The organism is Proteus sp. fly-1067 (assembly GCF_040139345.1).
Taxonomy (GTDB): Bacteria; Pseudomonadota; Gammaproteobacteria; order Enterobacterales; family Enterobacteriaceae; genus Proteus; species Proteus vulgaris_B.
Genome location: NZ_JBEEUL010000006.1, coordinates 57,672 through 115,342, shown reverse-complemented (window position 1 = coordinate 115,342; position 57,671 = coordinate 57,672). Strand labels below are relative to the sequence as shown.

The 57,671-nt window shown below is 38.1% G+C and carries 45 protein-coding genes (2 of these 45 cut by a window edge); 20 read left to right on the top strand and 25 right to left on the bottom strand.

Features of this window, described 5'->3' with window-relative positions:
- From ABN217_RS10450 to fixA, 8 genes are all read right to left on the bottom strand, one after another.
- Nucleotides 1–144: the 5' portion of an acyl-CoA dehydratase activase gene (locus tag ABN217_RS10450; protein ID WP_072069072.1), read on the bottom strand. 684 nt of this gene lie to the left of the window's left edge; the window shows 144 of its 828 coding nt (coding positions 1–144); it begins with the start codon at nucleotides 142–144; its stop codon lies off the left edge, out of view.
- Nucleotides 145–180: 36 nt separating this feature from the next.
- Nucleotides 181–1,416, bottom strand: a complete 1,236-nt coding sequence (locus ABN217_RS10445; protein WP_072069073.1) for a CaiB/BaiF CoA transferase family protein — start codon at nucleotides 1,414–1,416, stop codon at nucleotides 181–183.
- A gap of 66 nt (nucleotides 1,417–1,482) precedes the next feature.
- A complete protein-coding gene (locus ABN217_RS10440) occupies nucleotides 1,483–3,120 on the bottom strand; it encodes an AMP-binding protein (RefSeq protein WP_340893928.1) in 1,638 nt (545 codons plus the stop codon).
- Nucleotides 3,121–3,584: 464 nt separating this feature from the next.
- Complete coding sequence (locus tag ABN217_RS10435) at nucleotides 3,585–4,907, bottom strand: MFS transporter (RefSeq protein WP_196554498.1); 1,323 nt, start codon at nucleotides 4,905–4,907, stop codon at nucleotides 3,585–3,587.
- An 86-nt stretch (nucleotides 4,908–4,993) separates the two neighbouring features.
- Nucleotides 4,994–5,281: a ferredoxin-like protein FixX gene (fixX, locus tag ABN217_RS10430; protein WP_023582978.1), complete on the bottom strand. Its 288-nt coding sequence runs from the start codon at nucleotides 5,279–5,281 to the stop codon at nucleotides 4,994–4,996.
- Nucleotides 5,278–6,570, bottom strand: coding sequence for an FAD-dependent oxidoreductase FixC (fixC, locus tag ABN217_RS10425; RefSeq protein ID WP_349459385.1), 1,293 nt, complete (start codon nucleotides 6,568–6,570; stop codon nucleotides 5,278–5,280). Before fixC ends, fixX begins: the two co-directional genes overlap by 4 nt.
- Nucleotides 6,571–6,626: 56 nt before the next feature.
- On the bottom strand, nucleotides 6,627–7,565 hold the full coding sequence (locus ABN217_RS10420; RefSeq protein ID WP_196554500.1) for an FAD-binding protein: 939 nt from the start codon (nucleotides 7,563–7,565) through the stop codon (nucleotides 6,627–6,629).
- An 11-nt stretch (nucleotides 7,566–7,576) separates the two neighbouring features.
- Complete coding sequence (gene fixA, locus ABN217_RS10415) at nucleotides 7,577–8,350, bottom strand: putative electron transfer flavoprotein FixA (protein ID WP_196554501.1); 774 nt, start codon at nucleotides 8,348–8,350, stop codon at nucleotides 7,577–7,579.
- 541 nt (nucleotides 8,351–8,891) lie between these two features.
- On the opposite strand from fixA, the gene caiT reads away from it, so the two are divergent.
- From caiT to caiE, 6 genes are all read left to right on the top strand, one after another.
- Nucleotides 8,892–10,406 (top strand): L-carnitine/gamma-butyrobetaine antiporter, encoded by a 1,515-nt coding sequence (gene caiT, locus ABN217_RS10410; RefSeq protein WP_072069078.1) that lies wholly within the window; start codon nucleotides 8,892–8,894, stop codon nucleotides 10,404–10,406.
- Between the two features lie 41 nt (nucleotides 10,407–10,447).
- Nucleotides 10,448–11,590 (top strand): crotonobetainyl-CoA dehydrogenase, encoded by a 1,143-nt coding sequence (gene caiA / locus ABN217_RS10405; RefSeq protein ID WP_069369791.1) that lies wholly within the window; start codon nucleotides 10,448–10,450, stop codon nucleotides 11,588–11,590.
- A 67-nt stretch (nucleotides 11,591–11,657) separates the two neighbouring features.
- The gene (gene caiB, locus ABN217_RS10400; RefSeq protein WP_349459384.1) at nucleotides 11,658–12,878 is read left to right on the top strand and encodes an L-carnitine CoA-transferase; all 1,221 of its coding nucleotides are present in this window, start codon (nucleotides 11,658–11,660) and stop codon (nucleotides 12,876–12,878) included.
- A gap of 74 nt (nucleotides 12,879–12,952) precedes the next feature.
- Entirely contained in the window at nucleotides 12,953–14,509 is a 1,557-nt protein-coding gene (gene caiC / locus ABN217_RS10395; protein ID WP_196554503.1) for a crotonobetaine/carnitine-CoA ligase, read from the top strand.
- 76 nt (nucleotides 14,510–14,585) lie between these two features.
- A complete protein-coding gene (gene caiD, locus ABN217_RS10390; protein WP_349459383.1) occupies nucleotides 14,586–15,371 on the top strand; it encodes a crotonobetainyl-CoA hydratase in 786 nt (261 codons plus the stop codon).
- A gap of 39 nt (nucleotides 15,372–15,410) precedes the next feature.
- Nucleotides 15,411–16,004: a carnitine operon protein CaiE gene (gene caiE / locus ABN217_RS10385; RefSeq protein ID WP_072069082.1), complete on the top strand. Its 594-nt coding sequence runs from the start codon at nucleotides 15,411–15,413 to the stop codon at nucleotides 16,002–16,004.
- A 67-nt stretch (nucleotides 16,005–16,071) separates the two neighbouring features.
- On the opposite strand, the gene caiF is transcribed toward caiE, so the two are convergent.
- The 10 genes from caiF to ABN217_RS10335 all read right to left on the bottom strand — a co-directional run bounded on the left by caiF (nucleotide 16,072) and on the right by ABN217_RS10335 (nucleotide 34,506).
- On the bottom strand, nucleotides 16,072–16,464 hold the full coding sequence (caiF, locus tag ABN217_RS10380; protein ID WP_072069083.1) for a carnitine metabolism transcriptional regulator CaiF: 393 nt from the start codon (nucleotides 16,462–16,464) through the stop codon (nucleotides 16,072–16,074).
- 571 nt (nucleotides 16,465–17,035) lie between these two features.
- Nucleotides 17,036–17,698, bottom strand: a complete 663-nt coding sequence (gene fsa, locus ABN217_RS10375; RefSeq protein ID WP_072069084.1) for a fructose-6-phosphate aldolase — start codon at nucleotides 17,696–17,698, stop codon at nucleotides 17,036–17,038.
- Between the two features lie 290 nt (nucleotides 17,699–17,988).
- A complete protein-coding gene (locus ABN217_RS10370; RefSeq protein ID WP_349459381.1) occupies nucleotides 17,989–18,600 on the bottom strand; it encodes a lytic polysaccharide monooxygenase in 612 nt (203 codons plus the stop codon).
- Nucleotides 18,601–18,991: 391 nt separating this feature from the next.
- Complete coding sequence (locus ABN217_RS10365; protein WP_349459379.1) at nucleotides 18,992–21,910, bottom strand: cytotoxic necrotizing factor Rho-activating domain-containing protein; 2,919 nt, start codon at nucleotides 21,908–21,910, stop codon at nucleotides 18,992–18,994.
- A 14-nt stretch (nucleotides 21,911–21,924) separates the two neighbouring features.
- Nucleotides 21,925–22,182: an Rz1-like lysis system protein LysC gene (gene lysC / locus ABN217_RS10360; protein WP_082151783.1), complete on the bottom strand. Its 258-nt coding sequence runs from the start codon at nucleotides 22,180–22,182 to the stop codon at nucleotides 21,925–21,927.
- Nucleotides 22,139–22,495, bottom strand: coding sequence for a hypothetical protein (locus tag ABN217_RS10355; protein WP_197269851.1), 357 nt, complete (start codon nucleotides 22,493–22,495; stop codon nucleotides 22,139–22,141). Before ABN217_RS10355 ends, lysC begins: the two co-directional genes overlap by 44 nt.
- Nucleotides 22,492–22,881, bottom strand: a complete 390-nt coding sequence (locus ABN217_RS10350; RefSeq protein WP_197269850.1) for a M15 family metallopeptidase — start codon at nucleotides 22,879–22,881, stop codon at nucleotides 22,492–22,494. Before ABN217_RS10350 ends, ABN217_RS10355 begins: the two co-directional genes overlap by 4 nt.
- Entirely contained in the window at nucleotides 22,878–23,195 is a 318-nt protein-coding gene (locus ABN217_RS10345) for a phage holin family protein (protein WP_196554510.1), read from the bottom strand. The genes ABN217_RS10350 and ABN217_RS10345 overlap by 4 nt, the downstream gene beginning before the upstream one ends.
- Nucleotides 23,196–23,265: 70 nt before the next feature.
- Nucleotides 23,266–27,591 carry a SpvB/TcaC N-terminal domain-containing protein gene (locus ABN217_RS10340; protein ID WP_197269849.1) on the bottom strand — a complete coding sequence of 1,442 codons (4,326 nt, stop codon included), beginning with the start codon at nucleotides 27,589–27,591 and terminating at the stop codon, nucleotides 23,266–23,268.
- Nucleotides 27,592–27,642: 51 nt separating this feature from the next.
- Nucleotides 27,643–34,506 carry a Tc toxin subunit A-related protein gene (locus ABN217_RS10335; protein WP_349459377.1) on the bottom strand — a complete coding sequence of 2,288 codons (6,864 nt, stop codon included), beginning with the start codon at nucleotides 34,504–34,506 and terminating at the stop codon, nucleotides 27,643–27,645.
- Between the two features lie 419 nt (nucleotides 34,507–34,925).
- Between ABN217_RS10335 and ABN217_RS10330 the strand changes: the two genes are divergently transcribed.
- Nucleotides 34,926–35,798 carry a LysR family transcriptional regulator gene (locus ABN217_RS10330; protein WP_196554513.1) on the top strand — a complete coding sequence of 291 codons (873 nt, stop codon included), beginning with the start codon at nucleotides 34,926–34,928 and terminating at the stop codon, nucleotides 35,796–35,798.
- Nucleotides 35,799–35,802: 4 nt separating this feature from the next.
- On the opposite strand, the gene ABN217_RS10325 is transcribed toward ABN217_RS10330, so the two are convergent.
- On the bottom strand, nucleotides 35,803–36,258 hold the full coding sequence (locus ABN217_RS10325) for a regulatory protein RecX (protein ID WP_349459376.1): 456 nt from the start codon (nucleotides 36,256–36,258) through the stop codon (nucleotides 35,803–35,805).
- 357 nt (nucleotides 36,259–36,615) lie between these two features.
- Between ABN217_RS10325 and ABN217_RS10320 the strand changes: the two genes are divergently transcribed.
- From ABN217_RS10320 to ABN217_RS10290, 7 genes are all read left to right on the top strand, one after another.
- Nucleotides 36,616–37,608, top strand: a complete 993-nt coding sequence (locus ABN217_RS10320; protein WP_164526775.1) for a hypothetical protein — start codon at nucleotides 36,616–36,618, stop codon at nucleotides 37,606–37,608.
- Nucleotides 37,608–38,750, top strand: coding sequence for a BamA/TamA family outer membrane protein (locus tag ABN217_RS10315; RefSeq protein WP_340893955.1), 1,143 nt, complete (start codon nucleotides 37,608–37,610; stop codon nucleotides 38,748–38,750). The genes ABN217_RS10320 and ABN217_RS10315 overlap by 1 nt, the downstream gene beginning before the upstream one ends.
- Nucleotides 38,750–39,904 carry a DUF4056 domain-containing protein gene (locus tag ABN217_RS10310; RefSeq protein ID WP_340893957.1) on the top strand — a complete coding sequence of 385 codons (1,155 nt, stop codon included), beginning with the start codon at nucleotides 38,750–38,752 and terminating at the stop codon, nucleotides 39,902–39,904. The genes ABN217_RS10315 and ABN217_RS10310 overlap by 1 nt, the downstream gene beginning before the upstream one ends.
- A gap of 275 nt (nucleotides 39,905–40,179) precedes the next feature.
- Nucleotides 40,180–40,974 (top strand): protein bax, encoded by a 795-nt coding sequence (locus ABN217_RS10305; protein WP_109408381.1) that lies wholly within the window; start codon nucleotides 40,180–40,182, stop codon nucleotides 40,972–40,974.
- A 163-nt stretch (nucleotides 40,975–41,137) separates the two neighbouring features.
- The gene (locus ABN217_RS10300; protein ID WP_349459375.1) at nucleotides 41,138–42,556 is read left to right on the top strand and encodes an MBOAT family O-acyltransferase; all 1,419 of its coding nucleotides are present in this window, start codon (nucleotides 41,138–41,140) and stop codon (nucleotides 42,554–42,556) included.
- The gene (locus ABN217_RS10295; protein ID WP_349459374.1) at nucleotides 42,543–43,745 is read left to right on the top strand and encodes an SGNH/GDSL hydrolase family protein; all 1,203 of its coding nucleotides are present in this window, start codon (nucleotides 42,543–42,545) and stop codon (nucleotides 43,743–43,745) included. Before ABN217_RS10300 ends, ABN217_RS10295 begins: the two co-directional genes overlap by 14 nt.
- Nucleotides 43,720–44,952, top strand: coding sequence for an SGNH/GDSL hydrolase family protein (locus tag ABN217_RS10290; RefSeq protein ID WP_197269844.1), 1,233 nt, complete (start codon nucleotides 43,720–43,722; stop codon nucleotides 44,950–44,952). The genes ABN217_RS10295 and ABN217_RS10290 overlap by 26 nt, the downstream gene beginning before the upstream one ends.
- Nucleotides 44,953–45,020: 68 nt before the next feature.
- Here ABN217_RS10290 and ABN217_RS10285 read toward each other — a convergent pair whose 3' ends face one another.
- The 4 genes from ABN217_RS10285 to gntR form a co-directional block, all read right to left on the bottom strand.
- Entirely contained in the window at nucleotides 45,021–45,959 is a 939-nt protein-coding gene (locus ABN217_RS10285; RefSeq protein ID WP_196554520.1) for a methyl-accepting chemotaxis protein, read from the bottom strand.
- Between the two features lie 151 nt (nucleotides 45,960–46,110).
- The gene (gene gntU, locus ABN217_RS10280; protein ID WP_072069100.1) at nucleotides 46,111–47,448 is read right to left on the bottom strand and encodes a gluconate transporter; all 1,338 of its coding nucleotides are present in this window, start codon (nucleotides 47,446–47,448) and stop codon (nucleotides 46,111–46,113) included.
- Nucleotides 47,445–47,999 carry a gluconokinase gene (gene gntK, locus ABN217_RS10275; protein WP_196554521.1) on the bottom strand — a complete coding sequence of 185 codons (555 nt, stop codon included), beginning with the start codon at nucleotides 47,997–47,999 and terminating at the stop codon, nucleotides 47,445–47,447. Before gntK ends, gntU begins: the two co-directional genes overlap by 4 nt.
- Before the next feature lie 289 nt (nucleotides 48,000–48,288).
- Complete coding sequence (gene gntR / locus ABN217_RS10270) at nucleotides 48,289–49,284, bottom strand: gluconate operon transcriptional repressor GntR (RefSeq protein WP_115350275.1); 996 nt, start codon at nucleotides 49,282–49,284, stop codon at nucleotides 48,289–48,291.
- 231 nt (nucleotides 49,285–49,515) lie between these two features.
- Between gntR and ABN217_RS10265 the strand changes: the two genes are divergently transcribed.
- The 6 genes from ABN217_RS10265 (at nucleotide 49,516) to ABN217_RS10240 (ending at nucleotide 56,209) form a co-directional block, all read left to right on the top strand.
- Nucleotides 49,516–50,547, top strand: coding sequence for an iron ABC transporter substrate-binding protein (locus ABN217_RS10265; protein WP_349459373.1), 1,032 nt, complete (start codon nucleotides 49,516–49,518; stop codon nucleotides 50,545–50,547).
- Nucleotides 50,544–51,542 carry a FecCD family ABC transporter permease gene (locus ABN217_RS10260; protein WP_349459371.1) on the top strand — a complete coding sequence of 333 codons (999 nt, stop codon included), beginning with the start codon at nucleotides 50,544–50,546 and terminating at the stop codon, nucleotides 51,540–51,542. The genes ABN217_RS10265 and ABN217_RS10260 overlap by 4 nt, the downstream gene beginning before the upstream one ends.
- Complete coding sequence (locus ABN217_RS10255; RefSeq protein WP_196554524.1) at nucleotides 51,539–52,333, top strand: ABC transporter ATP-binding protein; 795 nt, start codon at nucleotides 51,539–51,541, stop codon at nucleotides 52,331–52,333. The genes ABN217_RS10260 and ABN217_RS10255 overlap by 4 nt, the downstream gene beginning before the upstream one ends.
- A complete protein-coding gene (locus ABN217_RS10250) occupies nucleotides 52,320–53,144 on the top strand; it encodes a class I SAM-dependent methyltransferase (RefSeq protein WP_072069106.1) in 825 nt (274 codons plus the stop codon). Before ABN217_RS10255 ends, ABN217_RS10250 begins: the two co-directional genes overlap by 14 nt.
- Nucleotides 53,141–53,989, top strand: coding sequence for a ModD protein (modD, locus tag ABN217_RS10245; protein WP_196554525.1), 849 nt, complete (start codon nucleotides 53,141–53,143; stop codon nucleotides 53,987–53,989). The genes ABN217_RS10250 and modD overlap by 4 nt, the downstream gene beginning before the upstream one ends.
- Before the next feature lie 273 nt (nucleotides 53,990–54,262).
- On the top strand, nucleotides 54,263–56,209 hold the full coding sequence (locus tag ABN217_RS10240; protein WP_196554584.1) for a TonB-dependent receptor plug domain-containing protein: 1,947 nt from the start codon (nucleotides 54,263–54,265) through the stop codon (nucleotides 56,207–56,209).
- 101 nt (nucleotides 56,210–56,310) lie between these two features.
- Here the strand turns inward: ABN217_RS10240 and ABN217_RS10235 are convergent, their stop codons facing one another.
- Nucleotides 56,311–57,336, bottom strand: a complete 1,026-nt coding sequence (locus ABN217_RS10235) for an IpaD/SipD/SspD family type III secretion system needle tip protein (RefSeq protein ID WP_197269839.1) — start codon at nucleotides 57,334–57,336, stop codon at nucleotides 56,311–56,313.
- Between the two features lie 143 nt (nucleotides 57,337–57,479).
- On the bottom strand, nucleotides 57,480–57,671 hold the 3' portion of the coding sequence (locus ABN217_RS10230; protein ID WP_231619354.1) for an IpaD/SipD/SspD family type III secretion system needle tip protein. It continues 1,185 nt past the right edge of the window; the window shows 192 of its 1,377 coding nt (coding positions 1,186–1,377); its start codon lies off the right edge, out of view — the gene reads right to left on this strand; the stop codon is at nucleotides 57,480–57,482.

Here is a 57,671-nt window from a genome sequence, read left to right as displayed (position 1 = left end):
AGCGATCGCTTTTTCAGGCCCTGAGGTTCCTGCACCCACTGATGCCAGTGATTTAGCGACAATTGCGTCACCATTTTTCATGATGATGCATTTTGATGCAGACGATCCGATATCAACGCCCATTGTGAAAATGTCTTGTTGCATGCCTTTGCTCTCCTGAAAATTAAAAAAATAAGTGGATTATTCTTTCCACGTCATCACGTCTTTATTGGCTTCAAGGCTGGCAATTTCTTCTGCGCTATACCCTAATTCAGCTAATACAGACGGTGTGTCTTCACCTAACAAAGGACCACGACGATATTCAGGTAAACCACTCTCTAAGAAATCAATAGGTGGACGAACTAAGGCTTTTTCACTGCCATTTTTGTACTTCATGTTGTAGAAGGTGTTAATTGCCCAAGCCTGTTTGTCTTCCAGCACTTCTTCCCATGTTTGCGCAATACTGAATGGGATATCGTTTTTGGTGAAAATATCGGCCCACTCTGGCGCTGTTTTTTGCTCAATTTGTTGCCAAATCAGGTCATATAATTCAGGGGAGCGATTATTTTTCGCCACTTCTTGTAGGCGTGTATAACGAGCGTCTTCCGCTAAATCTGGACGACCAATACAAGAAATGAAGGTTGGATAGTAGGCGTCATAAACTGGCATACAGACTTGAATAAAACGGTCATCTTTTGTTTTATAAGCCAGAATAAATGGGCTGGTAGTATTACGACGATCGATTGGATACGGCTGACCATAATCTGGGTATTGTGCTGCTTGGATCATGATTGCTTGAGTATAAATTGAGGTATGCAGTAAGTTAGTTGAAACATACTCACCTTGACCAATATTTTTAGCGCGAATATAAGCAGCTAACACACCTGAAACCAAGCCTAATGCACACTGGTGATCGCCAAGACCCGGGATCACGTTCATCGGTACTGTGCCTTTTTGGTACAGCGAACCTAAAATACCACCACGAGCAAAGAATGCAGTGTAGTCAAATCCTGGTAGATCTTTATCTGGGCCTTCATCACCATAACCTGTCACGCTGGCGTAAACTAATTTTGGAAAACGTTGTTTTAACGTTTCATAATCCAATCCCGCACGCTCTCTTGCACCAGGACGCCAGTTAGTTAAGAAGATGTCGGCTTTTTCTAGCAGTTCAAACAGAATTTTTTTACCTGCTTCTGTTTTTGTATTTAATACGATGCCACGTTTATTGGCATTTTCTAAATCAAAACTGGTGTTTTCATGTTGATCTAATGGACGGCCTTCAGTCGGTGCGGTGTAACGTAAATTATCACCACTTGGGGATTCAATTTTGATCACGTTCGCACCCATATCAGCTAAAATACGTCCCGCTGCGGGTACGGCAATAAAGGTCGCCAACTCAACTACAGTGACGCCTTCCAGTGCTTTACGACTTGTCATTTTTTCTCCTAATTATTTTTAGACTTCATACTGCTGTTGTCAGAATGTGGATAAATCCGTTGTCACTTAACCCGCTACTTTGGTTTTTTCATCCTTGATTGAAACGCCATAACCCAATTGCAATTTCAGGGCTTGCACATCAATTTTTCCGCAAGGGGTATGAGGAAACTGCGTAAAGAAATGGAGTTCTTTGGGGATTTTGTAGCGAGCTAGCCGCTCTTGTAGAAATGCCTGTAATTCGCTTTCCGTAATGGTATGGCCTTGTTGCACACAAACAGAGGCAATCACTTCTTCACCTAAATCAACCGAAGGAATACCAAAAGCTTTTGTTGCGTCAACACCGGGATATTCCGCAATAGCCTCTTCTATTTCACAAAGACTGATATTTTCACCACCACGGACTACAATCTCTTTCATGCGATAGGCGTAGTGGTAATTTCCTTGTTCATCGACATAACCGATATCGCCTGTGTGTAACCAACCTTCTTCATCGATAGCTTCTTGGGTTTTATCAGGGGCATTGTCATAACCCATCATCACATGAAAACCACGGGTACAAATTTCACCCAAAATACCCACTGGCATAGGTTTACCCGTTTTTGGATTAATAATTTTCATTTCAACAAAAGGTAATGGCTTACCGATAGAACTGCGTTTTATTGGTAAAGCATCGTTTGGTAATGTTTGAGTACAACAAGGAGAAGCTTCGGTTTGACCATAAGAGATGGTGATCCCTTTCATGCCGAGGATAGTTTCAATATCATCGATTAACGCAGGAGGAAAACTTGCCCCGGCTATAATGCCTTTATCAAGGCTAGATAAATCGTAGTGAGAAAATTGCTCATGTTTCATTAAACGGCTAAAAATCGTTGGCACACCATGCATAACGGTACAACGATAGTTTTGAACCACTTTCAAAACATCTTCTGCACAATAGTTATCAAGCAGAACTAATTGACATCCTGTTGTTAACGCAAAAAAGAGACAAGAAGAGAGCCCAAAGCAGTGAAATAGAGGAACAGCAAGGCAAATGACATCGTTATGTGTTACGCCTAATCGCTGTGCTGACAGCATGGCATTATTAATTACATTATATTGGCTTAACATGACACCTTTAGGCATAGCTGTGCTACCTGATGTCATTTGAATTGTCAGTAAATCTTTTACACTGACTTGTGAAACAGCGTGTTGATATTCTTTATCTGATATTTTTTTGCTAATTGCTTTTAATTGAGATAACGAAACACTTTTTTCTGCCGTTTTATTTCCCATGCTAATAAATAACTGAGGTAATACATCTTTATTTTCGGATGCTTTTTTAGAAAGACAATTAATCACCTCAATAAAGTTATTACTTTTAAACCCATCAGAAAAACACAATGCTTTAATACCGGTTAATCTACATAAATCTAATAACTCTCTTTTTTTAAAATGAAAGTTAATACAAACAACAGGAACACCAATTTGAGCAGCGGCAAGAAAACAAATTATCCACTCTTTACTGTTAGCAGACCAAATACCTAAACGATCGCCTTTTTTTAAACCAATCGCTAAAAAACCACGCGCAACATTTTCTACTTCTTGTTGTAATTGTTGCCAAGAAAGTGTCTTTTTACTTTGGTTTTCAATCAAGGCTGTTTGTGAAGCATATTGCTTTACAATATTGTTTAGACATTCTTTAACTGTCATTTCTAATAAGGCCATAAATACCTACTCAACCGCTTTTTTGCTGGTGTTTGCGTCTGTAATGACCTTATTCTGGGTAGGGGATATTATTCATTCTTGGTAAATAACGAACTGTTTTTCGTCATTTGAATAGTATGAGAGAGATCTGTGATTGGGATCTAGATTTGATGAGTTAAATATAATTTGTAATTGAAGAGTAATTAATAACAATGAGATAAATTTGAAACCAAGGCGTTATAAAGGTGTTATTTTAAATAAAGAAAAAGGAGAGTCACTTTATTTAAATAAAAAATAAAACCACTCTCTTTTTTTAATATAAATATACTCAGATCACTTTAAGATATAAAAAAATCTTATCAATAAATATCGACGTGATAATTTAAATCAATATAATATAAAAATAAATACAATAATGATTAAACTTTATAACATCTAAATAAAAAGTAAATTAAATCACTTAATTTATTTATTAATTAAAAAGATTATTTACCTCGTCGCATTGGCATGGTTGAGGTCTGATTAAGCGTTAATCCTTTGGTTTCTGGTGCAAACAACACAGAAACTATCATGCCGAATAAAGAAATTGCGGCACCCACTAGCATCGTCGTATTAATTCCATAAGTAGCGATAAAGGCAGGAAGCGCACAAGTTGAAATAACCGTACCAATACGGCTTATTGACATAATAATGCCCACGGCTGACGCTCGAATATCAGTCGGAAATAATTCATTAGGATAGAGCCATTGTAAAATGCCGGGGCCACCAGAAAAGAAAGCATAAGTCGCAAATGCTAAGATAACAAATAAGATAGGTAAATCAGGGAAAACCCCTAACACCAATAATGCCAATGTCATCATGGCGAAACTACCAATCAATAACGGACGTCGCCCTGTTTGATTTAACCAAAACATGGCAGGAATACACCCAAACATGAAGAACAGGCTAATCACTACATTCCCTAATGCCGCACTTCTTCCCGCATCCCACCCTAATAAACCGACAATTTGTGGTCCAAAGGTATAAATGGCGAACATCGGGATAACTTGGCAAGTCCAAATAACGGCAACAAAAAGCACAAAAGAAAAATGACGTTTATTAAAGAGCTCGATAAAACGGGTTTTTTTGGCATTTTCAGCTTCAAAAACAACAGGTTCACCAAAAAGTTTGATCATCATTTCATTACACTCTTGAATACGCCCTTTTCGTATTAACCAAAGCGGGGATTCAGGCAAATCAAAACGACCAATTAGAATAATGACACAAGGTATAAAAGCACTGCCCAACATCCATCGCCAGCCATCTGCCACATCATATAAAAAATAACCGACTAAGTTGGCACACGTCGCCCCGATATACCACATTGCGGCAATAAAACCGACAGCAAAAGCACGTTGTTTTTTATTGGAAAACTCCGTGATCATCGACGTCGCAATGGGGTAATCAGCACCAATCACAATTCCAATAAGAAATCGCATCACCAACAAGCCCACAGGCGTGGAAACAAACATCGTCGCAATAGAAATAATGGCAATAGCCACAATATCCACAAGGAACATTTTACGACGCCCCACTTTGTCACAAATATAACCAAAAAGTGATGTGCCAATAAAAAGTCCGGCTAATGTTGCCGCACCAAGCAGACCTATCCATTGTGAATCAAGCTGTAATAACGGTGTGAGTTGCTCTAATGCCACACCGATAATCACTAATACATAACCGTCAAGAAAAGGGCCACCACTCCCCCATAACATCACTCGACGATGCACAGAGGTAAAGCGAATATCATCAAAGTTTCTGGGTTGCATGACTGCGTCCTGGTATTTTTTCTAAATAAAGCAAAAAAGAAAAGCTCCCAGGCCGGAGGCAGCACTGGGAGAAAAGTAGCGATACATCATCCGTAACGATATTCCACGCCAAAAGTTCCACGTGGGTATTCCCATTTTTCAAGCGCGCTATCTAAACCAAGAATTCGACACGTTCCACACTCTAAGCACCCTGCATAATCAAAACTGATGGTGCCATCTTCTTGTTTTTTATAAAGACCAGCAGGACAGGCTTTGACTAAGGTTTCCAACACCTGCATATCAGGTTGCTCTTTAACGACGATATGTGGATTTTCTTCATCGACATTAAATTTATTGATGCCTAGTTTGACATCGACATTTACGGGAGAACTCATATTGCTTTTACTCCTTTGATCCCATCTTTGATCAGATTCATCCAACCGACTTTTTTGGTATGACGCATCATGGTTTTACGCATTGGTACAGGTGCGTCACCCGTAACAGTAAAGAGATCTTTCGCGATACCAACGACCATTTCAGGATAAGCAGTAAACATACGAGGATTATCAAGTAGATCAGGCATACGCTGATACGCTTTCATATCGCGTACCGGGCCATCTTCTAAATGTTTGAGATATTCATTAAGTGATTGTTTACTAAAATCATTTTTCTCCATAGCAGAAAGCACCGTTTTTGCAGCCGCTTCACCAGATGCCATCGCTAAATCCATGCCACGGATAGTAAAACCAAGATTCATACACATCCCTGCTGCATCACCTGCAATCAATACGCCATCACGTACTAATTCGTTTTGCATTCTTAAGCCCGCTTCTGGAACGACATGCGCACCGTATTCCACCATTTTTCCGCCTTCAATTAGCGGCGCAACAACGGGATGCTGTTTAAAATCTTCCAGCATTTGTGGTACTGATTTCTTCGCATCTTTAACATGGTGAAGCCCACAAACAAGACCTAAAGAGAGCGTGGTCTTATTGGTATATAAAAAACCACCGCCCATTAATCCATCGGTAGGTGATCCCGCAAATAACCAAGCTGTGCCTTCGTTATCTTTTAGGTTAAAGCGATCTTTAATCACACTTTCAGGCAATTCGATGATCTCTTTTACGCCCACAGCGACATTTTCAGCGGCAACACGTTTTGTCATCCCTAACTGTTCAGCCAAGATAGAATTCACGCCATCAGCTAAAATAACGGCTTTGGCTTCTAACACATCCCCATCGGCTTCAACACCAACAATTTTGCCATCACGCTCGACTAACTTATCAACACGAATGCCTGTGATGCATTGCGCACCCGCATTTTCGGCTTGTTCCATTAGCCATTGATCAAACTCACCACGTAATACAGACCAAGAGGCGGTTTTTGGGTTATTTCCTTGTGCATTTTGGTAATCCATTGTCATTGCGCCGGTTTCAGTCATAAACGACAATTTTTCGTGAGTAATAACGCGTTCAACTGGTGCTTCTTGCGCAAACTCAGGAATGATGCGTTCAAGAGTATGTGCATACATACGACCACCGGTTACATTTTTCCCGCCAGCGTAGTTACCTCTTTCTATTAGCAATACTTGTGCGCCTTCCCTTGCTAAAACAAGTGCAGCCACAGATCCTGCTAATCCTGCGCCAACAATAATGGCATCGAAAATATCTTCGGAATCGGACATAACATCTCCAGAATTTGCGATAAACGCAGAGAAGTCACCTTCTCTGCTTAAATAAATCAGTTAGATAATTGACGAGTTAATGCAGGTAAAATCTTCATTAAATCACCGACAATGCCGTAGTCTGCAAATTGGAAGATAGGTGCATTTTTGTCTTTATTAATAGCAACAATAATTTGTGCGCCATTAGCGCCAACCATATGTTGAATTTGCCCTGAAATACCGGCAGCCAAATAGAGTTCAGGTTTCAGCATCAGGTTAGAAATACCAACATAGCGCTCGTGCTCCATCCATTTTTCGTTTTCGGCAACAGGACGAGAACACGCGATTTCAGCACCAATGGCTTTGGCTAATTCTTCTGCAATAACGATATTTTCTTTGCTACCAATACCGCGACCTACACTGACAACAAAGCGCGCTTTATCTAAATCAACCGCATTAATTTCGCGAGGCTGAACTGCATTGCGAATAATGGTTTGAGCTGGGGCAATCCATGCCACTTTTTGTGCATTACCCGTAGCACCTGTTTCTGGTGCAACATCAAAAGCACCTACACTTGCAGTCACTACGCAATAAGCGGTTTTCAAGGTTTCATCACCAAAAGCAAGACCACCGTAAACCATGTGTTTTGCTACTAATGCATCACCGTCTACTTTTAAAGATTGTGCGTCATTAGAAACAACCGCGTCTAAACGATGACCTAAGCGCGCTGCGAGTAATTTGCCACGACGTGTATTAGGTAATAGCACTAAACCTGCATCACCTTTTTGTTTGATGGTTTCAATCATGCTTTGCGCATAGTCTTCAATAATGCGATCGTCTGGTTTGCCTTCTAATTGGAAAACCGCTGTTGCTCCTAATTTAAAGGCAGCTGCACTTTGTTCGTCATTCAATGTAAATACATTGATAGATTGCCCTAATGAAGAAGCGCCGCCCATTAATTCTGGTAAACGGGAAAGTGCATCACTAAATACCCAAACAGTTGAAAACTGACTCATAACTCCCCCTATTACTTAAGAATTTTACGTAAATGTTCTGCCAACTCAGCAATCTGATCGTCACCATCACCTTCAATGATGATGCGTTGACGGACTTTTTGTTTTGGTGCCGCGATTTTTTGCTCTGAACGCGCAGTAATAACATCCAGACCCAAATCGGCAACACTCCATTGCTGAACTGGTTTTTTGGCTGCGCCAAGAATGGCTTTCATCGAAGGAATTTGAGGTGTGTTAATGTCGGTAGAAACCGCGATAACAGCAGGTAATGGAATGGTCAGTGTTTCAATTTCATTTTCTAATTCACGTTCAACCGTAATTGAATCATTAGAGAGAGAAACAATGTTATTAATGCCATTTATTGCTGGGATATTTAAAATTTCTCCCACCAGCAAACTAACTTGTTGTGAGCTGAGATCGGCAGAGCCATCGCCACAAAGAATTAAGTCATAACCTTTTTTAGTGACTGCTGCCGCCAGTGTAATCGCCGTTTGGTAGGGTAAAGAGGCTTCAAATTGGTCATCAACCACAACAACTAAATCGTCAGCACCGCGAGAAAGAACATCTTTACGTGCTTTCGCATTTGTCAGTGCTTTACCACCAACACTCATTGCCGTGATTTGAATGCCATCAAGTTGCGTCTTAAGCTGATTAGCGGCTTCAATCGCATTTAAATCATATTGGCTGATTTTGGTATTAGCACGAGAAAAATCCAGCGAACTGTCTGCGCTATTTACCGTAATATCCTGCTCATCGGGAACACTCTTGTAACATGTAATAATATTCATTACATCTCCTGAAATTAATAAATAATGTCATTTACTCTGGCAATGTAATATAGAATTAACATAATTAAGTGATTAAAAAATTAAACCTAGGTCACCAATATTGAACATTATTAAATAAAGAAGAGATAGCGTTCAATATTGCTAAATACATCACCAATATTGAAATTGGTTTTAATTGAAGTATTCAACTTTCAATATTGCTACTTCGATCAACAATATTGAAAGACAGAATATAACAAGCCGATTACATACAAAGCAATATTAATAATTATCAACAAGTTACAATGAAAATAAAACGTTATAAAACGTAACATAAAATCGACAAAAAGAATAGTGTGAAGTGAATAACAGAATAGATTTCTTATAATATCCATCATTCTTCATCATTAATGGATTTGTAGATTAGCCAATGACTTTATTTTTCTATTATGATGAATCACCAATAGACAAAATATTCATAAATAAACTTAATTGTTTTATTAGTTATTAAGAATTAACACTACTTAAACTTCTGCGCTAAATATATTTGGAAATTTTACCTATGAGCAAAGATAATAAAAAGGCAGGAATAGAACCGAAGGTTTTTTTTCCGCCATTGATCATTGTTGGTATTTTATGTTGGTTAACGGTACGCGATCTTGATGCTTCAAATGAAGTGATTAATGCCGTATTCAGCTATGTTACCAATGTCTGGGGTTGGGCCTTTGAATGGTACATGGTTATCATGTTCGGAGGTTGGTTTTGGTTAGTCTTCGGTCGTTATGCCAATAAACGTCTTGGAGAAGATAAACCTGAATTTAGTACCGCAAGCTGGATCTTTATGATGTTTGCGTCTTGTACATCAGCCGCCGTCCTTTTCTGGGGTTCGATTGAAATATACTACTACATTTCAAGCCCACCTTTTGGAATGGAAGGTTATTCAACTCAAGCTAAAGAAATTGGCCTTGCTTACAGCTTGTTCCACTGGGGTCCTCTACCTTGGGCAACTTATAGTTTCCTTTCTGTTGCGTTCGCTTATTTCTTCTTTGTTCGCAAAATGGAAGTTATTCGCCCAAGTAGCACCTTAACGCCATTAATCGGTGAAAAACACGTTAATGGGATTGTTGGAACGATTATTGATAACTTCTATCTTGTTGCTTTAATTCTAGCAATGGGAACTAGTCTTGGTTTAGCAACACCGTTAGTCACTGAATGTATTCAATACTTATTCGGTATTCCTCATACCCTGCAATTAGACGCCATTATTATCTCTTGCTGGATCTTATTAAACGCAATTTGTGTGGCATTTGGTCTGCAAAAAGGGGTGAAGATCGCCAGCGATATTCGTACTTACCTAAGTTTCTTAATGTTGGGTTGGGTATTTATCGTTGGTGGTGCGAGCTTTATTGTCAACTACTTTACCGATTCGGTCGGTACATTGATGATGTATATGCCTCGTATGCTGTTTTATACCGACCCAATCGGTAAAGGGGGATTTCCTCAAGGCTGGACAGTCTTCTATTGGGCATGGTGGGTTATTTACGCCATCCAAATGAGTATCTTCTTAGCTCGTATCTCTAAAGGCCGTACTGTTCGTGAACTGTGTTTAGGAATGGTTTCAGGCTTAACCGCAGGGACTTGGTTAATTTGGACAATTCTGGGTGGTAACACCTTACAACTGATTGACCAAAATATTCTCAACATTCCACAACTGATTGAACAATATGGTGTTCCACGCGCCATTATCGAAACATGGGCGGCATTACCGCTTAGTACAGCGACAATGTGGGGCTTCTTTATCCTCTGCTTTATTGCCACTGTCACCTTAATTAACGCCTGTTCTTACACACTAGCAATGTCCACTTGTCGCTCTATGAAAGAAGGCTCTGAGCCCCCTTTATTAGTGCGTATCGGCTGGTCTGTGCTGGTCGGTGTTATCGGCATCATTCTGCTCGCACTTGGGGGTTTAAAACCAATTCAAACCGCCATTATCGCCGGAGGATGCCCACTATTTTTCGTCAATATCATGGTCACCTTGTCCTTTATTAAAGATGCCAAAGTACATTGGAAAGACTGATCCGCTATACGCAAAGAATGACATATTAAGAGGTTATTAACATGGATTTTAGATTGAATGATGAGCAGGAACTGTTTGTTGACGGTGTCCGCGAATTAATGGCCAGTGAAAACTGGGAAGCTTATTTCGCACAGTGTGATCGCGAAAGTAAATACCCAGAGCGTTTTGTCAAAGCTTTAGCGGATATGGAAATCGACAATCTGCTTATTCCTGAAGAGCATGGTGGATTAAATGCAGGCTTTGTTACTGTTGCCGCAATTTGGATGGAATTAGGTCGTTTAGGTGCACCAACTTATGTGCTTTATCAATTACCTGGTGGCTTTAACACCGTCTTGCGTGAAGGAACTCAAGAGCAAATTGATAAAATTATGGCGTTCCGTGGTACAGGTAAACAGATGTGGAACTCTGCTATCACCGAACCCGGTGCAGGCTCTGACGTCGGTAGCTTACAGACCACTTATACCCGTAAAAATGGCAAAGTTTACCTTAACGGTAGCAAATGCTTCATCACCAGTAGTGCTTATACCCCTTATGTTGTTGTGATGAGCCGTGACTCTGCATCTCCAGATAAACCTATCTTTACTGAATGGTTTGTGGATATGAGTAAACCGGGCATTAAAGTCAACAAGTTAGAAAAATTGGGTTTACGCATGGATAGTTGCTGTGAAATCACTTTCGACAACGTTGAACTTGAAGAAAAAGACATGTTTGGTCGTGAAGGTAACGGCTTTAACCGTGTAAAAGAAGAGTTCGATCACGAACGTTTCTTAGTGGCTCTCACTAACTACGGTACAGCAATGTGCGCTTTTGAAGATGCCGCTCGTTATGCCAACCAACGTGTGCAATTTGGCGAAGCTATCGGCCGTTTCCAACTTATTCAAGAAAAATTCGCTCATATGGCGATCAAACTCAATTCAATGCGCAACATGTTATATGAAACTGCATGGAAGAGTGACAACAACTTAATCACTTCTGGTGATGCAGCTATGTGTAAATACTTCTGTGCGAATGCGGCATTTGAAGTGGTCGATAGTGCAATGCAAGTGCTTGGTGGTGTGGGTATTGCTGGCGAGCACCGTATTTCTCGTTTCTGGCGTGACCTTCGTGTTGACCGTGTCTCTGGTGGCTCTGACGAAATGCAGATCCTGACATTAGGACGCTCAGTGCTTAAACAGTACCGCTAATTAATCACGAAAACTCTCTCATCATTAGGTGAGAGAGTATTCACTCAACCACTTATGAGGTGACGCTATGACAGAACATTTACCAATGCCACAATTCGGCCCACTTTCAGGGGTTCGTGTTGTGTTTTCAGGAATTGAAATTGCAGGGCCATTTGCAGGACAAATGTTTGCAGAATGGGGTGCTGAAGTGATTTGGATTGAAAACGTTGCATGGGCTGACACCATTCGCGTTCAACCTCACTATCCTCAGCTTTCTCGCCGTAACCTTCATGCACTATCGCTAAATATCTTTAAAGACGAAGGTCGTGATGCGTTCTTAAAATTAATGGAAACAACCGATATCTTTATCGAAGCCAGTAAAGGCCCAGCCTTTGCGCGCCGTGGCATTACTGATGAAGCATTGTGGGAGCATAATCCTAAATTGGTTATTGCGCATTTATCGGGTTTTGGCCAATACGGTGATCCGCAATATACCAACCTCCCCGCTTATAACACCATCGCTCAGGCCTTTAGTGGTTACCTTATTCAAAATGGTGACAAAGATCAGCCAATGCCAGCCTTCCCTTATACCGCAGATTATTTCTCAGGAATGACAGCAACCACGTCCGCGTTAGCGGCACTGTATAAAGTTCAACAAACGGGTAAAGGCGAAAGTATTGATATTGCAATGTATGAAGTGATGTTGCGTATGGGGCAATACTTCATGATGGACTATTTCAATGGCGGTGAGATTTGTCCTCGTATGACCAAAGGGAAAGATCCGTACTACGCAGGCTGTGGGCTTTACCGTTGCCAAGATGGTTATATCGTGATGGAAGTTGTCGGTATCACTCAAATTGAAGAAATTTTCAAAGATATCGGCCTTGCTCATCTGCTTGGTACACCTGAAGTGCCAGAAGGTACGCAACTTATTCACCGTATTAATTGCCCTCATGGTCAATTATTTGAAGACAAATTAGATGAATGGTTAGCACAACAACCGATCACTGATGTCCTTAAACGACTTTCAGAGCTCAATATTGCCAGTGCCAAAGTGCTGACTATTCCTGAGCTTGAAGACAATCCGCAATATATCGCGCGCGAATCGATCACCGAATGGCAAACCATGAATGGTGATACCTGCAAAGGGCCAAATGTGATGCCGAAATTTAAAAATAATCCTGGAAAAATATGGCGTGGAATGCCATCTCACGGCATGGACACTGATGCGATTTTGAAAAATATCGGTTATAGCGACGAACAAATCAGGGGGCTAGTCGATAAGGGACTGGCTAAAATCGAAAAGTAATACCGCTGAATTCAGATAGCGCAAAGATAGAAAGCGCATCTGAACTCATGGCAAAAGAATAGGATAACAGTTTAATGGATGTGATTGGCAAACAAAACTTACGTCAAATGTGGGATGATTTGGCTGAGGTTTATGGCACAAAAACAGCGCTAATTTTTGAAGCCGCACAAGGACAAGTGAGACAATTTAGCTACAGTGAATTAAATGAAGAGATAAACAGAACCGCAAATCTTTTCCATGCTGGTGGCATAAAAAAAGGCGACCACGTTGCCTTACATCTTGATAACTGCCCAGAGTTTTTCTTTTGCTGGTTTGGGCTGGCAAAAATAGGTGCTGTCATGGTGCCGATTAATGCGCGCTTTATGCATGAAGAGAGCGCATGGATAATCAATCACTGCCAAGCCCATTACGTAGTAACACGTGATAATTTCTATCCTATTTACCAACCTATGTTACAGGATGAACAAAATCCTTTAACTCAGTTGTTTTTAATAACAGAAAACAGGCTTCCTACTGAGAAAGGGATTATTGATTTTCTAAAAGAGAAAGCCAAGCATCCTGTTACACTTAATCATCACACTCCATTAAGTGTAGATGATACCGCTGAGATCCTTTTTACCTCAGGTACAACCTCTCAACCCAAAGGCGTTGTTATCACACATTATAACTTACGCTTTGCCGGTTATTACTCATCATGGCAAAACGCATTACGTGAAGACGATGTTTATCTCACTGTTATGCCTGCCTTTCATATTGATTGCCAATGCACCGCATCTCTCGCAGCATTTTCTGTAGGTGCGACATTTGTCCTACTCGAAAAATACAGTGCTAGAGCCTTTTGGAAACAAATTCTTAAGTATCAAGCGACGGTGACGGAATGCATTCCCATGATGATGAGAACGTTAATGGCACAACCGATTTCATCCGAAGAAAAGCAACACAAATTACGCGAAGTAATGTTCTACCTCAATCTCGCAGACGAAGAAAAAGACGCCTTTATTGAGCGCTTTAACGTGCGATTACTCACCTCTTATGGCATGACAGAAACTATAGTTGGTTTAATTGGTGACAGACCCGGTGATAAACGCCGCTGGCCATCAATTGGCAGACCGGGTTTTTGTTATCAAGCACAAATCAGAGACAAACAAAACCACGAAGTCCCTGATGGTGTTGTGGGTGAAATTTGCGTAAAAGGCGAACCCGGTAAAACCATTTTCAAAGAGTATTACAACCGACCTGATGCCACAGCAAAAGCGCTAGAGCCAGAAGGTTGGTTACATACGGGAGATTATGGTTATCGGGATGATGAAGGCTTTTTCTATTTCGTTGATCGCAGTTGCAATATGATCAAACGTGGTGGTGAAAATGTCTCTTGCGTTGAGATTGAAAATATCATTTCTTCACATCCTAAAATTCAAGATGTCGCCGTAATTGGGGTGCCTGACAACATTCGTGATGAAGCAATCAAAGCCTTTGTAGTACTGGTTGAAAATGAAACCTTGAGTGAAGAAGAATTCTTCCATTTCTGTGAGCAAAATATGGCGAAGTTTAAAGTCCCTTCTGCCGTTGAATTTAGGGAAGGCTTACCACGTAATTGCTCCGGAAAAGTGATTAAAAAGCATTTGAAATAAGGCATAGGTAGGTTCAACCACAACTTAATAACCTCAATCATAAATGCTTATTTTTGATGATGAAAAGGAATACAACATGAGCCAATCATTACACTTAACAACACGTGGTTCAGTACTTGAAATTGTATTAGATAGACCAAAAGCCAATGCTATTGATGCAAAAACCAGTCATGAAATGGGAGAAGTTTTCCTTCGTTTTCGTGATGATCCTAGCTTACGTGTCGCGATTATTACTGGTGCAGGCGAACGCTTTTTCTCGGCAGGATGGGATTTAAAAGCAGCGGCTGAAGGTGAAGCTCCTGACGCTGATTTCGGTGCGGGCGGTTTTGCTGGTTTAACCGAGCTTTTCAATCTAGATAAACCTGTCATTGCGGCGGTTAACGGCTATGCGTTTGGTGGTGGATTTGAATTAGCACTCGCTGCCGACATGATGGTGTGCTCAGACAACGCTTCTTTTGCATTACCTGAAGCACAGCTGGGGATCGTGCCAGATAGTGGTGGCGTCTTGCGTTTACCTAAGCGTTTACCACCTGCTATCGTCAATGAAATGCTGATGACAGGCCGTCGCATGAATGCGGATGAAGCATTACGTTGGGGCATTACAAACCGTGTTGTGAGCTCTGCACAATTAATGGATAGCGCTCGTGAACTCGCAGACCAAATCGCCAATAGCGCCCCACTGGCCGTTGCAGCATTAAAAGAGATCTATCGTGCTACCAGTGAGCTTTCTATTGAAGAAGGCTACAAATTAATGCGCAGTGGTGTATTAAAACATTACCCAAGTGTTCTCCATTCAGAAGATGCCACAGAAGGGCCACTTGCCTTTGCTGAAAAACGTGTCCCTGAATGGAAAGGACGGTAATTATCTAGTATTTCGATAATACAACAAAGAGGAAAACGGATGAGTATCTATGCGTTTGAAGGTCTTGTTCCTGTGGTACACCCAACCGCCTATATTCACCCATCGGCAGTATTAATTGGTGATGTAATTATAGGCGCAGGAGTTTATATCGGCCCTTTAGCCTCATTAAGAGGTGATTATGGACGCTTAATTGTCGAAGCAGGTGCAAACCTTCAAGACGGTTGTATCATGCACGGTTATACCGATATGGATACTATTGTTAGAGAAAATGGACATATTGGACACGGTGCCATTCTTCATAGTTGTATTATCGGGCGTGACAGCTTAGTCGGCATGAACAGCGTGATTATGGACGGCGCAGTGATTGGTGAAGAAAGCATTGTAGCCGCAATGAGTTTTGTAAAAGCGGGTTTTCAAGGGCAACCTCGCCAAATGTTAATTGGCAGTCCTGCCAAACATTTCCGTGATATTACTGAACAAGATATGGAATGGAAACGGATGAACACTCGAGAATATCAAGACTTAGCGGTACGCTGTCGTCAAAGCTTAGTCGAAACTACGCCTTTAACAGCACCTGAGCCTAATCGCCCACGTTTACGAGGCACAACAGAAGTGAAACCGAAAGGTCAGTAGCAAACAGCGACAGGCGTTATACGCGCCTGTCGTCATTGTTTTTTAGCCTACCACTTAATAAGTCACGTTAGCGTCGTTGTGATTTTGATAACATCCATTGCCATTTTTGTTCATGGTTTAATCCATGAGGGATCATCGCTGCTAATTTTTCAGGAGAACTTTGACTACTTTTACCCTGAACATGGCCCTTTAAGCGTGAATAAAGTTGAGGATCGATATGACTCACTTTGATCATTCGTTGGCACTGACATCCTCTACCTTCTAACTGATTAGGGACACTTTTCGTTTCACATTCGATTTCTTTTACATCAGAAAGAATATAAGAAACGATATTAATCGCATTGCATTGAGGAATATCGAATTTTGTTGCAATTTCTTTCGCACTTACCCAACGCTCTTGCGCTTGAACCCAGTCAGCAATTGATAGATAAAGTGGCTTATTCATGTATTCTTCGCACATATTTACTCCAGTATCACAAATAAAGTTTTATTTATCGCTAAATAAAGATAATAACTGTATATGTTAATTATCATTGCACCGCGGAGTATCGGTTTTCCCTGTTAATCTGGTAAGTTAACAACCCCATCAATATAATATTTAGTTTATCTTTAACAACCAAACTCTTTAATTAACACACTTGTCACAATTTTTTACTTTATTATTAAAGCCAAAGCAATAATAATTAAACCGAGTAAAAACAAAAAATTAATTAAATATTAAAATATAAAATAGCTTTTAGAGAAAAATAACAACTCATTGATAAATAAACTATTTTTTCAAAAAATAATAAAAAATAGATAGATTATATTAATAATCCATTTATAGACTAAGATTATAGTAATAGATCTAAATTTAGATTGCCAGAAAGGTGGCTTATTATTAGATGTAAATCAATATTCGTTTATTTTAAGCCATCCAAATCTAGTTATTAATACATTAGTAAAAGTGAAGATTAATATCTTAAATATCCCAAAATGGATAAATTAAGTGCTATAGCGCTATAGCACTTAGTCTCATATTATTAATTTGATTATAAAAAACGACGTTCAAATGCGGTTTGCCAATCATCTGCAAATCTATTTACTGCATCATCGACAACTGGTGAACGAATAATAGAATAAGCAAGTTCAATCGGTAATGTCACCGAAGAAGCACCAGCTAATAAACAATCAACAACCTGACGGGGTGTTTTAAAGCTCGCAGCTAAGATTTTTGTAGGTAAATTATGCATGGTAATTAATGTTTGTAACTCTTTTACCACTCTTACCCCATCAGATCCTTGTCTATCCATTCGGTGAACATAAGGCGCAATATAATCTGCCCCAGCTAAGGCTGCCATTAATCCTTGTGAGACACTGTAAATCGCGGTACCTAATACCAGCATATTTTTTTGTTTTAATTGTTTAATGGCGACAAGTCCCGCTTCAGTAACTGGAATTTTAATCACAGTATTATCTGCAATATTGCCAATACGTAATGCTTCTTCAATCATGGTATCGACATCACTGGCAATGACCTGAGCAAATACTCGGCCTTTGCCTCCCATGGCTGCTTTTAATTCAGGTAACAGTGTTTCAATATCTTGTGCCGATTTAGCAATAATAGACGGATTGGTAGTGACACCTGCAATAGGAAGAACTTGAGAGAGTTTTCTGACTTCTTCGATATCCGCTGTATCTAAATAGATTTCCATAATCGCGCCTCAATGATGTGGTTTTTAAGCTAAATAATTATAGGTATAACGTAGAAAGTAGCATTGTGAGCGAAGGATTTCTAGTCGATCCAATGAAAATAGCGCCCACACAAAGGCGCTATTGATTAAATTTCAATAATAGATGTCTATTATTTTTATTTAACAAATAAAGAATTATCAATTTAAATTTAATATTTTAATTTAATATCCAAGATCGGATTATATTTAAGATGGAATAATATATATCCAACATTCTTATTGATATTAAAAAATAATTTTAATTAACTTGGTTATTTTTTAAACTCAGCATCAATAACTTGATAAAAAGCATTACCTGTATCCGCAATATCCCAAACACCTAAAATAACCTGATAACCAGAACGCTCTGGTATATTACAATTTATCTCTACGGTTTCCTTTGGTATTTTACCATTATCATCTTGTTGGCAGAATGGTATTAAATCAAAATCAGCACGAGTCAGTGGTTTATTAACATCCCATTCTGGTTTAGTAATAAAGAATCGCCATGATTCTGTACTGTGCTTTGCAGTTAATGTCCATTTAAAGGTATTTTCTCCACTTTTCATTGCTACTTTTTGCCAACGATCAGCACTTTGTGCATTTAACGCAGAAAAAGCCTCTTTGCCGCCACTGGCGATTTGACCATCTGCTGGACCACCTTCAGGGAAACCTTTAAGTCCTTCAATAGATTGAGGCTCATACTGTATTGGACCACAGTTTTTATTTAAATTGCCCCCTTTTGATGAACAAAGGAAAGCTCTACTGGGGGGAACATCAATATATCCATGCTTTAATGTTACATCGGCTGACGCTGTTGAAACAAAACCCGCTGATGATAATAATAACGTTGCAGTAAATACCATAAGTTTATTTTTCTTCATAATAAAACCTCATAATTATTAATAAGTATTTTTAAATATCATGATTACGTTAATCACATTAGATATTAGTCAAAAAAAGATAATTAAATATGTATTTATTTATATTTGTGAGCGATGTCGCTATTTAATTTAATATTAAAACGGGAATAAAACGCCATATTAATATTAATTAGATGATGATTTATTATTGAAATAATATATTAAATTATTTTTTATATACTTTATTTTACACATTATTAAAAGTATTCAAATTATCAAGATAAGATAAAAACAACCCAAATGAGGCAAAAATACTACCTCACCGGATTGTATATTTTAGATATATATTTTAATGAGATTACATTCTATCAATGTACAATCGTGAACGATGTTCTCTTGTAACAACGATGTGTTAGTGTAAACGAACTTTCATTGAGTCAAGAACAGTAATTTTGCTGGTATTCTTGTTGATAGTTACATCTTCCGATAATACTTTTACATTGACTTTTCCTGTATCCCGAGCCAATAAAGCGTAGCTATAGCCAGCTCTGGGTTCAAAACGAGATACTTTATGTTGATTGTTATAATCAAATACAGCGACATTTTCTTGAACTTGATCTATCCTCGTGCCTTGTTTCCCAAGATAAGTTATTACCGAACGTTCAAACTCACTTAATGTACCAATCAAGTCATTATTATGATTTCCTGATACCGATAAATTCTTACCCGACAGGGCTCTAAAGCTGTGTTGTGTTGTGCTCACTCCTTGAATACCCGTTTTCCAGCTATCGTCGCCGGGTTTTTGTCCGGTATGAACTGCATAAAATGTTTCTTTATCTACAGCGTATTGCATCGTACAGCCACTTAAAGCTCCTGACGTAATGACAATGGGTTTCTTCTCCTGAATATCATCCAACTGAATGCTTATGCCCACACTGCCTGATCTACCATTCGTAACATAAATAGCGGTTAGATCATCAAAAAGTGTTTTGCGCCCCCAATAAGTTCCTACTGTTCCAACACCAGGCTTTTGGGACGTAACCTGAGAACCTCGGAAGATATGAACTGATTGGTATAAATCACCGCCTCGTTTCAATAATTCCGGACTATACTCTCTTAACACAGGATTATGCTCAACTGAATCAAATCGACTGATAGCGAATGGCAATGTCGCCTCAGAACTTTCTTTATTACTCCCCACAAATAATCCACGATTTCGTAACGGAGTAATAGATCCCTTTTGTAGCTTCATATCATCTGATGCGAAAAGAAGAGAGAAACTGCTATTAGGCATTCGCCCATCAGGATCATGTAACGTCACGGGGTTATTACGCACCATACGATATAAATTTAGCCCATCAATCGTACCTGCGGGATCGGCACTTAACCAACGACCAATCCACGGCTGATAATAACGGTAACCGTAGTAATACATTCCTGTTGAATCTTTTTCTTTACCCGAATAACGAATAGTTTTGTAATCGGCTTCTACCGCATTTTCACTCGACCAAATCGCAGTCCCGCCATAAGGGTAATACTCTTCATAACTGACTAATTGTCCTTGGCCATCGGTTTCTAATCCGCTATTACCCATACCGTCATCATAGTTATAACGCAGTGAATTATTTTCAATCCCTTTAGGCGAACCTATTTCCCAACACAATGCTCTCACACCTGCTCTTGTGCCTGCGTTTACTTGCGCGACGATATATTTTTCCGTCACCGGATTTTCATTTACTTCCCATATTTCAATATTCGGTAAATAATGCGTCGTAACTTTTTCTAAATGGCCATAAGCTGCTTTACGCCCCCGTATTTTCGTAACACGTTGCCCTGTATTATTGTATTGGTAAGTTTCACCTTCATATAAAAAACCACTCTCTATTACCTGATTTGTGGCTTTCAGATGATTACGTTCATCCCAAATAATGGCATCACCATTGAGAAGCTTGATTAAATTACCACTCTCATCAAAATAGCTATCCACCATTTTAGGATCTTCACATTGTGATTTTAATAAGGCTCGATTGGTTTTATTTGAAACAACGATATCTTGAGTAAAACTTTGTTGTGCAATTGAAGAGTTATGTCGGATCTGCATTAAATTACCACCGCGATCATAAGCGTATAACCGCGTATAATTGGTATAGCTTTGTGTATCTTTGACTAATGTGGTAATGGTCTGAGATTGCATCGCCGCGGGTGTTTGCTGATTTACTGATTCTCGTCCTGTCGCACTCACTAATTGATAGAGTGAGTCATATACATAACGATTTTCAGGCACCACTTTCTGATTACGCCAGTAGCGAGTCGCTTCAGCATCATTTTTCAAACAAATAATATTACCGACAGGATCGTATTCATAACGCAGATCTTGCATGATCTTCGCCCCTAATGCATGACCTTGAAGGCGTGCTGTTTTAATATGTAATAAACGCTGGGTTTCAGGCTCATATTCATAAGTCGTCACCAAACCATTACCCTGCTCTTCACGTAATTTTTGCCCTGCAGCTGAATAAGTTAATGAACGTAAAATAATTTGTTCTGATTGTCCTTTTAGCGTAAGCCAAGACTGCTTAACAAAACCCGCAATATCATAAATCATGCGGCGTTGATGCCCTTTACAATCCGTTTCAGTTAATATTGTTCCCGTGGCATCATAGGTATATTGTGTGGTGTATTTTTCTGAATTTTCTATTTTAGAAACGTCATTATTTGAACTCAAATCAATATATCTTCCAAAATATAATTGTTGCGTTTCAGATAACACACCACCTAATAATGAAAAACTATCGGCGGTTTTCTTTCCTGCGATATCAAAGTGTTCAATGCATTTTCCTACCTGATTTTTAGCAATAAATTCATCCCAAGCTTGAGCCCACTTAAATTTCTGTACCACTCTAGCGCTACTTTCGCCTAGCTTTCCTTCTTTAATGTTATCTAAATTTCGCTCAAAACGTGGATCGGTATATTCATAGGTTATGACGGTTCCTTTGGCATTAATCTGTTGCGAAATCGCACCCTCAATATCATTGAGATTAAAGCTATTCCCATTATCAACACCTTGTGAAAGTGATAACGCTCCCCCTAAACTAACTGTTTGCTGAATATTGGATTGAATAGTTGAGTCGGATTGCCGGGCTTCATACAATCTTGCATCAATACTGTGTTCTAAATAACCGCGAGCATGATAATGGTGACGAGTAATACGTTCATCGGTTTTATTTATTGTGTCAGGATGACGACAATAACTAATTTCACGAATGGTTGATCCGCGATTATCATGAACCACCACGGTTGGGGTTCTTGTGTTTAATTGTTTGATTGTCATGTTTTTATAATTCCTTAATTGATTTTCTTTTTACGATCTAATTCATGGCTATTACGCTGATCCTTTAAGGCTAATATGTCAGCAACCGCTTTTTTATCGGTGTTGCATTTCTCCAATATCAACATTAAACGTGCCACATAATCAGGATAATCCCCCCACACTTGCACATTAAAAAATGGTGCAGAGCACGGTTGTAACAAATGCGCAGGAACAAATTTATCTGGCGCTTTAACGATGATTGGGGGAGTTTTGCTGCAACTGGATAACAGCATCAGGCACAGGCTCATTAGCGCAAGGCGTTTGAACCAAAATCTGCCGTAACTCTTGGCGTATAACATGATTTTCTTCCTCTAAAGCTTGTTGCTCCTTTTGTTGATGTATAAGTGTTTCAGAGACTTTTTCCGTTTGTTCGTGCCATTGCACTAATTGTGATTGCAATGTGCGTTGTTGATATTCAAGCTGATTATTTTGTTCAGAAAGTCGATTTATTTGGTTATATTGATAACGAATAACCAGTAATGTGATAATAATAATTATTGCCACGCCACCTTTAACACCAAAGCGTAAAAAAGTACTTATGTTCATGGATTTGCCTCTCTACAAAGCTCGTAATGGGGACCATCACGAAATGAAACCCAATCTCCTCCCCAATTAATTCGAACATTCAATTGATAAGCAGCTTTTTTCATCGCTTTTGATACCGACTCGAATACTGACCAATCTTGCCAAGGGATCGCACCATTCACTAAGGGCACAATATCAACGGCATGCCCTGTTAAATGACGGCTATTAAGTGTTTTACTTTTACCTTCCTTCATTAGCTCTTTTTGTCGAGCTAATGAACGTACCCCTTCAATAACAACGAAATCATATTCACTAAATGTCAGTGCCAAATTAACCACTCGGACTAAATCCTGATCCACACCTTCTAGATTTTTTTGGCTACGTTGACTCAATGTATATATGCTCATTTAGGCTCCTTAAGGTTATTCACACCAAAAACACGGTTCCACAACCAAATTAAAGTTGTACTACCCATTGAGCCAAAAAGTCCTGCAATCATGTAAGACATATAACGACTTGCCCCACTTTCAAAACTTAATAACCCTCCTAATAATCCTGTAAAAACAGAGATCACGACTTGGCTGGTGATACCACACCAAGACCACTTAATTTTTTTCTGCCTAATTTCCATTAAATACCTCACGACACCTCCCCAGGCTGAAAATCCACCGATAATCATCCAAGCCAGCGCATCGCTTTCTGATGGGATCGCCACTAGCATAATAAAATTCCTAAATTAAGCGGATTAAACGACATCGCCAATTAACCCGCGTTGATAGGCAATAAATAACTTACATTAGAGTGTCATTTTCATCTTCCTGGACCACAAACCAAGGTGTTACTATCGTATTACGCTGATAGTTTTTTGCCGTATTCACTCGATATAAGCGACTTAATGCATCGTAATAATGGGTATCTGCAAAACGATTCGGTTGTGCAGAACTACCGGTGATATAACGCCAATCATTGAGGAAATAAGGCTGATAAACACGCTTTACATTTCCTTGATTGTCATATTCTGTTTCACCTGAGATAGCCCAACGTGTTGTGGTACTTTTTTGCTGTACCTGTTGTGCACTATCAACTGCTAATATCCCTTTTTCATCGCGCAAGAAAGCGTCTCCAGCTTCAACTCTCACGGAAGTTTGCAATAAACGACCAAAACCATCGCTAAAAGCAATTTGTTGACGAATTTGCTGTTGTGGATCGCTGTCATAACGGTCGGTCATAATTTGCAGTGCATGCGGTGGTAATTTTGAAGATGTGGACATCCAACTGTCAGTGATATAAACAAAACCTGTTGCAATAGGCAGTGTTGATGTCAACGCTAACGCATCATTAATCGTTGTCGGCATCATAAATGGCTTATCGCTATAACCGCTTTGCTTGCCATTTTCGCTACCTGAAAAACGTGTTGTCGTTACTCGCCCAAAACCATCAAACATGACTTGATGAATATTTTCATTTGCATCCGTCATTGAATTAGGTGACAAAAAGCGCCAATCATAAGTAAGATGGAAATCTTGTATATTGAGTGGGGACTTTTTTCCCATTAACACACAAAATTGCTTATCCCATAATAAGTTATACTCACAAGATAAGTTAGATTGCTTATAAATAAGCGGCTTATAAAATTGCGCTAATGAGCCATATTGGGTAATGCCTAATAGTGGTTTCACCCACAACGTATTGCCTTTTTCTGTTTCATCCGCAAACAAATACGCTTTTTGCTGATAACCCGCATTTGTCATCACGTCATTCAGTGCTAAATCGGGATAAGGTTGTGAAATAACGTTGGCAGTTTCTTCATCTAATTCTGCACTTTCGCTATAGGCTAAACGAGCTGGAAAATCAGGCTCTAGCAATGTGCCACTTCCATTGACATCCATATAAGCCAGCTGTTGTTGCCCAACAAATACTGATTTTTGTGTCAGTAAATTATTGGTGGCTAATAGTGCTTCGACACTTAACCCCTCTTTAGGCTGCTTTTCTGCTCCATATGTCCAAATATCTTGGCGACTTGTTGCTATAACACTTAGCTGATAAACCTGTCTTTCAGGGTGATTAATATGATGACAAGTTTGACGCAATAAACCTAAACGCAGTGTATTTTGTTGCTCATCATAACTGGATGCCCATAACGTCTCTGGCAAGCTTTCATAATGCTGATAAGGATTTTCCGTGCCTTTAACTCGTCTTGGATAATCAATAGAAACAGTTTTAGAGGCAAAACCATAACTATCTTGTTCTAAAGCGATTTGTTGATGACAAACAGGATCAGTCGCAATACGCTCATAGTGATATTCACGACTTTCTACTACAGAAGGCATCACTACAGGTGAGCGCCCTTGCATTTCAATTAGACGTACTTGAGGTCGCTGTTCTGTGACAGCATAAGGCACACTGGAAACAACAGAATTATCTAGTCCATAGACCTCTTTTCGAAGCAATTGACCTTGCAATCCACGCTCAAGCCAATAGCCTTGTTCTTGACGCACTGTGTTATCACAGATCTTTTCAGCGCTTCCTTCACCTTGTGTAAAACGTGGTGAGAAATGGGGAAATGCACCATTATCGCCTTGCCAAAACTCGTTATAAAGCTGAGCATCAACAATAGATTTACCCGTTAAGAACCATTGGCGGGTTAACACACTTGGTGTTTTATCCGTCGTATTTTCTTCACTTTTAAATGATTCAGCGTTCGTAGCTTCAACACAACCAAAACCACGAAACTCTTTTTCTTTACCGTCCCAGACACCATAACGATAATTAAAAGTTTGTGTTAACTGGCTTTGTGTAATTTCATCAACCGTGTCAATTTTCCAAAGCGTATGCAAAGGGAATGGTAAATGACTTACTACATTATCTTTATTTTGTTGTTGCCGAGTTAATTTTTCGTCCAAACCATATTGGGCAGAACTACGGTAGTGTAATTTTTGGAGTAGCCCCATATTGTTATTAATAGAGGTTAATAACCACGGTTTGTTATTTTGCAAAGAAAGAACCCAATGTTGCGGTGTTGGATAAGATTTTGTTAGTAAAATACTGGCAATACCTAAACCTTGAACGTCCGCTACTTGCAATTGGCATTGATTATCAAAACGCACACCTTTAGGTAATGGGATATCATCACCACGTACAAATTGGTTACCACTTTGGTTAAAATAAACTTCTAAATGAGTAGATTGGGCATAAATGATATCAGTTGTACCACTACCATCTAAATCGGCTAAATAGAGCTGGTTAGGATTAAATTTAAGGCGATCTGCCGAAAATCCCGAAATAGTGATTGGTTTGCTAAATTTACCCTCACCGAGATGAATCCAACAAGTTACTCCTTGATAATCCACTTTAATTAGATGTTGTTGTCCAGAGCCCAAAACATCACTAAAGGCGACTAAAGCACGACGATTAATATTCTTAATCGGCAAGATCACCCCTTCAGCCTGCATTATCTCTTTACTTTCTTTCCAACCTTGCGCTGAGCCAGCATAAAGACGAATACTGCGAGGACCAATCAAGGCGAGATCAGCAAAACCACTGCCTGTTAATGAGGTAATTTCAGCTCTAGGATGAAAATATTCCACAGGTATGGCACCAAGTGGCACAAAATTAAGCCAATTCTCTGCTTTAGTGTCATCCTGAATGTAATAACCGTTTACATTACCTTGTGTGACTAACCATTCTAATTTGCCGTCACCCGTAATATCAGTCAGCGTTGCTGAGCCACGTAACGATGGAATAACAGGGAGTTTTTTAGGGTTATCCCATGTTATGGCATTAGGATTTTGCTTATCTTCTTTTCTCATTGGTGCGCGATACCACCAAGCACCACTGTCTTGATACAACACACCCGCAAGCCCTTCCCCTAATAAATCAACATATTGATAAGGCTGTTGTGGTGTAAAAGATCTGAGTTCATCCAGTGATTGCCATAATGCTTGTTTCGTTGTACCGACTTTTTGCCAATCAAATTTTACAGGGGGCAATGTTATTAACGACTGTGTATCTTTATTATCGTTAAAAGCCGATTGTTGTGCTGAAACTAACACCGTACCCGATGCTGACTCATCATAAGTAAGCGTTAATCGAGCGACTAATTCCGGTGTTTCCGCCAATGCTGTTTGTTTTTCTAAACTTTCAATACGGTGATACATCAGCACTTGACGACATAAACGACGAGTACGGACTTCAAAACCGTAATGGAAAAGCGAAAAACAGTCTTTACGCAGTGTCCAGTCTGAATTGCTCTGCCATTGCGGATAAGAGGCTAATGCACTGTTACGCTCACCGTAATCAAACACTAAAGTAAATAAAGCATTTTTCGGTAATGTATTATCGCTTTTAGTACAGGAGAAAGCGCGTTCACCCACAGGATTACCGTAATACACTTTCTCTAAATAACGTTGTGTATTGGCATTGCCATGTGATTGAATTTCTTGTTTATTACAACCTTTTTCATCTTCAGCACAATAGTGATATTCAATTTGTTCACCCATTGCTGAAACCGAAGCATTGAGGTTCCATTGCGCAATATGCTCGCTGTTTTGGCTATCCACGATCTGTGCTGTGGTTTCATAACCAAATAAGTGAACCTCACCATTTGCACTCAACATCACCCAAAATTGTTTTGGTGTATTAGCAGAAGTATTAGCCTCATTTAATGACCAACATTCAAAACGACTAAAGCTTTTTTCAATACGAGAACGGTAGGTTGTGACTTGGTATTGATGTGCAAGTTTTACGCCTAATAATGTATTACGTTGAGTATTTTCAATGTCGCCCTTTTTATTCAAAACAGGCACAATCACTTCACCTTCTGGCCCAATAAACTCATCTTGTGAAGAATAAGATGGCACGCCTTTTGAAGTACGACGACGAATAGACATCACGCCCACAGACCAACCGAAACCAAATACCCCATTGCCTGCTTGATTTTGATACGTCAAACCTAAAGAAGGAGCATAACCACGACCTTGGCTAATGGGTAATGGTAAGCTAAAAGTCGCCGCACCATCAGGACCTACGGCACCCATATTGCCGGTTAATCCTGTAACTGCACCACCACCTTTTGGTAAATTCGGCGCATCAAAGGTTAAATTCTCTGAATTTTGCATGTAGAACTCCTTACAGGCTCAGTTAAGAGCCTGTAATTAATATTTAGATAATTAACGAATGGTGTAATTAATATGAAGAATGATGTCGTTTAATGTCAGTAACATCTCTTTTTGCTTACTTGTTGCATCAGGGAAGCTTAAAGTCAGTGTACTGTTATCATTCACGGGTAAACCTTCAAAAGGCAGATAACGATCATCATTGAAGTTCAGTTGGAATTGACCACTGTCATTCATGCCATGAGAAATCGCAATTGCATTACAACCTCTTGGTTTCACCGCACTACCGCCATAATTCAGCACTGCTCTTATATTCTGATAAGTGCCTGTTAATGCTGGTAATGTCACACTAATTTGTTTAACTCGACGTAACTTACCTAAATCAGCAGGATAATCTTTGTCGATAGCTAAATCAGAGAGCTTAATTGAAGCTTGTAATTGACCATTTTTCAGCGTGATACCATTTTCTGTGGTACCCAGTATTGTCGCTTTCCCGTTGATAACATCAGACACTTTATCAAAGCCAAATTGATTGCTACTTAAGCCTTGATATACATCGTCCAGCGAAACAATTTTGGTAATTTCTAATGTGCGCTTATCTTTTTCAAGGTAGCTGTTTTCCATCTGAGTCAGGTTATGCATTAAGCTTTCACCCGCCATCAAACCAGAATAGTTACCTTGCCATGCGCCAGGGCGAATAAAGGTTTGAGTTTCACCTAAATCGTACTGATAAGCTAATTCCGCCATACGACAACGAGATACGGTTAAGTCGTAGAAAGGCTTATAAATCGCCATTAATTTACCGCGTAACCAGTTATACAAGGCTGTATTGGTAAATTTATTTTGTAAGAAAGTTAAGTGCTCTTGCGTTTGTTGCTGTTGTAACTTCATACTCTCCAACTGCAAATTCGCGGCTTCTTTACGTACTTTCAGGGCTTCAAGTTGTGCATCAATTTGTTCCAACTCCGATTTTGCATTATCACGAGCCAGTTCCCATTCTTCACGACGACGGCGATAAGCCTCAGACTGGCTTAATCTATCTGCTGCAATACGGGTAGCAGAGCCTGATAATTGCAATCCAATTGAAGTGGCATTAAAAATAGCCCCAAAACGAGAGCCACCCACAGCCATACCGTAAATATTGGGTACTAAATCAGCAGCAGCTCCTGCAATATTCAACCCTTGGCTTGCCGTATTTAATACAGAAGATGCTAAATAGAGATCCATTGCTTGTTGTTCTGATGTACTAATATTTTCATCATACAACTTGCTATAGTGATCACAGCGATTTTGAGCCCCCGTACGCACGGCTTTTAGTGCTTTTTCACTATGCGTAAATTCTTCAATGATTTTCGCTTGATACTTTATATTTTGCAGAATAATCTCGCTACCCTGCGTAGAGAGTAATTCTGATAATGCTTGTGCATCTTGACGCTCTGTAATGCTAGCAAGCGAGCTACCAAACTGCATTAACTGACTAACCACAGATTTTGCACTATTTAAAATCACAGGAAAGCGCTGTACTGGCATCATTGCATTTGGCAATGTACTGCCACCTTGAGACTGATTGACTGCTGCATTTTGTAATGCTTTAGGATCAGCCGGAGTTGCATAAATCGCTAACGACAAAGGTTGCTCATCAATTGATAAATTGTGACGTAAATTAAACAAGCGTATTTTTAGCGTATCGCGATATTGCGCTAATTTTTCATTAATTTGCGGTAAAAAGAGTGACGTTAATGAGTTAGCCGTACGCGGTGATACAGTTTCTTCACTTTCTTCAGTCATCGTACGAGTTGGTTGTTTGGTTTTTGATGCTGCCTCTGTTAATTTAGGAGAAGACCATACGTTATCACCTAATAACTCAGTTTCATCACCTAGCAATTTCAGCACTTGCATATACCACATTTTGGCTTCATTTAATGCGTCGCGCTCTAATACACGGTAAGCACTGTCACCACGATCCATGAGAATATCGAGGCACTTCATAAAAGTCGCTAACTTGTAATGCATAGGGTCAGTTTGCGCCACGGCGTCTGGGTCGGTTGAATCAAGTTGATCTTTATCCCAAGCGGTATCAGTTAAAAGCGGTTGTGAATTCCAAGCCCGATCAACATGAATACCATTCTCAATATACCCATTCGGGCTAAAGACATAACGTAACCAGCGACCAGCTTCATCATAGTTATGTCCTTCAAGCATCACACTGGCGACCATCATTGGGGTGTAATAGAATAACTCCCAAAAATAGAGCGCATTGGCACCATTGAAGTCCATCGTTTCATCCGTATTACCCTCTAATGCAGGTTCAGGTAAACGTTGAGTATCTAGGGTTAAAATGCTATCAATTCCTTTATTGGCACGTTTAACTAATTGGCGGGCAAATAAGGTATTTAAACGAATAAATGTAGGTTTATCTTTCAAAGTCATAGAAAGATATTGAGCACCTTTAGCATTTGTCTTTATAAAAATGACATCGTCATGCTTCCCTATTAATATTTTTTTAATATCAAAACTAAATTCTTTTTCAACCAAAATTCCAGTCGTCTTACCTGTTACGATAATTTTAACATCTAAAACAGAAGAGTTATCTGCTAAAAACTCACTGGTTGGAATATTTAAATTAAGAATATTATCTTTACTATTATAAGTATTTTCACCGACATTAATTGAAGATGAACCAGAAGACCAAGTCGATAATGAAAATTCTTTTTTAACACTATCTGTTTTAGAGCTTAGATTAATTGAAATATCATTAATATTTTCTATATAGCTAGTACCAAGCACCTCTAAATCCACATATATAAATTCAGCTTGGCGTCTATCTCTCAAGCCCAGGTCGAGTGGTAAATAAATATTACCATTTCTACCAAGGGTAAAACCGACTTTTAATTTTCCAGCATTTTTATTAAAAGTCCCATTATATTTATTTGGTATTAATTTATCCGCTAATGAAAGAGAAAATTGTTGACCTGCGGCAGAGTACAATATACCGTCCTGCATAAGGAAGATCCCTAATTTATCATAATTATCTAGATATTTTATATATACATCATCTAACTCATCTTTTTCAGTATTGTAAATAAACATATATAAATCGTTATTTTTACTATTAATAACACAAATTAAAATTAAATTTCTAGGCTCTAAGGTAAACGTTTTATCACGCTCAGACAGACCACCTAAAGGCGTCGTAAAATAATAAAGATCTGAAGGATTTATAGAACTGGATTTGAATAGCTTTCTTATTATTTCATTATTATAAACTGGGGCATTAACATGACAATTAACAAACGCTGATACCTCACAGTTGATATTATCATTATTAAAATCAATAATACGTGCTTTGTTAACTTGACTACCATCAAGAGAAACAAAATCACTTGTCGTGATATTACTACCATTTGTTGTTGAAGGATCACTATTTATTAAATATGATGATTGAGTTTTAGCAATAAATTGATTGTTAATACGCTTGGTTAAACCTTGATTTCCAGAATAAGAATCGAAATAATACTTAACATTAGCATAAATTATACCAGCAGTATCTTCCGGAATTGAAATTTCATTCATTTCCTCTTTGATTTTAAATATAAAACATTTATTTTTATCAAGTTTATCTGGATAGTCATTATCTATTTTATAAAAAGATAATATTAACTCCTCATTTTCCACATTACTAGATAAGTAAAAATTAATATTTTTATCCTCAAAAACACTATTATTTAATTCAAAATTAACAGGCGTACTCCAAGAACCATCATAACGAATATGAGAAAGCTTTAAGTTATATTTAATTTCCTTTTCGACTATATTTGAATTATTATTTTTTGCTATTTCATTTTTTTCAATCCAAGCAATATATAAACGGCTATTAAAAATGACTGGGCGAATTAAACCATTATACGGATTTAAGCCATTTTCAATTTTAGTCCATTCTGTCCACGCATTAGCCGCCATTTTACCATCTTTAATTTTGCTATGGTCAGCACTGCGCCAATAATAGCTCATTTGATCTGCAGGATTTCGACCAATAAAATAGGTCAATCCATCATCTAATGTCACACTATCATGATAACCACTTAATATTTCTAAATTCGCAATTTGTTCAAATGAGGTTAAATAGGTTTTAAAGGCATCTTCTACCGTATCGCGATTAACACTATTTTGGCTAATAGACTGTAATAGGGTATCCATCATTTTGGTTTGCCCAATACGTATAGTCGGGTCAACATAGTTTTCAGGATAATAGACTAATTTCGAAACACCAGCCCATGTGCTATAACGTTTATTAAACTCATTCCATTGCGCAAAGAAAGTCCGCCCCTTCACATTCTTATCAACATCCTTTTCATCACCAGATAAACAGTTATTGATATAAAATTGAATATTAGCAATCGCTTGTGCAATCGCAGTTGTCATAATTTCAGCAGAAACTTGGTTATCAATTAATAAATGGTGATAAACATCGTCTCGACTGATTAATGATGGATTACTGCTTTGATTGGCATAATATTGGGTTAATACTGTCGCTTTTTTCTCATCCATTAATTGAACAAGTTGTGCTGTTTTTTCACTGCTTAAACCTGACTGCATAACTTGGCTAAGTTTATTCCAATTATCATAAGTACCTTCTACATCATTATTTTCCGTGTATTTTAAATCAACTAATAATTTGAAGTCATTTGGGGAAATACCGAGTGTTTTAGATAATTCAATATATTGAATAAGAACAGTAATATTTTGAAAATCTTTTAATGCTTTGGTTGGTGTTAATTCTAAGGCTTGAGTAATAGTTTCTTCATCAATATTTAAAATTGATGCCATTGTTTCAGTTGTTAATGATTGATTTTTAAGTTCAATTAAAAATTCATTCGCTCTATCGCCACATTGCGAAATAAAATGATGTAATTGAGTGATATGTTTTATTCTTTCAATTTTTAATTCACGACTTTCTTTAGGATAAAAACACTCTGTACGATAACTAATAATTTCTAATGTAGACTTATTTAACCCTATTTTATTTGAAACCAAGGTGATTTTTTTAAGTCGGTTAAAGAATAGTGCAATATTTTCTTTATCTTGTTGAGTTAAATTATCTTTAATAATTATTGGTAATATATCTTTTAGATATCTATTACCCGGTTCTAGATCAACCCAATGTAATATCCAGTTCGCTTTTTCAATAGAGTCAATACCCATTTCAGCAGCAATAAATGATGCAACAACTGAGAATTGTTCTTCATAATCTGTTGGTACATTTTTTAATATCACTTTTAAATTATTAATTAACACTTCAAGTTCAGAGCTAAATTCAGACTCGTATTTTGATGAACAAATTAAAAACAGTTCACTTATCGTCCATTTTTCTTTTTTAGCGAATTGTATATATTCATTAATTGTATGAATTAAATTACCTAGTTCATCTGAAGTAGAATGGTCTTTTATTGCGCCATTAAATGGTGCAGGTAAAATATCTATAAGTAATACTAATTCATTAACAGATAAACCGTGAATTTTTGCTATTAATTGGAGACGATAAAGTAAAGAAAGATCTTGTAAATTACAATTAAACATACTCATAGTTTTATATGTTAAGTGCCATAACATCTTCAATTCAATATAATTCACATTAAAAGCACGTTTTAAAATATTTACACGAATTGATTGCTCTGGAGTTAACGGGTGATAAAAACTGATCTCTTTATTATCGTCAATCAAAAGCGTATCATCAAGTGGTGGATTATTAAATAATTGATCAAATTGAGATAATGTATTATCAAAAGATATTTTTGAAATTAACCCACCATTAAGCACAATCGCCTGTTCCACGGTAATATGATAATTATTCATCATCATCTTTATATGAAAAATAGAACTTAATATTTCCTTATCAATATTAAATTCACTATTTTTTGATTTAATTGCCGTGATCACAGATAAGACAGGCATTCCTATCGCTTTATACAGCCTAATAATTTTATTTATATTTAATAGTTCTTTATTTGTTAACGCTTCTTTTTTATTAAATGCTTTTAAAATAAATCTGATATCTTTAATATCAACATCATAATATTCAGCGAGAAAACGAGAACTTTTTAATATTTCTTTATTAAGATTACCGAAATTTTTCTTGAATAAAGTATCAGTATCTTTATCAACATTCTCTGTTAAAATATTATAAAGTTCAGGAGAGATATCCGCTTGAATAGACGCTAACAGTGCTGAATCTAAAGTTTTAGTCACATCAGGAGATGACATTAAACCTTCAAGATTTCTATCTTGAAGCATAATAGCTTGGCGGATAGTTTCATAAGGTTGATGATAAGGAGTGCCACCAGTTAAACGGTTAGTCGCTAATTCACGAAATAAATCTTTACCACTACCTAATTTATTTTGTAGTGCAGTGGTTAGGATTTGATTAGATAAAGAAAGTGTAGAAACTTCTTTATCCATATTTTCTTGAGAAAGCACTAATTGCGCTAAATCAGGGCGACGTTTATCAAGATGATAAACAGAGCTTTCAGTATGTAAGGCTTTTGCTTCACGATAAAGCTCAGTTAAATAACCTGCTGGTGAAAACATAGAAGCCACAGATTTGCCATCGACAAAAGTATCCCCTCTTTCTGGGATCCAATCACTTAATGCACGGCTTTGTGCTGATTGTGATTGAATACCTAACGTGACCGCATTTTGTACTTGAGGATTATTACGCGCTAAATAATGAGATTCATTCAATTTATTACGTTTTGCAGCTTCTTTTGCCTCTGTATATAATGTTTTTGCTTCATCCCAAGTTAATTTTTCATCACTTAATGCCCGTATTTCATGCAATGATAATGGTGCTAATTCTTTTAATGTAATAGTTTCTGAGGTAGAAGATTTCATTTTCGTTAAAAGTGTATTAATGTTTTTCATTAAATATTTCCCAATATAAGTTAATTAAAAATAGAGATAATTAAATTGCCGTTTCATCTCGAAAATTAAAATATCAAAAAAAACAAAAATGAAAGTTGAATTTTTTATAATTTGATATTGAGTTTTTTTATGCTTTATAGGTTGATGGCGATTTTCAATAAAAAATAACATTAAAAAAATAGACATAAGTAATAAATAAAATATAGTAATAACAAAAAATCAATCATTTGATTTTGTTATTTATAAAAAATACTATTATTTATTATCAAATTTAGTCGCCAATGTTATTTTTTTAATTTATCTTCGATAATTTTTCACTTTTAGTCGCTAGAAAAATATTATTGACAAATATCAATGTAAAAATCTCATTCAAGCAGATTATTAATTTCAATTAATATGTCTCTGTGGAGAACACCTGCATGTTTTTCTCAAGAAAAATAAATCAGTTCTTTGCTGTCGCGACTTATCAAAGTCTAGTAAAAGCAGCCGAAAAAATTAATGTCACCCCATCTGCGTTACGTCATGGTATTAATGAACTTGAAACTAAAATCGGTAAGTCATTGATTAAGCGCTCAAAAAATGGAATGACACTTACTCCGGCAGGAAAAACACTGTATGAGAGTCTATATCCCTATTATAAAAAAATTAGAAAAATCGAAAATCAGATCCTTGATTTAAATGAAGATAAGACATTGCTTTCAATTAAGTTAGATGGGCTTTACTATCCAGATTTGAAAACAAAATTATTGGAAATAAGACAAAAAAACAATCAATATAAACTGTCTTTAGAAGATGGCTATATTGACGATATTAATGAGGAACTCTTTGATAAAGAATTTGATCTTGTGATCTCCTCTCTTGAATTTGACTATTCACATGAAAATATTAATACAATTAATTTATGCACTCAAAAAGTCGGCTTATTGGTTAATAAAAAACTCTTTGAAAAATATTCAGATACCAAAACATTCTTTGCTAAAGAAACGTTAATACAAAGGAACAGTTCTTTGCATAATCCGATATTTTCAACAATTTTAGATAGATTAAAAAAACAGGGTTACCAATATCATACTTTAGGTTTAACAGAGATGGCTGATGTATTGCATTGCATTGATGAAGGAGCAGGTTATTGCTTTATGCCTGAAAATATTCATTATATTTCAACGATCACAAATGATGAGGTGCAATTTATTCGCTCACCATTTCCTTTTGATATTTTTTTACATCAAAAGGTCTATTTTAAAAAAAATAATGATAAAAAATTAGCTGATATTGCAATGGCACTACGTTAATCAATTAAAACAATGCATTGATATAATCAGAGGTAAACCCACGATATTGTAAATAGCGGATTTGTTTCGCTTTCTCTTTATAGTCTTTGGGCTTGCCTGTGCCAAATTTTTTCTCTTTGACCTCTTGGCAAAGTGCGTACCAATCGGTGTCTGTTTCTTCTAATACACGTTCAATAATTTCGCAGGGAAATCCTTTTAGGCGTAATTCTTGGCGAATACGTAACGGCCCATAAGATTTATTTAAATAGCTACGAAAAAAACTATATATGGTTCGATTGTCATCAAGGTATTGGCTTTCAAGTAAGCGTTCAATTACTTGAGGCAAACATTCAGGAGCGGTAGGTGAATCTTTCTCCGTTTCGCGAATTCGGCGTTCGATTCGACGTTGTAGTTCTTTTGTACTGTAATCACGGCGAGACAACATAAAAATAGCGTACTGATAAAGCTCTTGATAGGTCATAGCGTTCCTTTATTAAAAGAGTCCATGTGAAGTTGACTAATATCATAACGGTTTATCACTAAAATAACTTATTTCGACGTTAATTTAATCAGTATTATAGAAAGCAATAAAAGAACGATAATTAAAAGAATAATTATTATTCTCTTTTATAATTTTAATTGACTACTTTTCTTAAGATTAGCTTAGAAAAAATAAGGTTTTTTACTTAATAAACCCTTAATAATCCTATAATAACGCGAAATATAAGCATCTCTTACTGTATATCGCACTTATAGCTGGTGACCATCAATTAGAAAAAGATTAAAATTTACGGCTACTCTTTTACTACTTACTTTTTTAATTTTCTGTGGGTTATGTATGAACTTTTCCAATTTAAATAAGGTGGTATTGACCGCCTCCCTCCTTGCCACGAGTTTTTCTTATGCGGACAGCGATCGTCCTCTGCTCTCTTTAAGTGTGAGCCAATCTGGTGGCACTGCATTAAATAATGAAGGTTCGCTAGATACACGTACCCCAGCAAGCCAATCTCGTGTTTTACCAATTTGGGGTGATGAAGCCCGTGCTCGTGGTTATGATATTCCTGAGCCATTTGGTGCAAGCTATAGTTATATGAATCTACGTCAAGATATTATCGTGGATAAAATTGGCTTTTCGACACCTGCATGGCCTGAAATCAGCGATGTTGTCAAAATTGATGTGGGACACACTCGTGAAAAAAGTGAAACCCATATGCTTAAATTAGACAGTTGGGTGTTTCCTTTTTTCAATGTTTATGGCTTATACGGTAAAACTAAAGGTACTTCTCGTTCTGTTCTAAACGATGTTCGCGCTGACTTTGGTGGCGGTTTCGTTATCCCTGTTGCTCAAAACGAAATATTTAATTTAGATTTTGAAGGCAAAACTTATGGTGGAGGTTTTACTTTAGCAGGGGGCTATAACCAGTTCTTTGGTACTTTTGACTTAAACTACACCAAAACTAACCTTGATATTTTAGACGGTGATATTAAAGCGTTAGTGATTTCACCTCGAGTAGGTTATGAGTTTATCTTTGAACCGTTAATTTCTGGTCAAGGCAATACCAAACTGCAAGTGTGGACAGGTGCAATGTACCAAGATATTACTCAACGTTTTAGAGGTGATGTTAGCAAGTTAAATTTACCACCCAACTTTGAACAAATGGTCGGAATATTTGGTGGGGATATTAAATTCGATGTTGAACAGCATCTTGCTCATAAATGGAACCAAACAGTAGGTGCACGTTTAGAAGTCACACGTAACTTTAATGTCATTACAGAACTCGGTTTTAATAACCGTAATAGCTTTTTTGTCTCTGGTGAGTTCCGTTTTTAATGGTTAAATACCCTTTTATTTTTGGGCTGGCATTTGCCAGCCTCTTTACTTCACACACAGCACAAGCACAACTCTTTCCTGATAGACAACAAATAGACCAATGGTTAGTAGGATTAGGCGGAGAAAATAGCTTCGATCGCAGTAAAACTATCGACTGGGGTATTTTACCCGGGCCTTTCTATACGCCTGAATTAGAATTAGGTGTCGGTATCGCCCTTGTGGGGCTTTATCAAGCAGACAGCCGCCCTGATAGCAAAATATCGTCACTCTCATTAAGTGGCTTTGGCTCCTCGACAGGGGCTTTTGGTATGACCTTTAGTAACTACACTTATTTGGCTAATGATACATGGCGCTTTTATCTCACTGGAACATTAAATAATGTACCAACTAATTATTGGGGTGAAGGTTATCACGAAGGGCGTGTAAAAGATCATTTCGGCGAATTTCGCTCTCAAGAATTGCGTCTAACGCCCACGTTACTGCGTCAAATCACTAAAAACACCTATATTGGTTTAGGCTGGGATTATTCAAATCTACAAGCCGCCGCGCCCGATAATCCATTTAAAGTGTATATGGATCAACGCGATTTACCTTTGCGCTCAACCAGCTCTGGATTAAGTGTCCGTTTTACTTATGATAGTCGTGATTTTTTGCCTAATGCGAGCCAAGGTCAGGCATTTGATATCAGCTATACCCATTATTCACCGGATACTGGCAGTAATAACCGCTTTAATGCGACACAGATACAATATAACTACTATTATCCTTTGAGTGATACCGCGGTATTGGCATTTGATAATTATGCGCGTTTTACATCAGGTGATGTGCCTTGGAGCCAATTATCTAAACTGAGTAATGGTCACCAAATGCGAGGCTATTATGAGGGGCGATATCAAGATAATCATGTTTTTTCAACCCAAGTTGAGTACCGTAAAAAACTCGATTGGCGACATGGCATTGCACTTTGGGTTGGCGGTGGTACGTTAAGTGATCAAGCGCGTGACTTAGGTCAAGGCCATTGGTTACCGAGTGTTGGCATCGGTTATCGATTTGAGTTCAAACCTCGCATGAATGTACGCCTTGATTTTGGTATCGGTAAAGAAAGCACAGGATTCTATTTTCAAGTAGGTGAAGCATTTTGATGTTTAAGCGGTTTCTTTTTATCAACACCATTGTCTTCTTCTTATTTATTGCAGGTTGTACTCAAGTCGCACCTGTTAAATCTCTGCATGCCAATCTTGATAGTGTTACCAATGAAAAGGCAACACAGATTTGGCAAATACCCGCACCACTAACAGCACCTAATGGCTTGAGACCTTGTTGTGCTTTTGGTTATAACTTAAAAGTCAAAGCGTTTGAAATACCCGTGCCTTTTTATCGTATTGATAATGTAGTTGAAGCTTCGACATTAGGTAATCATCGTTATAACGATAGCTTTTGGCTTGGTACAGCAGCCGTATTAGGTTTTGGGAGTGAGAAATCAGGTTTAATTTACTCTCATAAAGGAGGATTCCTCGATATCGCCCATATTCGTGATACGGCAGATTATACTTACTACCTCTTTAGCCATATCTATCCAAAGTTAGGCCAAGAGTGGACGCTAACACTAAGCAATGAACTAGCACAACGTAAAATACACTTTAATGCTTTTACCCCACCTAAAGATGAAACAGAACGCTATACCTTAAGTGCTTATCTTGCCGCGCGATTAGGTTATCGTCTTGCGGTATGGCATGAAATTGCACAATGGTATGGTTTTCGTTCTGTGCCAGGATTCTCCGAGGGTATCTCTGCATTTTCACCTGAAGATCTCTACTCAAACTTAATTGGTGCACGACTTTCACTCACTTTGATCCTTAATGGTCACGCCACCAGCCTTGAGCACTATAATCAATCAATGCAGGGCATCATTCCTTCCGCGCTCTATCAATTAGAAGCTCAACCTCGTCAATTAACACAACAATGGTTTGATGTGATTGATGGACAATGGTGGGATAGTCAACAACGTGTTCCTGACAAATTTTTAGTTTTAATGCGTGATTATCATATCTCAGATATGCGGTATCCGGTGTTACCTTTTGAGGAAACCGCATCTCCACACTACCTCACATTACCTAGTACTTATTCTGGTTATGTTTTAGAACAATTAGCAGAATTTCAGCTTTGGCCAACAACGCAAATGGCAAATTTACCATATCCAAAAACCTATTGGCATGAGGCGGATTTTACTGATTTAGCAGAAAAAGCGCGTGAAATTGATAATAAAACTAGACCAAAAACAACAAAAATTGACTAAATAACAAACAAAACTGACACATTAAAAACCCTTATTTTTACTAAATTTGGGTTAAGTCACCGCTTTTTACATAAGACAAATTTAAGTTTTTATCAAAAAAGCATTTTTTGTTAAAGGAAAAAAGCGATTATAAAACGTGGCCTTCCAGTAAACCTTATACATTTATTTAACAAATCACTCGTAGTTATCCTAATGTGAGGTGATATTTTGTAGCTATAAAAAAAGTAATTTGCTAGTATTCGTTCGATTTTTATCCAGTTAAACGAGGAGAAGCAATGCCCTCTCAATTGATGAGGACAAGTGCCGTCTTCGCTTTCTTGATTTCACTACTATTTACTGGTGTAAGTTTTGCTTCAACCAGTACCAGCAGTTCCCAGATACTGCAGGCGTATTCTTTCAAAAGCACGTCAACACCGTTGCCAGATTTGAAAAGATACCCTTCGGGAACACAGCGTAAGAAAGCGTTTTTAAATGTCATAGTTCCTATTATTGACAATGTTAATAATAAGATAATGAGAGATCGTGAGTGGTTAACTGCTCAACGTAAAGCCCAGCACTGGGGCAGCGCAGATTTAAAAAAACTGCGTGAAATCTGTCAATACTATGGCGTCACATGTACCAGCCCTAAAAAAGTAAATTGGGATTCGTTACTGACTCGCGTTGATATTATTCCGACACACTTTGTCGCAACGCAAGCCGCTACAGAATCTGGCTGGGGAACATCAAAGTTGGCACAACAAAATAACAATCTGTTCGGTATGCGATGTGGGAGTCAGTCTTGCAATAACGTTCCAGGGAAAACCAAAGGCTATGCAGCCTACCCTGATATTGAAGGCTCAGTGATTGCTTATATGCGTAATCTCAATACGCACCGCGCCTATAATTCATTGCGCTCCTCAAGAGCACAGCAAAGAATGACGCAGCAACAACTCGACTCTCGCCAGTTAATCACTGACTTGAAAGGTTACTCAGAATTGGGTTCAAGTTATAACGATTATCTGACCGAAATGTTCGACTCAAATAAAAAACTGATCACTCAAGTTCAGTTGCAGTCGAAACAAGATAGTTAAGCCTTAACAGGCTTTCATCTGGCAAAAAGCCACTTTTCTTTCTAGAGAAAAGTGGCTTTTATTTATCACAAGATAATCTTTTGATTGAAAGCCAGCTTAGAATTCATAATATATGGGGTAATACATTTGGTATGACTTTTAAATCACACCCTTAGAGCCATTTATGAATTTTTTTTCATTCGAGTTTCTCGGAGCCTTTGTTAGCTTTTTTATTCTATATTGGCTCTTCCAAAAGCACGTTAAGATCCAAAATATCCTACTGATTACAGTCAGTTATGCTTTTCTTTTTTATGCGGATTATCGTCCTGCGATAATCTTATTAAGCTATACACTGTTTATTTATTTACTGGCGAATATATTAACTAAGTACACATCTTCTAAAGTCATTTATTGGCTATTAGGGTTATTGGTGGGTGTCTACTTTACAGCCTTTAAATACTACTCCTTCTTCCAAGAAACACTCACCCAAGCATTCCAGCAATGGGGACTCAGCATTGAGTTACCGCTGATTGAGTTACTTGCGCCATTAGGGCTTTCATTCTATATATTCCATTCGGTCAGTTATGTGGTTTCCGTTTGTCGAAAAGAGATCCCCAAAGCCCCGTTTTTGGATGTTGTGCTTTATCTGTGCTTTTTCCCAAGCATCGTAGCTGGCCCGATTAATCGTGCTAAAGAATTTCTTCCGCAAATTCAGGCGCCAACCCGTAAAATCATTGATTACAAAGGAGCAATAATGCTGATTGTTTTAGCAATCGCAAAACTCTTTTGGTTAAGTGGTTGGTTTTCAACAAACTATGTTGATCCGGTATTTAATGCGCCTGATTTAGCGCAAAGCGGACAAGTGCTGACGGCAGTTTATGCCTACGCATGGCATATCTATTTTAATTTCTCGGGTTACACCAATCTTGTCACTGGTATCGCGTTATTACTAGGCTTTGTCGTGCCTCGTAACTTTAATGCCCCTTATTTAGCGATAAACTTAGCCGATTTCTGGCGTCGCTGGCACATCAGTTTATCTACCTTTATTCGTGATTACGTCTATATTCCTTTAGGGGGTAATCGTAAAGGCGTGATTAGACAAAACTTTAATGCCTTTGCCGCTATGGTGATTTCTGGATTATGGCACGGCGCTGCCATGACCTTTATTATTTGGGGTGCTATTCATGGGATTGGTGTGGTGCTATTAAATATTAAACACCGTCTCTTTCCTTTGAAGAAAAATACCCCACCGAGTGCGTTATCGTCATTAAATATGTTGTTGTCATGGATAATCACTTTCCACTTTGTTTGCTTTGCGTGGATATTTTTCCGCAGTCAAACTGTAGGTGATGCGTTTGTCTTAATACGGCAACTCTTTAGTACGGGCGCTTGGGCATCATTACAAGCTGAGGGTTTAACGCTCTTTATGTTCTGGGGACTGTTCTTGCTTTATCCTTGCTTTGTGACCTTAAAGGAGATAGTGGCTCGTCTTGAGAAAAAAGTGCCGTGGTATGTTTACCCTCTACCACTTGCGTTGATCCTCACTATTATTTTTATGTTGTCTCCAGATGGGGTGCCAGGATTTATTTATGCCAGCTTTTGATTTCTGCTCAAACCTAAAAAAGACAGCAAAAGTTGCCTTAATGGTGCTGTTGAGTACCCTTTTACTGATTTGGCTAAACCAAACATCACTAGAGCGCTTTTGGCAACAACAATATCATCGCCCTGCTCCTTGGTCGGGGCTTTCTCATTATTATACTTGGAAAGTGGGGGGACAACTGCGTGATGGCGTATTTGTTGCAATAGAAAGCTACGGCGATTATCTACAGGTTCACCATCCTGATAATCAAGCAAAACCTATTGTACCAACCTCCACACCAGAACAACTTCCTGAAGGTTTTGCTGTGGGCTTGCACTTCTTTAATGGGTATACGCGACCTGCATCTCAACTAACGCAACGCTTTCCGCAATTATTGGAGCGTAAGCAAATAATGGGAGGATTACCTTACCATTCCGTTACTGACGTCTCTGATGCGGCATTAGAAGCCTTAAAACCTATCGTTCAAAAAACAGAAATTATCTTATCACCAAAAGATAAAGTCCTATTTGCGGGTGACTCAATGATGCAAGGCGTCGCGCCACTACTTAAACGCCAACTGCAAACGGATTACAACATCAGCAGTATTGATTTAAGTAAACAAAGTACAGGACTTGCTTATCCGCGCTTTTTTAATTGGCCACAAACTATTGCAACACGTTTAGCCAGTGACGATACCATTAAATTACTGGTGGTCTTTTTAGGCCCTAACGATCCTTGGGATATGCCACCTGATGGTGGTGGGCGTTATTTAAAATTTGCTAGTGAAGCATGGGAATCAACTTATCGAGCACGCATTGCAGGCATTATAGAAAATGCCAGACAGAATAATGTTACGGTTATTTGGGTTGGGCCACCTAATATGCGTAAGCAGAAGTTATCTGAAGGCATGGCATATCTTGATAAACTTTACCGTGAAGAAGCTGAGAAAATGGGTGAAATTTACCTTTCCGTCAATGATATGTTTAAATATGAGAAAGATATTTATTCTGATTATATGGGTGATGGTAGTAGCCGTGTTAAGTTAAGAGCCGGTGATGGTATTCATTTTAGCTTAAAAGGTCAGCAAATTATTGCTCAACAGGTATTCTCACGTATTCATCTTCAAGAAGAAACAAAAGAAGATAATGCAGTCGATGATGTAAAAGATAAAAACACGGTTATTGTAAATGAAACAATTAACGCACATCCTTGAGTGTAAGACTTTAGTCAGTAGCTCAATCATACTGGCTTTAGTTTCTCTCTTAGTTGCTTGTAATCAAGACACTGAAAAAACAGTGAAGTTACCCACCCCCACAGTATTACCTGCTGATGGTTCAAGACAACTCTACAACTATCACGACCCTCACTTTTCAAGCTTTGTTAAAAGGTTACAACAAGGCCATCAAACAGTGCACATTGTTCAGTTAGGGGATTCTCATACTGCGGCTGATTTTTTCAGTGGTAAGTTGCGTGAACGTTTTCAAGCCGATTACGGTAATGGTGGTATTGGTTTTATTCCTCCGACTAATATCGCAGGACAACGTATTGCAAACGTACAATACCAAAGCGATAAAAAAGCATGGACACTGCTTTCAAGCAGAAAAGATAGCGATCCTGATTTCCCATTGGGCGGGTTTATTAGTGAACCACAAGCTAAATGGGCTAAATTACAGTTATCTGAAAACCCAATAACTCAGCAACGTTATCAATTACAAGCGCTCTATAAAACGCCAACTACAGCACAAGTAAATGTACAGTCATCGACAAGCAAAGTCCTTTCATTATCGCAAACGCAAGGTAAATGGCAGTTTTCAAATCCAATTACTATGACTTTTCCAGTCAGTATTACAGTTAGCAAAAGCCAGCCAGTTAAATTAGGGGGTTGGTTGATCACCAATCAACAACCTGGCGTCATGCTCTCCTCGTTAGGCATTAATGGTGCCACAATCAATATGATGGATAGATGGGGCGCACAATGGACAGAAACATTAGGCCAGCTAAATCCTGATATGGTGATTTTAGCTTATGGTACCAATGAAGCCTTTAATGATACTTTTGATTTAAATGCCTATCGCCAACAACTGACGGATAAAATTCGTCAAATTCGCCAACAAGCGCCTAATAGCGCTATCTTATTAATTGGACCGTCTGATTCAGTTAAAAATAAAGAAGCACCAGATTGTCGTTCACAACAACCTCAATGGCTAAGTGATATTATCAGAATTCAAAAAGAAGTGGCTCAGCAAGAGAAGACGCTCTTTTGGGATTGGCGTGATTATATGGGTGGCGAATGTTCGATAAAAGCATGGGCGCTGTATGATTTAGCCAGACCTGACGGTGTTCATCTTTCTCGGGAAGGTTATGAAAGCAGTGCCAATACACTTTATAGCCAATTAAATACCTTAATAAACAAGAGCTAATTCACGCAGTTCAACATACAAAAAGGAGCTTATCGCTCCTTTTTGTTTTTCTTGTTTTATTCATCAAGTTAGTAATTATCTGAGTTTAATAAAACATCAACATATTTGATAACATCAACGCTGGCTTGTTCCATTTGCTCTATATAGTGTGCAACCATTTCTTGATTATCTTCTATATTGGCCTTTAATGCTAAACGTCCACATTCATGCACTAACTTATGCGGCTGTTCTAAACGCCGAAAAGCCTCTGTACCTGCAAATTTCCGCCCATCACCTTGATAATACCATTTGCCTAAACGGCACTCTGTATGCTGATTAACACAGTGTTCATCATCATTATTCAATAAATGGATATAAATCGCTTCTTTCCATAAAACATGATCAAGTTTAACCGTATTAAAAAACTGTTGCATCGAAAGAAAGGTAAAAATATGTTTAAGCTCGCTAGCTTGTTCTGACAGTGACGTTAAATTTTGATGCCCTTCTTCAACCAGTGTTTTAACTTGTTGAACCTGCTGTTGGTTTTTTTCTGTGGTTGCTTTAACAGGAATAAAACGAGCACCTAAATTATTATTAATGCTGGCAATAGAAGAAGCTTGTTTCTGGATTTCTAATGATAATTTTTTCATCTCTTGGGCTAAGACTGAGAATCCCGCTCCTTCACGCCCGATGTGTCCAGCTTCAATTGCTGAATTAATTGATAAAATATTCGCCTGACTGGAAAGCCTATCAATATTGCTAGCACTATCTTTAATTTTTTTCAGCCAACTTGAAAAATCGTCTATCTCTTTTCGGCTATATGTAAAATGCGCATCCACTTCATTTAGAAATTGAGTCAATGATTGTGAGTTATCTAACATTTGGCTAAAGAGATGTTCCATTTCATCAAGCAAACTGAGCTTATTTTGTAGCTTATTACTTGATGCTAAAATTGAATCTCGAATAAGTGTGATTGTGTGAATATTGCAATCAGTGTGTTTAATAAAAAGCGAATTATAGTCAACCATAATATGACAACCCTAGTGTACCCACCGAAATAAAGAAACCTATAGGTTAATGAGAAATTTGGTATTTTCTGTCACATTTAATAGTTATTTATTGTAATGAAAAAAGGCGCGTCAAAAGACGCGCTAACAATGTGAAAATAAAGATTAGATATTAGAGAAAAGCGAAGAAGATCATGCCTATAACTGCACCTGTTGTACCCAGAATAGTCTCCATTAAAGACCATGTTTTTAAGGTTTGTGCTTCTGTCGCACCAGTAAATTTACCAAACAACCAGAAACCTGAGTCATTAACATGGCTAAGAATAATAGAGCCACCCGCGATACACACTGATAATGCCGCCATTTGTGCGCCACTGTAGCCCAACTCATTGATAACTGGTAAAACTAAACCTACTGCAGTTAAACACGCTACCGTTGCAGAGCCTTGAATAACACGCACAGCACCAGCAAGAATAAAACACGCCACCGCAATTGGCATACCTGCACCAATTAAAGCATTCCCTAATGCCGGACCAACACCTGAATCCACCAGCACTTGTTTAAAAACACCACCGGCACCCGTTACCAACAAAATGATCCCCGCAGGTTGGATTGCAGCAGAACAGATTTCCATTACTTTTTCTTTGCTCATACCACGACGAATAGCAAGACCGTAAATAGCCACTAAACAAGCCACAAGAATTGCGATAAATGGATGACCAACAAATTCAAGAATATTATATAACTGAGAACCTTCCTCAACGAAACGTGCGCCAATGGTTTTGCATCCCACTAACACTAAAGGCAATAACACAAGAGCAAGGCTAAAACCAAAAGAAGGCATTTTGTTTTGGCCCAGACTTGGTTCAGTTAAATCTTTTGGTAATTCTAAGGTAACGTAACGGCTAATAAAGTTACCGAAGATAGGGCCAGCTAGTAACATGCCCGGAATAGCCGCACATAAACCAATTAAAATCATCCAACCAAAATCAGCGTTCATTTGGTCAGCTAATAGCATCGGTGTTGGTCCCGGTAATAAGAAGGCGGCAGCACCTGCAACACCCGCAAACAGAGGGATAGCCATTTTCACCACATTGCCACCAGTACGACGAGCAACCGCAAATACAACACCAATTAATAAGACAACGGCAACATCAAAAAACAGAGGTAATGCACAAATTAAGCCTGCAATACCCAATGCGTAGTTAGCTCGTTTTTCACCAAAATATTTTAATAATCGGACTGCGATTTGGTCTAATGCCCCAGTTTCATGTAGCACTTTACCGAACATTGCACCCAGTGCGACCACGATAGAGAGGAAACCTAATGTTCCACCCATTCCGTTTTGCATAGTTTGTGTGATTTTTTCAAGTGGCATTCCAGAGAAAATACCTGCACCGATAGCAACAATCATCAATGCAATAAATGCATGCAAACGCGCATACATAACGAAAAAGAGTAATAATAGAACCGAGCCAACCGCAGTTAGCACAAGCGTTAATGTACTCATACTGTTTCCCCTTCAAAAGCCCCTTGTGTCACTGAATTTATTTTATTAATTGCACTTTCAATTACATCATCAAGTGGCATTGAAATATCAATTTCATACACATCATTTTCAGCGTTGGTTGGCTCTTCTAAGGTTTCAAATTGAGTCACTAACATTTGAGGTTTAAAGAAGTGCCCTTTACGTGCTTTTAAGCGGCTTTCAATCAGCTCATAGTCACCTTTTAAATATAAAAAGTGCAGGCATTGATTGCCGTCTCTTAACATATCACGATATTTTTTTTTCAATGCAGAACAGACAATTAGCGATACGCTATTCGTTCTTTGCATCGCAAAAGCAGCATCATTTAGTGCTTGTAACCAAGGTTTACGATCTTCATCATTTAAAGCGTGGCCTGATGCCATTTTAGTAATATTTGAGCGAGGGTGTAGAAAATCACCGTCTAAAAATGCAGCACCTGTACGTTGTGCCACACCACTTGCGACCGCAGATTTACCACTGCCTGATACCCCCATTAAGATGAAAACATGGTGTAGGGATTGGGTATCGTTCATAGAATGCTCCTTTAAGGCAGATATTAAGTCTTTTTTGTAATGTTACCCGTAACTGTTACGGGTAACATATCCGAAGTGGTAAGGTAAATACAACAACGAAGATCAACTAAGAAGTGAAAATGTGAGGCGACTCTCAAATGAAAGTAAGATGATCTACAAACTGACAACAAAATATTGGAGGAGTGACTCGATATTTATTTAAGGCTCAATAAAAAACCCTAATGTTCATTATTTCATAACACTAGGGTTATTAAATGATAAATCTAAACATTATCAATATATTAAATTCTTATATGCTTTCACCTGTAATAATGCGAAAACCAACATCAATAACTTGTCCTCGAGCAATTTTGCCTTTCATGCGTTTAAGCAATAAATCTGCTGCTTGTTGCCCCATTTCATCACGCGGAGTAAAGATACTCGCCAGACGAGGAGTCATTACTTGCCCCACGTCATGTCCGTGAAAACCTGAGATAGCAATATCATCAGGCACTGAAATACCTAAACGCTGGCACTCAAAAACAGCACCAATGGCGATATCATCATTGGTACAATAAAGCCCATCTAAATCGGGGTATTGCTTACGTGCAGCATGTAATAATTCAGCGCCTAACGAATACGACGAACTTTTTGGTGTCATTACACTACCTGTAGGTAAGCCTGCATTTTGCATCGCTTTCTCGTACCCGTTTAAACGCATTAGAGTACGTTCATCCTGCCTTGCACCAAGATAAATAACACGTTTACAGCCACGCTTGATCATTTCACTGACCATCTGTTGTGATGCATCAATATTGTCTAATCCCACAGCAGAGTCAAAACAAGGTGAAACGCTATCCATAATTTCCACCACTGGAATACCTGCTGTTTCTAGCATTTTTATTGTTTTTGGTGTGTGTGTTCTTTCTGCAAGAATAAGCCCATCAATATTATAAGAGAGCAATGAAAGTAGGCGTTCTTCTTCTTTTTCAGCACGATATCCATAGTGCGCTAACATAGTTTGATAGCCGTATTTATCTGTTACTGATTCAATACCACGAATAACTTCAGCAAAAACTTGGTTAGTTAAAGAAGGCAGCAATACCCCAATCGCATGGCTGGTAGAATTAGATAAGATATCAGGAGCACGGTTAGGAATATAATTAAGACTATCTAACTCGCGCGCAATTTTTTCTCGTAAAGCTTCGGAGACCTGTTCTGGGTTACGCAAAAAACGACTAACCGTCATTTTGGTGACACCAACACGTGAAGCTACATCCTGTAATGAGGGGCGTTTTTTCTTCATTTTATATCGCAACTATCCAAAAACATTCGTATTAATACGCGCTTTATTTTTCCAAGAACGCTGATTATAGCCTTACGTTATACACTATTTCGAATAAAGTTTTTCAGATGTGTGCACAGATTTGATTTTGACTGACTATCCCTTGACTTAAGCCAAAGGAAATATAGTATTCTTCGCTATATAATAAATGAAACAACGATACCGATATAAAACAATAAATAGTGTGAACTTATGGCGATCCACAGACGACAATTTCTAACTTACCTCACAACAATTGCGACATTATCTGCACTTCCACATTCGGTAAGAGCTGCGATAACCTCGCGTATTGCGGCACAATTCGGTCATATTCCGGCATCAACGGCAATCCATCGCGTGATCAGTGCTGGGCCTCCGACCGATCAATTATTGCTCGCATTAGCCCCTGAAAAACTATTAGGCTTCTCATCCCTTAATTTAGAGAAAAGCCCTTTATTTGCAGAGGACTTACGTAAATTACCCCGTTTAGGGCGTTTGTCAGGACGAGGAAGCACCTTATCTTTAGAAGCTTTACTAACGCTAGAACCCGATATCATTATTGATAGTGGAAATGTAGATGAAACCTATCGCTCATTAGCAAAACGAGTTTCTGATCAAACTGGTATACCTTATGTGTTAATTGATGGCACATTAAAAGATAGTCCTGCCCAATTGCGTCAAACGGGGGCTTTATTAGGGGTTACAGAAAGAGCAGAAACATTAGCGCAAATTGCAGAACGATACCTTAGTGATGCAGCCCTATTTGTTTCTGAACAAAAAGTGCGCCCGCGTTTTTATCTTGCTCGTGGCGCAAAAGGATTACAAACGGGAGCAAGACGCTCAATTCATACAGAAGCCATTGAGGCATTAGGTTTTGAAAACGTGGTAGATGTGCCCGATTTCACCGGGTTGACGGATGTATCACCTGAACAGCTGTTAATGTGGGATCCTGAAATTATCATCACACAAGATGAAAATGCCTATCAGCAAATAATGCAAGACTCTGTATGGAAAAGCCTCCAAGCCGTTAAAAACAAAAAAGTATTACTGTTTAAAGGCTTACCATTTGGTTGGTTAGATGGCCCTCCGGGTATTAATCGTTTAATGGGAATGCGTCGCCTACAAAGCCATTTCGATCCTCGAATCGAAAAACAAGTCGCTTACGATCTGCAAAACTATTTTGCTCATTTTTACCATACACAATTAAGTACTGAACAATGTCAGCAATTGCTGGGGTATACATGAGTCAATCGGCACGCATCACGCTTCTTTTTGCGTTATTTTCCATTATCACGTTAATTGCGATCACTAGTGGTAAGTATTCACTTACTACCAATGAGCTGTGGACTCTAGTGAGTAATAAATTAACTGGTAATGTGGAATACAGCCGAACTGAAACGGTCTTTTGGCAAATACGATTTCCTCGCGTTCTGGCTGCAATCTTAATTGGTGGAGGATTGGCGATTGCAGGTGCGGCTTATCAAGGCATGTTTCGTAACCCTTTAGTATCACCTGATATTCTTGGTGTTTCGTCTGGCGCTGGTGTCGGTGCAGTTTTAGGTATTTTTCTTGGACAATCCATGTTGTCGATTCAACTTTTCGCTTTTGCGGGCGGTTTATCAACCGTTGCTCTAGTCTACTTTATTTCAAGACTTGCGAAACAACATGATCCCGTACTTTCACTTGTATTAGTCGGTATTGCTATCAGTGCACTATGTGGCTCCGCAATCTCATTGATGAAAATTCTCGCCGATCCTTATACACAATTGCCTTCAATTACCTTTTGGCTCTTAGGTGGTCTTTCGACTATTACCGCTTCTGATTTACTTTCTGTCGCACCTTTAATGTTAGTGGGCTTTATTCCGTTAATTTTACTGCGTTGGCGTATGAATATACTCAGTCTCTCCGATGAAGAAGCCAGAACATTGGGTTTAAATGTCGAAGTTACACGACTTGTCTTTATTTTGTCTGCGACATTAATAACCGCAAGTGCGGTTTCTATTGCGGGCATTATTGGCTGGTTAGGTTTAATTGTGCCTCACATTGCCAGATTGTTAGTGGGTGCTAACTTTACCCAGCAACTCCCTGTTTCCTTGCTTGTTGGTGCTATTATGTTATTAATTACTGACACATTAGCCCGCACGATTGCCAATATTGAACTCCCATTAGGTATTTTAACCTCCGCCATTGGTGCGCCATTCTTCTTAATGTTATTGCTCAGAACGAGGAAAGGCACATGATCATTGCTAACGCCAATCGACTCTCCATTGGTTACAAAGGTAAACCCTTAATTAAAGATCTCTCCTTTCATATCAAACAAGGGCAAATAATTTGCTTATTAGGCGCCAATGGTTGCGGCAAAACGACATTGATGCGCACGTTATTAGGCCTAATACCTTGTATTGATGGTGAGATTAATATTGTGGGTAAAACACTAAGTGAGTGGTCACCAACAGAACTTGCCAAAATTGTGGCGTATGTTCCTCAAGCAACACATATTCCCTTTTCTTTCAATGTTATTGATATGGTTGTCATGGGTCGAGGCGCGCATCTCTCCTTTTTTTCGATGCCAAGCTCACAAGATAAAACAATGGCAATGGAAACCTTAGAAATGCTTTCGCTTTCTCATCTTACTTACCGAACTTTTGATACCTTAAGTGGCGGTGAAAAACAGATGGTACTCATTGCACGCGCTTTGGTACAACAACCCAAATTGTTGATTATGGATGAACCCGCAGCAAGCCTTGATTTTGGTAATCAAATCAAACTGCTTACCCAAGTTAACGCATTAAAAGCATTAGGGATCAGTGTTTTTATGTCTACACATCACCCCCAACATGCTGCTTCTTTGGCTGATGATGTCATTTTGCTGACACCTCATGTACCCGTTTTGCAAGATAGACCTGATATTTTGCTGACACCCGACAATTTAGCGCACCTTTATGGTGTACAACCAACAGATATTCAGGCGCATTTTCACGCATACTCTGATAATAAAAATGACCATAGGCAAGAATATGAACACAATTGAAACCACAGATTTTGCTGAACTTTATAAAAACCATATGGTACAGGCAGAAAGAACCAAAAAAGAGCCGGAACATTGGGATAAACGTGCTGAAAAAATGGCAGAAACCTGTGCCAACCCTAACGATCCCTATTTAATAAAATTTCGTGAAATGATGGATTTTACCGATGCTGAAACCCTATTAGATGTAGGTTGTGGCCCTGGCTCTATCAGTATTCATGTTGCAGATAAATTCAAAAAAACGATTGGTATTGATTACAGTACAGGGATGTTAGCGGTCGCTAAACGCAGAGCTGAACAAGCGGGCATCAACCACGCAGAATTTATAACGTGTTCATGGGAAGATAGCTGGGATACGCTTCCTCGTTGTGATATTGCCGTTGCTTCACGTTCAACATTAGTCATGGATTTAAAAACAGCGCTGTTAAAACTAAATCGCCAAGCTAAATTACGTGTTTATACCACTCACACAGTTTCGCCAACCTTTGTTGATCAACGCATTATTCGCTTACTGGGTCGAAATGTTCCTACTCTTCCAACGTACATTTATGCTGTGAATATGCTAAACCAAATGGGCATTCACCCTAAAGTGGATTACATCCGTAGCCGTAATTGCCAAAGCAATTTCAATAGTCTTGAACAATTTATTGAAGGTATTAACTTCTCCGTAGGGCCTTTAAGCGAAGACGAAATTACACGCCTAACAACTTACTATCATGAAAGTATTGAAAAAGGTATTTCCCTAATTTCACCAACTCGTGATTGGGCAATGGTTTCTTGGGATGTTGTTCCTGAAAGTGAGCTAACCCTATGATTTATTATCCTGATACCTTTCTTGATAATTTGTTGATGGAAGATATTCAATATGGTGATCTCACCAGCCGAGCACTGAATATTAGTAATCAACTGGGCACAATGACGTTTACACGCCGTGAAGCAGGTTGCGTCAGTGGGATCACTCTAGGTTGTCGCTTATTGGAAAAATTAGGATTAGTAGTAACCGCACATCAACAAGATGGTGATTTTGCTAATGCCGATGATTGTTTAATCACAGCTGAAGGTCGTGCTGATGCACTACATCAAGGCTGGAAAGTGGTACAAAATGTCCTTGAGTGGAGCTGTGGCGTGAGTGATTATATGGCAAGAATGCTAGATATTTATCACCGCTATCAACCTAAAGGGCAAATTGCGTGTACACGTAAAAATATCCCTAATACTAAATTACTGGCGACCCAAGCCGTACTAGCGGGCGGTGGTGTCATTCATCGTCAAGGTTGCTCTGAAACTATTTTGCTCTTTACTAACCATCGTCGATTTTTATCAGAGCCAAATAATTGGGCGCAACATGTTAAGCAGTTACGCCAAGCTGCACCTGAAAAATGCATTGTTGTAGAAGTTGATAATATTGAACAAGCAAGAGAGGCGTTAAAAGCACAGCCTGATATTTTACAGCTCGATAAGTTCTCTATTGAAGATATCGCACTGCTACAACAAGAAGTGCCACATATTGCACCACATTGTCATCTTTCTGTTGCTGGCGGTATTAACCTCAATACTATCGAAAAATATGCACAAACGGGCATTACCTTGATGGTAACGTCTTCACCTTATTATGCTCCACCTACGGATATTAAAGTTCGTCTTTACAAAAAAGATTAAATAAAAATAATAACTTATAAGTAAGTGAATATTTACATATTTAATTAATAATAAATAAACACAACATCAATTCAATGTAACAGAAGTGATAACAAGGAAATAGTTGTAGTGGCATAGAAGAACATCTTTGCTGAACTTCTTTTATATGAGTTTGTTGCTTTATTTTATAAAAAAACCGAGTGCTAACAAATGTAGCACTCTTTTTATTCATTTATTTTTACGCATATCGTTATATAAAAAATCACATATAGATTATAAACTGAGATTGAAATGATGAAATTAAAACCTCTATGCTACTGTTTATCTCTTGCTCTCTTACCCAGTATTGCACTTGCTGACACCACTTATGGACAACCCACTCCCGACTTATTAACCGTATGGAGTAGCCCAATTGCAGCAAATCCAGATATATTGACGCAAGAACAAATGCTTGAACAAAATAAGGTCAATGCGGCGCAAGCAATTTCAACATTACCCGGTGTTGTAATGCAAAAATCGGGTAACCGTAATGAATACACCTTTAAAGTGCGTGGGTTTGATAGCCGCCAAGTGCCTGTATTCTTTGATGGTATTCCAACTTATGTTCCTTACGATGGCAACTTAGACTTGGCACGTTTTACCACAAACGATCTGGCAAGCATTGAAGTCAACAAAGGCTATACCTCATTATTGCAAGGCCCTAACTTAATGGGAGGGGCAATTAATATCACCACTGCGACGCCGAAAAAACCCTTAGAAGGAAGCATTGCTTATTCTCAAGGTTTTGCTCGTGGTGCTGATTATGCACACAATATGAGTGCACGCTTAGGTGTACGTAATGATTTAGGATTTATTCAAATCAGTGGTAGCCAATTAAAACAACGTTTTACTCCAATTCCCGGTGCTGATGAAAATAATGCGGCGGCAGGCACTCATGGACGTCGTGATAATTCAGCAACAAATGATAAACGTGGCATGATCAAAGTGGGTTGGACACCACGCGCTTCTGACGAATATACCCTAACTTATGTAAAACAAGACGGTGAAAAAAATAGCCCGCCATCCACATTAGGCAAAGGTAAATTTAAATATTGGGCATGGCCAGATTACAACAAAGAAAGCTATTACTATAGCGGCACTACTCAAATTACTGATGGTATGAAATTACAAAGTCGTGCTTATCACGATAAATTTGAAAATACCCTTTATATGTACCCTAAAAAAGGCGATACACCTGATTACAGTCACTATGACGACTACAGTACCGGTGCCGCATTACAATTAGCTATCGATACTCGTGATAATGATCTACTCTCTTTCGCTGCTCACTGGAAAGATGACGTTCACCGTTCTCAGAAAGAGAAAAATGGTGATTGGATGCGTTATAAAGATAGAACGTGGTCTTTAGCAACAGAATATCAATGGGCTGCCACGAATGATCTCGATTTAGTGGGTGCAATTAGCTATGACTGGCGCGATAGCGTTGAGACTGATAAAGGCGCTGATGATAACAAGCAAACGGCCTTTAACTGGGAAATGATGGCGAAATACTCGTTAGCCAATAATGACAATGTTCGTTTCTCTGTGTCTGATCGCAGCCGTTTCCCTACACAAAAAGAGCGTTATACCACTGAAAAACCTAAAGATGGCTCTAAAGGGATCATCAATCCAGATTTAGATCCTGAACGTGCATTATCTTTCGACTTAACCTATGAAGGGCACATTACAGATAAATGGGGTTACCAAACCAGTATTTACTATAACCGAGTCAGTGATGCGATTATGGCACATACTGTTTACCGTGGTGGCAACGCATTCTTTCAAAACCAAAATAGTGGACGTGTTGACTATATTGGGCTTGATTTAGGTACTAAAGGTAATGTGACAGATTGGTTAGAGCTAGGCTTAAATTACAGCTATATCCATAGCGATCCTAAACAAATAGCACACGTTGAAGGTTTACCAAAACATAAAGCCTATATGTGGATAACATTTATTCCTGCTGAACAGGTTCGCTTTACCATTATGGAAGAAGCACAAAGCTGGACCTATAACCGCATTGATGAAAATGACAAACTGACAGGTTATGCCAAAACTGACCTTCGTTTAGATTATGATTTTGGATATGGTGTTTCTGCTAATGCTTCTGTAAATAATCTTTTTGATAAGTCTTATGAATATACTCAAGGTTATATGGAAGATGGCCGTAATTATTGGTTAGGTATGGAATATAAATTCTAATTTGCATTATTCTTTGTAAAGTGAAAAGCGGATAGTTATTTTCTATCCGCTCTTTTTATCCCTAAAAAATCGCATTATCCATAATTTTACTCTATCTATATTTAAAAACGTAAAAAACCTTTAGCCATTTCTAATAATGTATTCATTGTGCTACTCACTATTTTAACAAAATTATCATAATTACTATTTGCTGAACTATATTTTTTAGATAACTCATCAAGATTAGTATTAATATTTTTCTCGAAAGCATCTAATGTCTTTTTCAAAAGATCAAATTCAGTTTGTAAAATATCATGAGGAAATGAATCCATTTTCATTAAATAATCAATTAATTTATCCAGAGATGAAACATCAATACTGGCACTAAAACCAAATGAGATATCTGGCGGTATAGAGTTATCTTTTTTTTCTGATTTAACACCTTTTATTTCATTTAATAATTTGTCTAAGGCATTAACCGCACTATCAACGTTATAATTATTTTCATAATATATTTCTTCATCTTTAACATCTCGATGAAAATGCCCTTGTGCATCTTTTGTAAAAGACATGGATAAATTAAAGAAATTCCTTGCGGCTTTATCTCTGAGATCCAGTAAATTATTCAATAAATCATTAATATCGATATTAATATAACCGTCTTTACTCCCAGCTTTAACTGCATCACTCAGTAAAGCAAGAATTTCTCTTAGTTCTTTCACAAACTCCATATACTTTGCAAATATATCTTTTAAAACATCAAGATAATCATTTTTACCTGCAACTATAGATTGTTTTACATCATTAAAAAGATCAAACAATGAATCGGTCGAGTACTCTTTTTTAAGAGCATTATCGTGTAAGCTCCGAGATAATGTATTCAAATCATTCAATGCTTTTTTTTCTATCATTTTTGATTGAACATACATATTATCATTGATATATGATCTCTGTTTCTCTGTAAAATTATTTTCTTCATAATAAGAATTGTTAATATTTTTACTTTCTTTTTTTATATCCTCTAAAGAATAATAAATATTATTTAAAAAATTTTCCACTTCTTCATCATGCGGAATCGGATTAGAATATAAATTTAAGGATATTTTATGATCAACATGATAATTGTTGACATCAATAGCGGTAGCCATAACCTAACCTCTTATATTATTAATAATAAAAGAAGCAACTTAGAATTAATATATTCCAAAGTTGCATGTTAAGTAGCAGCATTATTAAGTCTTTTTATAAAGTCAAAAATGAGTCTTAATTATTATTTTTTATCAATCTAAAGTTAATATCGTAAAAATCCTTTTGCCATTTCAAGTAGAGTATTCATGGTACTACTGATTATTTTGATAAAATTATCATAATTACTATTTGCTGAACTAAACTTTTTAGAGAGCTCATCCATATTCACATTAATTCTTTTCTCTACAGAATCTAATGACTTTTTAAATAAATCAAATTCAGTTTGCAATTTATC

Bases quoted from the DNA above. Each gene is read 5' to 3' on its own strand.
- ABN217_RS10445 (WP_072069073.1), bottom strand. From the start codon at position 1,416: ATGACAAGTCGTAAAGCACTGGAAGGCGTCACTGTAGTTGAGTTGGCG.
- ABN217_RS10440 (WP_340893928.1), bottom strand. From the start codon at position 3,120: ATGGCCTTATTAGAAATGACAGTTAAAGAATGTCTAAACAATATTGTA.
- ABN217_RS10435 (WP_196554498.1), bottom strand. From the start codon at position 4,907: ATGCAACCCAGAAACTTTGATGATATTCGCTTTACCTCTGTGCATCGT.
- fixX (WP_023582978.1), bottom strand. From the start codon at position 5,281: ATGAGTTCTCCCGTAAATGTCGATGTCAAACTAGGCATCAATAAATTT.
- fixC (WP_349459385.1), bottom strand. From the start codon at position 6,570: ATGTCCGATTCCGAAGATATTTTCGATGCCATTATTGTTGGCGCAGGA.
- ABN217_RS10420 (WP_196554500.1), bottom strand. From the start codon at position 7,565: ATGAGTCAGTTTTCAACTGTTTGGGTATTTAGTGATGCACTTTCCCGT.
- fixA (WP_196554501.1), bottom strand. From the start codon at position 8,350: ATGAATATTATTACATGTTACAAGAGTGTTCCCGATGAGCAGGATATT.
- caiT (WP_072069078.1), top strand. From the start codon at position 8,892: ATGAGCAAAGATAATAAAAAGGCAGGAATAGAACCGAAGGTTTTTTTT.
- caiA (WP_069369791.1), top strand. From the start codon at position 10,448: ATGGATTTTAGATTGAATGATGAGCAGGAACTGTTTGTTGACGGTGTC.
- caiB (WP_349459384.1), top strand. From the start codon at position 11,658: ATGACAGAACATTTACCAATGCCACAATTCGGCCCACTTTCAGGGGTT.
- caiC (WP_196554503.1), top strand. From the start codon at position 12,953: ATGGATGTGATTGGCAAACAAAACTTACGTCAAATGTGGGATGATTTG.
- caiD (WP_349459383.1), top strand. From the start codon at position 14,586: ATGAGCCAATCATTACACTTAACAACACGTGGTTCAGTACTTGAAATT.
- caiE (WP_072069082.1), top strand. From the start codon at position 15,411: ATGAGTATCTATGCGTTTGAAGGTCTTGTTCCTGTGGTACACCCAACC.
- caiF (WP_072069083.1), bottom strand. From the start codon at position 16,464: ATGTGCGAAGAATACATGAATAAGCCACTTTATCTATCAATTGCTGAC.
- fsa (WP_072069084.1), bottom strand. From the start codon at position 17,698: ATGGAAATCTATTTAGATACAGCGGATATCGAAGAAGTCAGAAAACTC.
- ABN217_RS10370 (WP_349459381.1), bottom strand. From the start codon at position 18,600: ATGAAGAAAAATAAACTTATGGTATTTACTGCAACGTTATTATTATCA.
- ABN217_RS10365 (WP_349459379.1), bottom strand. From the start codon at position 21,910: ATGACAATCAAACAATTAAACACAAGAACCCCAACCGTGGTGGTTCAT.
- lysC (WP_082151783.1), bottom strand. From the start codon at position 22,182: ATGCTGTTATCCAGTTGCAGCAAAACTCCCCCAATCATCGTTAAAGCG.
- ABN217_RS10355 (WP_197269851.1), bottom strand. From the start codon at position 22,495: ATGAACATAAGTACTTTTTTACGCTTTGGTGTTAAAGGTGGCGTGGCA.
- ABN217_RS10350 (WP_197269850.1), bottom strand. From the start codon at position 22,881: ATGAGCATATATACATTGAGTCAACGTAGCCAAAAAAATCTAGAAGGT.
- ABN217_RS10345 (WP_196554510.1), bottom strand. From the start codon at position 23,195: ATGCTAGTGGCGATCCCATCAGAAAGCGATGCGCTGGCTTGGATGATT.
- ABN217_RS10340 (WP_197269849.1), bottom strand. From the start codon at position 27,591: ATGCAAAATTCAGAGAATTTAACCTTTGATGCGCCGAATTTACCAAAA.
- ABN217_RS10335 (WP_349459377.1), bottom strand. From the start codon at position 34,506: ATGAAAAACATTAATACACTTTTAACGAAAATGAAATCTTCTACCTCA.
- ABN217_RS10330 (WP_196554513.1), top strand. From the start codon at position 34,926: ATGTTTTTCTCAAGAAAAATAAATCAGTTCTTTGCTGTCGCGACTTAT.
- ABN217_RS10325 (WP_349459376.1), bottom strand. From the start codon at position 36,258: ATGACCTATCAAGAGCTTTATCAGTACGCTATTTTTATGTTGTCTCGC.
- ABN217_RS10320 (WP_164526775.1), top strand. From the start codon at position 36,616: ATGAACTTTTCCAATTTAAATAAGGTGGTATTGACCGCCTCCCTCCTT.
- ABN217_RS10315 (WP_340893955.1), top strand. From the start codon at position 37,608: ATGGTTAAATACCCTTTTATTTTTGGGCTGGCATTTGCCAGCCTCTTT.
- ABN217_RS10310 (WP_340893957.1), top strand. From the start codon at position 38,750: ATGTTTAAGCGGTTTCTTTTTATCAACACCATTGTCTTCTTCTTATTT.
- ABN217_RS10305 (WP_109408381.1), top strand. From the start codon at position 40,180: ATGCCCTCTCAATTGATGAGGACAAGTGCCGTCTTCGCTTTCTTGATT.
- ABN217_RS10300 (WP_349459375.1), top strand. From the start codon at position 41,138: ATGAATTTTTTTTCATTCGAGTTTCTCGGAGCCTTTGTTAGCTTTTTT.
- ABN217_RS10295 (WP_349459374.1), top strand. From the start codon at position 42,543: ATGCCAGCTTTTGATTTCTGCTCAAACCTAAAAAAGACAGCAAAAGTT.
- ABN217_RS10290 (WP_197269844.1), top strand. From the start codon at position 43,720: ATGAAACAATTAACGCACATCCTTGAGTGTAAGACTTTAGTCAGTAGC.
- ABN217_RS10285 (WP_196554520.1), bottom strand. From the start codon at position 45,959: ATGGTTGACTATAATTCGCTTTTTATTAAACACACTGATTGCAATATT.
- gntU (WP_072069100.1), bottom strand. From the start codon at position 47,448: ATGAGTACATTAACGCTTGTGCTAACTGCGGTTGGCTCGGTTCTATTA.
- gntK (WP_196554521.1), bottom strand. From the start codon at position 47,999: ATGAACGATACCCAATCCCTACACCATGTTTTCATCTTAATGGGGGTA.
- gntR (WP_115350275.1), bottom strand. From the start codon at position 49,284: ATGAAGAAAAAACGCCCCTCATTACAGGATGTAGCTTCACGTGTTGGT.
- ABN217_RS10265 (WP_349459373.1), top strand. From the start codon at position 49,516: ATGGCGATCCACAGACGACAATTTCTAACTTACCTCACAACAATTGCG.
- ABN217_RS10260 (WP_349459371.1), top strand. From the start codon at position 50,544: ATGAGTCAATCGGCACGCATCACGCTTCTTTTTGCGTTATTTTCCATT.
- ABN217_RS10255 (WP_196554524.1), top strand. From the start codon at position 51,539: ATGATCATTGCTAACGCCAATCGACTCTCCATTGGTTACAAAGGTAAA.
- ABN217_RS10250 (WP_072069106.1), top strand. From the start codon at position 52,320: ATGAACACAATTGAAACCACAGATTTTGCTGAACTTTATAAAAACCAT.
- modD (WP_196554525.1), top strand. From the start codon at position 53,141: ATGATTTATTATCCTGATACCTTTCTTGATAATTTGTTGATGGAAGAT.
- ABN217_RS10240 (WP_196554584.1), top strand. From the start codon at position 54,263: ATGAAATTAAAACCTCTATGCTACTGTTTATCTCTTGCTCTCTTACCC.
- ABN217_RS10235 (WP_197269839.1), bottom strand. From the start codon at position 57,336: ATGGCTACCGCTATTGATGTCAACAATTATCATGTTGATCATAAAATA.